Raw genomic sequence first — 56532 nt, forward strand, 5'->3', positions numbered from 1 at the left:
TCGCCGTCCGACCTCGCCGTCCGACCTCGCCGTCCGACCTCGCCGTCCGACCTCGCCGTCCGACCTCGCCGTCCGACCTCGCCGTCCGACCTCGCCGTCCGACCTCGCCGTTGGCCCGAGACCCCCGAGCCCATCGACGAAGTCCCAGCCCCAGCGCAACCCGCCGGCGAGGCTATTCCCCACCCCAGCCCGGCACGGGTTGCAGATGGCCGAAGGCTATCTGCCCTGGGGGTGTGGGGGTGGGCCGAAGGACCACCCCCACTGGACACAGCCCAAGCCCGACAGCGCCGAAGGCGCCGTCGGGCGAGGACCATGCTGTTAGCTGCAGCCCGAGGTAGAGCCGCAGCCCTCGCAGACGTAGCAGCTGCCCGCGGGCCGCATCTTGGTGCCGCAGGTCATGCAGAGCGGGGCGTCGGCGACGAAGCGGGCGTGGCTTTCGAGCGTCAGCTCCTTGGCCGCGGGAGCCGGGGAGGCCGCAGTGGCTCCCGTCGCGGTGCCGGTGGCTGCCTCGGTGGCTGACTCGGTGGCTGACTCGGTGGCGGATCCGAGGGCCTTCGGCTTGACCTCTATGGGGGCCGACTGGGCCAGGGCCTGGGTGTCGACCGCCGGGGCCGGGTCTTCGCCGCGCTGCTGGGCGGCGCGCTCGGCGGCGGAGAAGATGCCGAGTGCGGCGCGCTCGTCGAAGGGCAGGTGGTCGAGCGCCAGGCGACGGAAGATGTAGTCCATCACCGAGGCGGCCATGCGGACATCGGGGTCGTCGGTCATGCCGGCGGGCTCGAAGCGCATGTTGACGTACTTGCTCACGTAGGTCTCGAGCGGCACGCCGTACTGCAGGCCGATCGAGATGGCCACCGAGAAGGCGTCCATGATGCCCGCCAGGGTGGAGCCCTGCTTGGACATCTTGAGGAAGACCTCGCCCAGGCCGTCGTCGGGGTAGGACGAGGCGGTCATGTAGCCCTTGGCGCCGCCCACGGTGAAGCGGGTGGTGGTGCTCGGGCGGGAGTTGGGCAGGCGGCGGCGGGTCGGGCGGTTGATCTCGACGACCTTGATCTCCGGCTCCGCGACCTTCTCGGTGGCGGCGGCGGTGGTGGCCGAAGCGGCCTCGGTCTTCTTGCCGCCGGCCGAGAGCGGCTGGCCGACCTTGCAGTTGTCGCGGTAGACGGCCAGGGCCTTCAGGCCGAGGCGCCAGCCCTCCATGTAGACCTGCTCGATGTCCTCGATGGTGGCGGACTCGGGCAGGTTGACGGTCTTGGAGATGGCGCCGGACAGGAACGGCTGGGCGGCGGCCATCATGCGGACGTGTCCCATGGGGGCGATGGAGCGCTCGCCCATCGCGCAGTCGAACACCTCGTAGTGCTCCAGGCGCAGGCCGGGGGCGTCGACGACGTGGCCGTGCTCGGCGATGTACTCGACGATCGCCTCGATCTGCTCCTGCTGGTAGCCGAGCTGCTTGAGGGCGCGCGGGATGGTCTGGTTGACGATCTGCATCGAGCCGCCGCCGACGAGCTTCTTGAACTTGACCAGGGCCAGGTCGGGCTCGATGCCGGTGGTGTCGCAGTCCATCATCAGCCCGATGGTGCCGGTGGGGGCGAGCAGCGAGGCCTGGGCGTTGCGGTAGCCGTTCTTCTCGCCGACCTTGAGGCACTCGGACCACTGCTTGGACGCCTCGGCGTGGATCTTGCCGTCCATGGTGCCGATGGTGCGGAGGTTTTCGTTGGCGGCGGCGTGCTTGCGCATGACGCGCTTGTGGGCGTCGGCGTTGCGGGCGTAGCCGTCGTAGGCGCCCACGACGGCGGCCATCTCGGCGCTGCGGCGGTAGGAGACGCCGGTCATGAGCGAGGTGATCGCCCCGGCGACGGCGCGGCCGCCGTCGGAGTCGTAGGCGTGGCCGGTCGCCATGAGCAGCGCGCCGAGGTTGGCGTAGCCGATGCCGAGCTGGCGGTAGGCGCGGGTGGTCTCGCCGATCTTCTCGGTCGGGAAGTCGGCGAAGGTGATCGAGATGTCCATCGAGGTGATGATCAGCTCGGTCAGCTTGACGAAGTTGGCGACGTCGAAGCTGTTGTCGTCCTTGAGGAACTTCAGCAGGTTGATCGAGGCCAGGTTGCAGGAGGAGTTGTCGAGGTGGACGTACTCGCTGCAGGGGTTGGAGGCGGTGATGCGGCCGGTCTCGGGGGTGGTGTGCCAGTCGTTGATCGTGTCGTCGTACTGGACGCCCGGGTCGGCGCACTCCCAGGCCGCCTTGGCCATCTTGGTGAACAGGTCCTTGGCGTCGATGGTCTCGATGACCTCGCCGGTCAGGCGGGCGCGCAGGCCGAACTTCTCGCCCTTCTCGACCGAGCGCATGAACTCGTCGGAGACGCGGACGGAGTTGTTGGCGTTCTGGTACTGGACGGAGACGATGTCCTTGCCGCCCAGGTCCATGTCGAAGCCGGCGTCGCGCAGCGCGCGGACCTTGTCCTCCTCGCGCGCCTTGGTCTCGATGAACTCCTCGATGTCGGGGTGGTCGACGTCGAGCACGACCATCTTGGCGGCGCGGCGGGTGGCGCCTCCGGACTTGATGGTGCCCGCGGACGCGTCGGCGCCGCGCATGAAGGAGACCGGGCCGCTGGCGGTGCCGCCGCTGGACAGCAGTTCCTTGGAGGAGCGGATGCGCGACAGGTTGACGCCGGAGCCGGAGCCTCCCTTGAAGATCACACCCTCTTCCTTGTACCAGTCGAGGATCGACTCCATGGTGTCGTCGACGGCAAGGATGAAACAGGCGCTGACCTGCTGCGGCGACTTCGTGCCGACGTTGAACCACACGGGGGAGTTGAACGCGAACACCTGGTGGACCAGGGCGTGCTTCAGTTCGTGGTCGAAGATCTCGGCGTCTTCGTCGGTGGCGAAGTAGCCGTTCTCGACGCCGGTCTTGGTGTACATGCCCACGACGCGGTCGACCAGCTGCTTGAGCGACCACTCACGCTGCGGGGTGCCCACGGCGCCGCGGAAGTACTTGGTCGTCACGATGTTCGCGGCGTTGACGGACCAGAAGTCGGGGAACTCCACACCCCGCTGCTCGAAGTTGATCGAGCCGTCGCGCCAGTTCGTCATGACGACGTCGCGGCGCTCCCAGGTGATCTCGTCGTACGGGTGCACGCCGGGCTTGGTGAAGATGCGCTTCATCTTCAGGCCCTTGCCGGCCTTCTTGCGTGCAGACACCGTCTCCGTCATTGCAAGTCCCCCTTCACGACCCCTAGGGCCGAATCCTTCTCCGCCTTCAACTGTTCGATCTCGGCCTCGAAGTCCGCCAGGCTCTCGAAACCGCGGTAAACCGATGCGAACCGTAGGTACGCCACCTCGTCCAGCTCCCGCAACGGGCCGAGGATCGCCAGCCCCACCTCGTTGGAGGGGATCTCGGCGACGCCCTTGGCCCGGATGGCCTCCTCGACCTGCTGGCCGAGCTGGGCCAGCGAATCCTCGCCGACCGGCCTTCCCTGGCAGGCCCGCCGTACGCCCGCGACGACCTTGTCTCGCGAGAACGGCTCCGTCACGCCACTTCGTTTGCTCACCATCAGCAGGACCGTCTCCTGTGTAGTGAAACGTCGCCCGCACTCAGGACATGTCCTGCGCCGTCTGATCGCTCCGCCGTCGTCGGTGGAGCGGCTGTCGATGACCCTGGTGTCAGGATGGCGACAGAACGGACAGTGCACGCCTCGCCTCCTAGGCACGGGTCGAGAATCCTTTGCGCACAGCCATGCTGTGGTCACGGAAACACAAGTTGTGGTGAACTACATCGGTGTAACTACTAGATGTTGTGGTCCAACCGTAGAACTGCGGGACGGTGATCGCAACTTGCCGGGCCCCTTCGGCCCGAAGTCGCTGATCAGCACGGCGTGTCGGCTCCGGACGCGCGCGTCGCCCTCCATGAGGACGGAAAACGGCCCACGCGGCGGTCACGGCCGCGGGGCCGTCGAAACGTGATCAGGTACGGCAGAAGCCGGACGTCACCGTACGTGAGGCAGATAAAGCCGCGTTCCCGGCCGGATCAGCGAACTGTCGAGGCCGTTGAGCGACATGATCTGCCTGGCCACCGCATCCGGGTCGGACCCATGACCCGCCACGGTGCCGGCGATGGTCCACAGCGTATCGCCCCCCTTGACCTCGACCCAGGCCAGCCCGTTGGTATGGGGCACGACCGAGGCCTCGGCGGCGAAACCGGCGGCCCTGGTGCCGAGCCAGAACCCGGCGAGGGTGAAGAAGGCGATCACCAGGACGACCACGACCCGGCCGCGCCTGGTCAGGCGGATCTGGGTCGTCGACCGCGTGTTCGTCGCTTTAGGCACGGACGACAGCCGCCCGGGCCGCGCCCCCTTGCCGCTCCTGGGCGCCACCGCCCGCTTGACGGATACCCCGGCCGCCGGGCTCCTGCCCTTGGCCCCTCCATGGCGCACACCCGGCGTCCCCCCGCCGGAGAGCGCCCGCTCCCCCACCTTCACCACGAGCCCACCATCCCCCGAACCCCGGCGGCGCCCCCCGCCTGCCGTACTGCCTGCCGTACCGTTTGCCGCACCGCCGGATCCCCTCACGACCGACCCGATGCGCACCCCCGCGGCGCCGCCCCCGCTCCCCTCGCGGGGCGGCGGCACCAGCCGGAGCGCCGGGCCCCCTGGACGGCGCCTGGCCGTGCGCGGGACCCGCGTGTTCGAATGCCGCTCCTCCCGGGTGGCATCCGCGATCAGAGTGAGGCCGGACGCCTCATCGCCGGTGATGTCCGTCATTGTGGTCGTCCGCATGTCTGGCCTCCCGCCCCTTCACGGCCTAAAAGGCCGAACAAAGATCGGCGAATCGAACACGATGTCGATCGAACTCCCGTACGATGGTCTACCACAGGCTGCCGACATTTTCGAGGAACACTCGAACAATTGTTTGAGGTTGATCTTCAACGGCGATATCGTCGCTGTGTGCGACACGAAAACCACGGACCGGAAGGTCTGCCGGTGAGGAGGAAGAGGGCATGAGTGAGCACGATGATGCCGGCGGGGCCAGTGACCTCGCCCTGCGCAGGCGTGACTCCCTGGGCCTGACGCCCAGGCAACGCAAGATCCTTGAAGTGATCCGCGACTCGGTCCAGCAGCGCGGCTACCCGCCCTCCATGCGCGAGATCGGCGAGGCCGTCCAGCTGACCAGCACCTCCAGCGTGTCGCACCAGCTCACCGCGTTGCAGCGCAAGGGCTACCTGCGGCGCGACCCGCACAGGCCGCGTGCGCTAGAGGTGCGCCTGCCGGGCGAGCCGGTCTTGTGGGTCGACCCCGACGCCGAGCACGACGAGCCCGCGGTGAGCCGCCCGACGGCTGCCTACGTGCCGCTCGTGGGGCGCATCGCCGCCGGAGGCCCGATCCTGGCCGAGGAGAGCGTCGAAGACGTCTTCGCGCTGCCCAAGCAGCTCGTCGGCGAGGGCACGCTCTTCCTGCTCCAGGTCGCGGGTGACTCGATGATCGACGCGGCGATCGCCGACGGCGACTGGGTCGTGGTGCGCCAGCAGCCCGTGGCCGAGAGCGGCGACATCGTGGCGGCGATGATCGACGGCGAAGCCACGGTCAAGACCTTCAAGCGCAAGGACGGGCACGTGTGGCTCGTCCCGCACAACCCCAACTACGACCCGATCCCCGGCGACGAGGCCAGCGTCCTGGGCAAGGTCGTGGCGGTGCTCAGGCGCCTCTAGTCGCACCCGAGGCCGGTCGTCCGCCGCACGCGGGCGACCGGCTTCGGCATCCCCTCGTACGGCACGCACTACGTCAGTCGCCGCAGCATCTCCTCCAGCACCGGCAGCGACGTGGCGAAGTTCAGCCTGGCGTGGTTCTCGCCGCCGGGGCCGAAGTTCTCCCCGCCGCTCAGCAGCACTCCCGCCTCCCGTTCGAGCCGCTCGGCGTTGCCGGGGCGGCCGAAGTCCAGCCATGCCAGATATGTCGCCTCCGGCACCCGGTAGCCGATCGTGCCGGGCAGCCGCTCGGCGACCACGTGCCTGTTGCGGTCCAGGAGCCGCATCACCTCCTCCAGCCACGGGTCGCCGTGCCTCCACGCGGCCAGGGTCGCCTCCACCCCGAAGACGTTGGCGTCGCCGTACAGGAATCCGGGCATGCCCCACACCGCCTTCCGGGTCGCCTCGTGCCCGAAATGAGCGACGGCGCAGCGCACGCCGCCCAGGTTGAAGGCCTTGGAGGCCGAGGTGAGGGTGATCGTGCGTTCCGGCAGGAGCGTGGCGAAGGGGATGTGCCGGTGCGGCGCGTAGGTCAGGTCGGCGTGGATCTCGTCGGAGATCACAATCAGGTCGTGCCGCTCGGCCGCCTCGGCCAGCTCGGTGAGCTCGTCGTGCGTGAAGACCCGTCCGGTCGGATTGTGCGGGTTGAGCAGCAGCACCACCTTGCAGGTGGAAAGGTCCGGCAGCTCGAACCTCCAGCCCGAGCCGTACGGCACGGCGGGCACGGGCACGATCTCCCGCTGCATGCCCGTCACGGTCGCGACGAAGGCGTTGTAGGCGGGGGTGTGCAGCGCCACCCGGTCGCCGGGCTCGGTGACGTGGTGGAGGACCACTTGCAGCGCCTGGTTGAGGTCGGTGAAGGCGCGCGCGTGCCCGGGCGAGGGCTGCCAGCCGTACCTGCTCTCCATGCGCTCGGCGAAGGCTTCCAGCAGCACCTCGGGGGCGACGTGCGACTCCCAGTTCGGGTAGCCGAGGTCGGTGGCGGCGCGGCGTTCCAGCGCCTCGCGGATGGGCTGCGCGACGGGGAAGTCCATGTCGGCGACCCATGCGGGGATGACGCCTGGCCCGGCTTTGGACCATTTCACACCATCTCGAACTGCTTTTAGCTCTTCTGCCCGAAAGGTGTCATTCACCAGTTCAGTCTAGAACTGCCCCGCCTTCAGGCCGTCGAGGATGAGATCCACCGCCCTGGGCGAATGCTTGGCGGCGTGCCCCGCCGCGATCATCAGGGCGGCCAGCTCCTGAACGCCCACATCGGGCCGGACCGTCCCCGCGGCCTGGGCGCGAGCCAGCAGGGTGGCCAGGAGCTCGGGCAGTTCGGCACGGCCTTCCGCGACCGCCTCGTCAACGGAGATGCCCGCCGCCGCCAGGGCGCCCGCGTGGGCATGCTTGGCGGAGGAGAGCTTCGCGGATCGCCGCAGCAGCGTGAAGAGCGCCTCACGCGGATCCGGCAGGTCGAGCAGCGCGCGACCCTCCTCGACGAACGTCGCCATGCTCGCCTTGAACACCTCGCTGACCAGGGCTTCCTTGGTGGGGAAGTGCCGGAAGACGGTGCCGATGCCGACGCCCGCGGCCTTGGCGATCTCCTCGGTGGACACGCCGACTCCGGACTCCGCGATCAGCCGCTGGGCTGCCGCGAGCACTTTGGCCCGGTTCTGGGCGGCGTCGCTGCGCATGCTTCTCCTCTTGACAAGCGGAGCCGTCACTCCGGATTATCGGAGTGTCCACTCCGCTTCTTGTTCGAGGAGTCTACCCGTGAATGCTCGCTCCGTCCTGATCACCTACCTCGTCGCCGGCGCCGCCTTCGACCGCGACGCCCAGATCGCCCTCCTGCACGACGACGCCGTCCTGCGCCTGCCGTACGCGCCGGAAGGCGTTCCCGCCGCCTTCGCGGGGAAGGCGTCGGTCGCCGACTTCCTGTACCGGCTCCAGGTCCTGGTCACCGCCTCCGGCTACACCTTCGACCGCGACCAGGCGCACCTCGTCATCCACGAGACCGCCGACCCGGAAGTGGTGATCGCCGAGATCGCCGCGCCAGGGCTGGAGAATCTGCAGATCTTCCGGGTGCGCGACGGGCTGATCGTCGAGATCAAGGAGTACTTCCAACCCACATCGGGCGCCTTCGTCGCCAGGGCGCTCGCCGCGTAGTTGTCGGTGGCGTTGGCTACCTTCGGTGGCATGTACTCCACACGGGTCTCGCACCTGGTGCACGCCCCACGGGCAGCCGTCTTCCACGCCCTGCTCGACGCCGACGCCATCGCCGCGTGGCGGGTGCCTGACGGGATGCGGGGGGAAGTGCACCGGTTCGAGCCCTGGGAGGGGGGCGCGTTCCGGGTGTCGCTCACGTACGAGGCGGAGGGCCCGGCCGGGAAGTCAGGGGCGCACACCGACACCTACCACGGGCACTTCGCCGAGATCGTTCCCGGTGAGCGGGTGGTGGAGGTGCTCGCGTTCGAGACCGACGACCCGGGGATGCGGGGGGAGATGACGATGACGACGACCCTGCGCGACTCGGGGGGCGGGACGGAGGTCGTCATCGTGCACGAGGGGATCCCGGAGGCGGTGCCGGCGGCGGACAACGAGCTGGGGACCCGGATGGCCCTGGCCAACCTGGCGGCGCTGGTCGAGGGGCGGGGAAACGGCTGAGGTCAAGTCAACCTTCGGGGGGTGACTCTTTGCTCTTTGGGGCGGGATCCTCCACCGAAATGGAGCGGGCGGCAACTGATCAACGCCATCCAACGGCGGATCCGGACCGGCGCGCCGTGGGTGAGGGATCGAAGGGCCGACGGCCACCGAGCTTCGACCCCGACTTCTACCGACTGCGCCATCCTATGGAATGAGCCCTCAACCACCTCAAGCACCACCGCGACAGGGCAGCCCGCCAAGACAGACTCGCCGTCCGCTTCGAGGCCACGGTCACCATCGTCGCGATCAACCATGGCCCCGGCGACCTATGCGACACGGCCCAGCGTCAAACGCTCCTACGCCACCCTCACCCCGCACGGGTTGCAGATGGCCGAAGGCTATCTGCCCCGGGGGTGTGGGGGTGGGCCGAAGGACCACCCCCACTGAACACAGCCCGAGCACGACAGCGCCGAAGGCGCCCCCCGCGAGGCCCAAGCCGTGCGGGAGGCGCCGGGCCTACGGGGTGGGTGGAAGGTCAGGCGCCGACACTGCAGGCTTCTCCTGCAGGGCCGCCAGCGCCAGTTCCACCGCCTTCTCCAACTGCGGGTCCCGGCCCGCGGCCCGGTCCTGCGGCGTCATGATCACCTCGATGTCGGGGTCGACGCCGTAGTTCTCCACCCCCCAGTCGTGCCCCTCCAGCCAGAACGAGTACCTGGGCTGCGTGACGACGGTCCCGTCGACGAGTGCGTACCGCGAGTCGATCCCGATCACCCCGCCCCAGGTGCGCGTCCCGATGAGCGGCCCGAGCTTGCGCGCCTTGATGCCGGCGCTGACGATGTCGCCGTCGGAGCCGGCGAACTCGTCGGCGATGGCGACGATGGGCCCGCGCGGCGAGTCGTCGGGGTAGGCCCTGGGCGCGTAGCCGCGGGCGTGGACCCAGCCGGTGACGCGGCGCGACAGCTTCTCCAGGACCAGCTCGGAGGTGTGCCCGCCGCCGTTCTCGCGCAGGTCGACGATGAGCCCTTCCTGGGCCATCTCGGTGTGCAGGTCGCGGTGGAACTGCGCCCAGCCGGGCGAGGCCATGTCGGGCACGTGGAGGTAGCCGAGGCGTCCGCCTGACAGCTCGTGGACGGCGGCGCGGCGGCCGTCGACCCAGGCGTGGTAGCGCAGCGGCGTCTCGTCCTCGATGGGGGTGACGACGACGCGGCGTACGTCGCCGCCGGAGGCGGGGCGCACGGACAGCTCGACGGGCCGCCCGGCCGTACCTGGCAGGGAGGCCAGGGGTCCGCGCACGACGTCGACGGGGCGGCCGTTGACGGCGACGATCTCGTCGCCCTCGCGGACGGCGACGCCGGGTTCGAGGAGCGGGGAGCGGGCGTCGTGGTCGGACGATTCGCCGGGCAGGATGCGGGCGATGCGCCAGGCGTCGCCGTCGCGGACCAGGTCGGCGCCGAGCAGGCCCTGGCGGCGCTTGGGGTCGGCCCCGGCGCCGTTGGGCCGGGCGTAGGCGTGGGAGGTGCCCAGTTCGCCCTGGACCTCCCACAGCAGGTCGATCAGCTCGCTGTAGGTGCCGATGCGCTCGACGAGGGGTGCGTAGCGGTCGAGCTTGCCCTGCCAGTCGACGCCGTTCATGTCGGCGCGCCAGAAGTGGTCGCGCATGAGGCGTCCGGCCTCGTGGTAGGACTGCCGCCATTCGGCGACGGGGTCGATGGTCACCCCGGCGCGGTCGAGGTCGATGGTGACGACTTCGTCGCCGTCGCCGGCCGGGCGGGTCTGCAGGCCGCCGTTCTTGCCGCGGTAGACGACGCGGCTGCCGTCGCCGCTGACCTCGAAGGCGGACACGTCCTTGGCCGGCTCGCTCTTGGTGCGCTTGACCAGGTCGTAGCGCTCCAGGACCGGTTCGGGGCGGTCGGTGCCGTCGCCGAGCATGCCGGGCAGGGGGTGGCGCAGCCAGAGGAGGGCGTCCTTGGCGGCGCGCAGGTTGCTGTAGGTGCCGGCGGGCACGGGGACGGGGACGATGCGGGCGTCGATGCCGTCGGCGTCGACCTCGGTGGCGGGCGGAGCATCGGACTTGTCACCCTTGCCCGCCTTGTCGCCGGAGTCGTCGCCGTTGAACCCGCGCCCGGCCAGCGAGGGCGAGAACGGCGAGGGCGTGGTGGCCTTCAGCGGCACCAGGAAGGGCTTGGTGCTCTGGGGGAACGACAGGTCGAAGACGTGGGAGTCGTAGACGGGGTCGAAGACCCGCTCCGAAAGGAAGACCAGGTGCTTGCCGTCCAGCGTGAACGACGGGCTGGTGTCGGCGAAGCGGCGCGGGGTGACCTCGATGACCGAGCTGCCGTCGACGCGGCCGAGCTTGATCTGACGCAGGAAGTAGCCGAAGTGCGGGTAGGTCCAGGTCAGCCAGGCGGAGTCGGGCGAGAAGGCGGGCTCGCGGATGTCGCCGTCGGTGGACCTGTCGATCTCGCGGACGTCGCCGGTCTCCAGGTCGGCCACGAGCAGGCGGCCGTCGTGCGTGGTGAGCGCGACGTGCCTGCCATCGGGCGCGACCTGCAGGTCGAGCACGCGGCCGAGTTCGCCGGCGGCCAGAGTGCGGATCTCGCCGCCGGGGGTGCCGATCTCCAGGGCGTCCTCGCCGGTGGCGTCGGAGATCCACACGGCCTTGCCCTCGGCGTCGAGCGGGCGCGGGAGCCGTACGCGGACCCCGTGCTCGGCCCGCAGCACGCCGGCGGGGCCGTCGCGGTGGGTGACCCAGTGGGCGGTGCCGCGGATCTCCACGACGCTCGCGCGGCCGCTCTTGTCGGGAGCGAAGTCGGCGACGCGGGAGGGGGCCGGGCGCTGGGCGCGGGCCGGGCGCGGGCCGCTGAGCCTGATGTCGAGCTTGGTGGGCTCGGCGTCGAGGTCGGTGGCCAGCCACAGGTCCCCGCCGTGGCTGTAGATCACCCGCTGCCCGTCGGTCGCGGCGTGGCGCGCGTAGAAGTCGTCGTGCGTGGTGTGCTGCCGCAGGTCGGAGCCGTCGGGCAGGGAGGAGTAGAGGTTGCCGGTGCCGTCGGTGTCGGCCAGGAAGGCCAGGCGCCCGCCGACCCACATGACGGCCCAGTGCTGGGCGAGGTTGTCGGCGAACAGCCGGGTGAACTCGCCGTCGCCGGCGGCGTCGACCCAGATCTTGGTCGCGGTGCCGCCGCGGTACCTCTTCCACATGGAGGGTTCGCGCCACACGGCCGAGACGGTGGCGACCTTCACGCCCTCACCCGAGCGGTCGACCTCCGCCTCGCTGACCCAGCCGTACGGCAGGCGGGTGGAGGGTCCCGCGTCGAGCGGCACGGCGTGGGCCCAGAGCCTGCTGCGGTTGGCCTCGCCGCCCGAGGTCACCGCGATGACGCGGCCGTCGGGGTGCCAGCCGCGTACGGCGGTCAGCCCGTTGCCCCAGAACGACAGGCGCTCTCCCGTGCCGCCGTCGAGTTCTGCGGCGAAGACCTCGGGGGCGCCTTCGCGCGTGCTGGTCCAAGCGATCTTGGTGCCGTCCGGGGAGAAACGGGGATTGGACACCGCGACTCTGTCCGCGGTGAATCGCCAGGCCCGGCCGCCGTCGAGCGGGGCCACCCAGACATCGTCGTCGGCCACGAACGTGACCAGATCTCCGTGCAGATGCGGATATCTCAGGTAAGCGCCATTTGTCACACTCGCACCCTAGTGCGACAAAGGCCGCCCTGGGCTGGGGATTTTCGGCCACCGGACGCCGATCGGCCGGTGACGACGCACGTCGGGACCGGGCTGCGCTGCGAGCGAACAGCGGCCCCGGCCGTCCGAAGACGGACGGGGCCGCGTGACGCTCCTACGAGCGAGGCGCGGGCAGCTCCGGCGGGACGGCCGCGGGCCGCTCGGCCAGGGCGGCGAGGGCGAGCTCCACGGCCTTCTCCAGCTGCGGGTCACGCCCGGCCACCCGGTCCTGCGGCGTGATCACCACCTCCACGTCCGGCTCGACGCCGTGGTTCTCCACCTCCCACCCGTGGTCCTTCAACCACAGGCCGTAGCGCGGCTGGGTGACCATGAGGCCGTCGACCAGCGCGTACCTCATGTCGATGCCGACGACCCCGCCCCACGTCCTGGTGCCGACGAGCGGCCCGATGGCGCGGTTCTTGAACCCGGCGCTGACGATGTCGCCGTCGGAGGCGGCGAACTCGTCGGTCACCGCCACGACGGGCCCGCGCGGCGAGTTCTCCGGCTCGCGAATCGCCGAATACCCGCGCGAGTGCGCCCATCCGGTGACGGGTCGCGAGACCTTCTCCAGCACGAGGTTCGACAGGTGCCCGCCGCGGTTCTCCCGCACGTCGACGATCAGGCCCTCCAGCCCCGTCTCCACGTGGATGTCGCGGTGGAAGTTCGCCCACCCGTTGGCCATCATGTCGGGGATGTGCAGGTAGCCGAGCCGCCCGCCGGACAGCTCCCTGACCAGGGCGCGCCGGTTCCTGACCCAGTCGTGGTAGCGCAGCGGCCGGTCGTCGCCGAGCGGCGTCACCACCACCCGCCGGATCTCGCCCCCGGCCGCCGGGCGCACGGTGAGCTCCACCGCCCGCCCCGCCGTACCGGACAGCGACGCGGCGGGCCCGCGCACGGGGTCGACCGCGCGGCCGTTGACCGCGACGATCTCGTCTCCTTCGCGTACGGCGACGCCGGGCGCGAGCAGCGGCGAGCGGGCCGAATGGTCGGAGGACTCGCCCGGCAGGATGCGCCCGACCCGCCAGGCGTCGCCGTCGCGGACCAGGTCGGCGCCGAGCTTGCCCTGACGTCCGGTGGGGAGCGGCTCGATCACGTAGGCGTGCGAGGTGGCCAGCTCTCCCTGCACCTCCCACAGCAGGTCCATCAGCTCGGAGCGGCACCCGATCCGCTCCACGAGCGGCGCGTAGCGGTCCACGGCGGCCTGCCAGTCGACGCCGTCCATGTCGTCGCGCCAGAAGTGGTCGCGCATCAGCCGGGCGGCCTCTTGGTACATCTGCCGCCACTCGGCGACGGGGTCGACGACGATCGTGATCCGGTCGAGCTCGACCGTGACCACGTCGTCGCCCTCGCTCGCCGGCCGGACCCGCAGTCCGTTCTTGCCGTGCATGACGACGCGGTCGCCGCCGACCTCGAACAGGGTGACGTCCTTGGCCAGCTCGCTCTTGCAGCGTTTGGCCAGGTCGTAGCGCTCCAGCACCGGCCGCTCCTGGTCGACGCCGTTGCCGAGCACGCCGTTGAGCGGCAGCCGCAACCACAGCAGGGCGTCCTTGGCGGCCCGCAGGTTGCCGTAGCGCCCCGCGGGCACGGGCAGCGCGACCACCCGCTGGTCCAGCCCCTCGGCGTCGACCTCGACCCGCACGGGTTCCTCGCCGTTCTCCTCGGGTTCCCAGCCGCGCCCGAGCAGCGACGGGTCGAGGGGCGAGGGCGTGGTGGCCTTCAGCGGCACCAGGTACGGCTTGCAGCTGTTGGCGAAGCTCACGTCGAAGACCTGCGAGTCGTAGACCGGGTCGAACGTGCGCTCCGACAGGAAGGCCAGGTACCTGCCGTCCAGGGTGAAGGCGGGGCTGTGGTCGTTGAAGCGCACCGGCGTGACGTCGATCGGGCCGCCGCCCTCGACGCGGGCCATCCTGATCTGCTTGAGCCAGTCGTCGTGCGGGTGCACCCAGGCCAGCCAGGCCGAATCGGGCGAGAAGGTCAGGCCGGAGACGTCGCCGTACGCGGTGCGGTCGAGCTCGCGCACCTGCCCGGTGTCGACGGTGACGAGCAGCAGCCGGCCGTCGTGGGCGGCCAGCGCGACGTGCTTGCCGTCCGGCGCGGCCTTGAGCGCCAGGACCCGGCCGAGGTCGCCGCCGATCGTGCGCCGCGGGCCCCCGGGGGCGCCGATCTCCAGCGTGTCCTCACCGTCCGCGTCGGAGACCCAGACCGCCTTGCCCTCGCCGTCGAGCGGCTGCGGAAGCCGTACGCGCACACCCGGCTCGGCGCGCAGCGCCCCGGCGGGGCCGTCGCGGTGGGTGAGCCAATGGGCGGTGCCGCGGATCTCCACGGTGCTCGCGCGGCCCGCGGAGTCGGGCGCGAACGACTCGATCGTGTTCGGCACTGGCGCGGGCGCCCGCCCGGGACGCGGCCCGCCGAGCGTGATGTCCAGCTTGCGAGGTTCGCCGTCGAGCTCGGTGAGCCAGAGGTCACCCGCGTGGCTGTAGACGATCCGCCGGCCGTCGGTGGTGGCGTGGCGGGCGTAGAACTGCTCATGGGAGGTGTGCTTGCGCAGGTCGGAGCCGTCGGGCAGGACCGAGTAGAGGTTGCCGACGCCCTCGTGGTCGGCCAGGAACGCCAGCCGCTCCCCCACCCAGCGGGCGGACCAGTACTGCGCCGCGCTGTCGGCGAACAGCCGCGTGAACACGCCGTCGCCGCTCGTGTCGACCCACAGTTTGTGCGCCCGGCCGCCGCGATAACGCTTCCAGCGCGACGCCTCGGTGTTGTTCGCCGAGACGACCGCGACCCTGGCATCGCTGACCGACACGTCACCGACCCAGCCGTACGGCAGGCGTTCGGCCGCTCCGCCGTCGAGAGGTACGGCATGGGCCCAGGTGCGGTTGCGCGCCCCCTGCCCGACGGAGCTGATGGCGATGACCCTGCCGTCCTCGCTCCAGCCGCGCACGCCGGTCAACTCGTCGCCCCAGTGGGTCAGCCGCTCCCCCTCGCCCCCGTCGAGGTCGGCGACGAAGACCTCGGGAGCGCCCTCACGGGTGCTGGTCCAGGCGATCCTGCCGCCGTCGGGCGAGAAGAACGGGTGCGAGACGGGCACCCGGTCGGCGGTGAAGCGCCACGCCCTGCCGCCTTCCAGCGGCGCCACCCAGACGTCGTCGTCGGCCACGAAGGTGACCAGCTCGCCGTGCAGATGCGGATATCTCAGGTATGCACCATTCGTCACAAACGCACCCTAATGCGGAACGGCGGCCCGGTGACCCGGACCGCCGTGCCGTACCCCTGAGAACCTCAGGGAACGATGTTGACCAGCTTCGGCGCGCGCACGATGACCTTGCGCGGCTCGCCGTTCAGGAACGGCTTGACCCGCTCGGAGTCCATCGCCAGCGCCAGCAGGTCGCCCTCGGAGATCTCGGGCGAGACCTCCAGGCGGTCGCGGACCTTGCCCGCGACCTGGACCACGCACGTCACCGAATCCTGCACCAGCAGCGCGGGGTCGGCGGCGGGCCAGTTGCCGATGGCGACGGAGCCGGTGCGGCCCAGCCGCTCCCAGCCCTCCTCGGCGGTGTACGGCGCAGCCAGCGACAGCATGATCGCCAGCGTCTCGGCGGCCTCGCGCACGGCCGGGTCGGCGCTCTTGCCCGCGTCGATGGCCTTGCGGGCGGCGCTGGTCAGCTCCATCATGCGGGCCACGGCGACGTTGAACTTGTGCGCCTCGACCAGCTTGGTGACCTCGTCGATCGTGCGGTGCGTGACGCGCCGCAGCTCCAGGTCACCCTCGGCGAAGGAGACACCGGGCTCGCTGGTGACGTCGGTGAAGACGCGGAAGGCACGGGCCAGGTACTTCTGCGAGGCGTGCGGCGAGACGTCGGCCCAGTCGATGTCGTCCTCGGGCGGGCCGGCGAACACCATGGTCAGGCGGACGGCGTCGACGCCGAACGCGTCGATCTGCTGGCCCAGGTCGACGCCGTTGCCCAGCGACTTCGACATGGCCTTGCCCTGGTTGATGACCTGGCCCTGGTTCATCAGCCGCTCGAACGGCTCGACGAAGTCGACCATGCCCATGTCGTGCAGGACCTTGGTGAAGAAGCGGGAGTACATCAGGTGCAGCACGGCGTGCTCGACGCCGCCGACGTACTGGTCGATCGGGCCCCACTTGCGGACCTGCTCGACGTCGAACGGGCCGTCGTTGTAGCCGGGCGAGCAGTAGCGCAGGAAGTACCACGAGGAGTCGACGAAGGTGTCCATCGTGTCGGTGTCGCGCTGGGCGGCGCCGCCGCACTTCGGGCACTCGACGTTGACCCAGTCGGTCGCGCTGGCCAGCGGGGAGACGCCCTTCGGCGCCAGCGCCTCGCCGCGCAGGTCGGGCAGGGTGACGGGCAGCTGGTCGTCGGGGACCGGGACCTCGCCGCAGTCGGCGCAGTGGATGATCGGGATCGGGGTGCCCCAGAACCGCTGGCGCGACAGCAGCCAGTCGCGCAGGCGGAAGTTGACGGTGCCGGTGCCGCGGCCGTCGGTCTCCAGGATCTCGATGATCCTGCTGATGGCCTCGATCTTGGTCAGGCCGTCCAGGGGGCCGGAGTTGACCAGCTGGCCCTCGCCGGGGGTGGCGACTCCGGTCTCGCCCGGGTCGGCCAGGCCGGTGTGCACGACGGTCTTCACCGGCAGGCCGAACTTCAGTGCGAAGTCCAGGTCACGCTGGTCGTGGGCGGGCACCGCCATGATCGCGCCGTGGCCGTAGTCGGCCAGCACGTAGTCGGCGGCCCAGACCGGGATGCGCTCGCCGTTGACCGGGTTGATCGCGTAGCGGCCCAGGAAGACGCCGGTCTTCTCCTTGTCGGTCGCCAGGCGCTCGATGTCGCTCAGCTTGGCGGCCTCGCGCCGGTAGGTCTCGAAGGCCTCGCGCTGGGAGGGGTCGCAGATCTCGTCGGCCAGGGCGGCGTCGACGGCGACGACGAAGAAGGTCGCGCCGAACAGGGTGTCGGGGCGGGTGGTGAAGACCGTCACCGGCTCGTCGCGGCCGTCGATGACGAACTGCACGTCGGCGCCCTCGGAGCGGCCGATCCAGTTGCGCTGCATCGTCAGCACGCGCTCGGGCCAGCCGCCCTCCAGCTGCGCCATGTCGTCCAGCAGGCGCTGGGCGTAGTCAGTGATCTTGAAGTACCACTGGGTCAGCTCGCGGCGCACGACGTCGGCGCCGCACCGCTCGCACCTGCCCGCGACGACCTGCTCGTTGGCCAGCACCGTCTGGTCGTTGGGGCACCAGTTGACCAGGCCGCCCTTGCGGTAGGCCAGGCCGCGCTCGAAGAAGCGGACGAACAGCCACTGGTTCCACTTGAAGTAGTCGGCGTCGCTGGTGTGCAGGCGGCGCGACCAGTCGAAGGCGACGGCGTAGCGCTTGAAGGAGTGGGCCTGCGTCTCGATGTTGGCGTAGGTCCACTCGCCCGGGTGGGCGTTGCGCTTGATCGCGGCGTTCTCGGCGGGCAGGCCGAAGGAGTCCCACCCGATCGGGTGCAGGACGTTGTAGCCCTTCTGGAACCAGTAGCGGGCGACCACGTCTCCCAGCGCGAAGACCTCGCCGTGACCCATGTGGAGGTCGCCCGACGGGTAGGGGAACATGTCCAGCATGTAGCGGCGCTCGCGCGGGTCGGACTCGCCCTCCTCGGCGCGGAAGGGGTCCGTCTGCTCCCAGATGGGCAGCCACTTTTCCTGCAGTGCCTGCGGGTCGTACTCACTCACGGCGGTCTATTCCTTCGGTTGACTGGTGCCCTGGGTGTCCCCACAAGAAAACCCCCCGTTGGAGCAACGAGGGGCAGCCGCGACGGCGGAGGACTTCCTAAGGCCGTCGCGGCCCACTAAGAAGCAGGGTCGCGGTGCGCATACATCAAGCCTAGCGCACCTCTTCCAGTGAATACCGGAACTCGATCGAGAGCGACCGGCACAATGGGGTCATCGGGTTCCGTGAGACCTGATGGTGATGTATCCGTTGTGACCTCTTCTGTCCCTTTAGATTACTCTCGTCGCCGTGACCCAGCCGTATGACCCCGGAGCGTCGGAGGCCGACCTGCCCCTGCAGGATCCGCCAACCGACCCCTCTGGCCTGCGGGTTCACGATATTTTCCCCCGTTTTGCCGCGGATGCCGGGGTTTCGCATGAGATCATGACCAACGCGGCATTGCCGGACGAATACTCGGGAGGTACGGCAGCGATGGCGGTGGACAAATCCGACGGGGGCCACCTCCCACCGGCCTGGCCGGAACTCCCCCCTCAGGATGTGCCCCTTTCGTGGCCCGAGGTGCCCTCACGCACCTCCGGCCCGCGAGGCGGCAGACAGGAGCCCGACCCGGCCGGCGGCCAGGAGTCGTGGGCGGAGATGACCATGCAGCAGGACGCGGTGCCGCTGTCCTGGCCCGAGGTCTCGCGCCAGGACCCGACCGTGTGGTCGTCGACGCCGGGCGCGGGCGAGCAGCCGGGAGGGTCGTGGACGACGACCCCGGCGGTCGACCAGCCCGCCCCGTGGACCCCCGCTCCGGCTGCCGACGCCTCGTGGACCCCCGCTCCGGCTGCCGACGCTCCGTGGAACTCGGCGCCGGACGCCGCCGCCCCCTGGGCCTCGGCTCCGGGAGGCTCGGCCCTGGACGGCCCGGCCTTCGGTGGCTCGCCGCCCGCGGGGGCCGACCAGCAGGCGCCGTGGGCCTCGGCTCCGGCCGACCAGGGCGCGCCGTGGGCGGCCGCTCCGGGTGACCAGGCTGCTCCGTGGGCCACCGGTGCGGCCTCGCCGTCGCCCACGCCCTCTCCCGATCAGGGCGCTCCGTGGGCGTCCGCTCCCTCGGCGCCCGGCTCGTGGCCGCCCGCCGACCCGCCCAAGCAGGACCCGGTGCCCGCCTGGGCGGAGCCGCCCCGGCCCGCCGACAACGCCGAGGCCGCGTGGGCGAACCTGTCCACGCCCGCGCCGTGGCCCCGCAAGGACGCCCCGTCCACACCGTGGCCGCCGCAGGGCGACGCCCAGACCCCTTGGCCGCCGCAGGGAGACGCCCAGTCCGCCCCGTGGCCGCCCCAAGGCGACGCCCAGGCCCCATGGCCGCCTCAGAGCAACACCCGCGACGCCCAGACCCCTTGGCCGCCTCAGGGCGACACCCAGGCCCCCTGGCCGCCCCAGGGTGGTGACGTGCAGTCCCCGCCCTGGCAGGGCGACGCGCCCCAGGCGGCCCGCCTCCCCCAGCACGACGCCCAGTGGCCGCCCCAGGCCCCGAACCCGTCGACCCCCTGGACGCCCCAGCACGACGCCGCCCCGCTCCACCAGGACCCCGAGCGCACGGTCGCCGCCTCCTCGCTCGACCAGCACGGCGTCGCGGCTCCGCCGTACCACCAGAGCCCCCCGCAAGGCGACCCGCTGGAGCGCACGATCACCCAGAGCGGCCCCCTGGGCCAGCTCCAGGCCCCGGCCGGCGGCCCCATGGAGCAGACCGTCACCCACGGCCACCTCCCGACGCCGGTCCCCGACCACGCGCGGCCGGGCTCGGACCTGGGCAGGGACCCGTCCGACCCCGACAAGCCGTTCGTCACCGCGGGCCAGATCAGCGGCTCCCGCACCCCTCCGCCCGAGCGGCAGCAGGAGTTGTGGGACGCCGTCTTCGCCGGCGGCGAGGACTACCACGAGTCGCTCGACGACGAGCCCGGCAAGCCGATCTGGATCTACGCCCTGTCGGGTTCGGTCGCCGTCGGCCTGGTCGCCGCCCTGCTGTGGGCCTTCCTCGCAGGCCCGCTGGCGAGCGAGACGCCGTCGGCGGCGGTGGCGGCCAACACGCCCAAGCCGTCGAAGAGCGCCCCCGCGGCGGGCAAGGGCAACACCACGACGCCGCGCCTGCCGACGTATCCGGGCGCGAAGTCCCCGGTGCTCGGCGTGGTGACCGACGCCGCCGCCGGCCTGACCGTGCCGCAGCTGGGCGGCAAGTGGCTGCTCGACCAGCGCGCCGTGGTGCCCTCGACGTACGGCTACACGACGAGGCAGTACGTCCAGACGGGCAACGACGCGACCGGCAAACCGGTCTTCGCGCAGATCCTGACCGGTCTCCTGCCCGCCAAGCTGTCGGCCGCCTACACCGCTCCCGACGACCTGGAGCCGGTGATCAAGCGGGTCGTCCTCGACGCCCGCAAGCGCTTCTTCCCGCAGCCGAACACGGTGCGCACCATCGCCAGGCAGAAGCTGAGGGTGGGCGGCCAGCTGATCGGCTACGAGCTCACCGCGGGCGAGTTCAAGGCGACGATCGTCGCCGCGGCCATTCCGGCCGGCGGCGACCTGCCCTCGATCGTCTACATGGCCGTGCCGGGCGACGCTGAGACGCTGATGCCCGACATCAACCGTATCTACAACAACATCAAGCTCACGGCGGCCGGCTGACCGCACCCGGTCAGAACGTGCACTCCATGTGCTTGATGCCGTTGATGAAGCTGGAATGCAGCCGGTCCGGCTTGCCGCCCTCGATCTGCGGCAGCCGGGTCAGCAGCTCGCGGAACATGACGGTGATCTCCCTGCGGGCCAGGTGGGCCCCCAGGCAGAAGTGCGGCCCCGGGCCCCCGAACCCGACGTGGGGGTTGGGGTCGCGGGTGATGTCGAACGCCAGGGAGTCGGCGAAGACGCTCTCGTCGCGGTTGGCCGACCAGTAGAAGAGCACCACCTTCTCCCCCGCCCGGTACAGGTTGCCGTTCATCTCGCAGTCGCGGGTGACCTTGCGGCGCATGTAGTTGACCGGGGCGGCCAGGCGGACGATCTCCTCGACGGCGCCCGGCAGGTAGCGGTCGAGGTCCGTCAGGAGCAGCGCGCGCTGTTCGGGGTATCGCGTGAGCAGGCGCAGGCCGTACGAGATGGCGTTGCGGGTGGTCTCGTTGCCGGCGACGACGAGCAGGATGAAGAACGACCCGAGCTCCTGCGGGGTGAGCTGCTCGCCGTCGATGTTGGCGCTGGTGAGCGAGGCGATGAGGCCGGGCGGCGGGTCGGCGGCGAGTTCCTGGACGAGTTGCTGCAGCTCCAGGCCGGCGTTGAGCAGGTTGGCCGCGACGTTGTCGAGGTCGGTGTACTCCGGGTCGAAGCCGCCGAGGATGATGTTGGAGCGCTCGAAGATGAAGCCGTAGTGCTGCTCGGGGATGCCCATCATGTCGCAGATGATCTTCAGGGGCAGCCGGGCGGCGACCTGGGTGACGAAGTCGACCCCGGGTCCCGCGGCGATCAGGTCGTCGACGATGCGGGTGGCGGCCAGGGCCACGTCGTCCTCGAACTGCTTGATCATGCGCGGGGTGAAGGCCCGGGAGACGATGCGGCGCAGCCGGGCGTGGCGGGGGTCGTCCATGTTGATCATGGAGCCGAAGTACTCGGTGAACTCCGCCGGCATGTCGGGGATGTTGGTCGCGCCGCCGTCGCCCGAGCAGAACAGCTCGGGATGGCGGCTGGCTTCCAGGATGTCCGCGTGCCGTACCAGGGCGTGGTAGCCGGGCCCGCGCGGGGCGAAGGAGATCTCCATCTCCTCGAAGAATGCGGGTTTGTCCAGCTCGCGCAGGCGGCGGAAGGCTTCTTCCCTGTCGTCCATGGGCAGCGCCCAGAACTCCGCGGCGGAGAGATCGAAGTCGATCACGCTCATACGAACAGGATTCTAGAACGGCCCCCGTAAGTCCAGACTTACGAAAAGGGCGAGCGAAAACCGGTGGACGGCGTCGTTACCGTGGACCCCATGACGTTCTTCTTCCGACGCTAGGCGACCGCCGGCGAGCCGAGGCCGAGCCCGTTGCCGGCGATGCGGGAGGGCTATCTGCCCTCCCGGGTCGCAGCGTGGGAGAAAACACGTGTTCCTACTGGCCCGGACCATCCGGGGGCTGGAAGATCTGGCGTGCGCGGAGATCGGCTCCCCGATCGCCAGGGTGCGTCACAGGGAGATCTGGTTCGAGGCGGCCCGGCCGCCCGAGCTGCGCATCGCCGACGACCTGTTCGAGATCGCGGCGGTCGTGCGCGGCGTCGGACCGCACAAGACGGCGCTGACCCGCCTCGGCGAGGCCGCCGCGCCGTTCAGGAGCGGCGGCGCCGTCGACGTCACCGCCTCGTTCCTGGGCAGGCGCACCTACAACCGTTACGACATCGAGGACGCCGTGGGCACGCGGCTCTCGCCCGCCTACCACTCCAGGCGGTCAGGACACCGGCCGCCGCCGGGCACCACGTCCTGGCGGGTGACGATCGAGGGCGACGAGGCGGTCATCGCGCGCCGCCTCGGCGAGCGCCCGCTGCACCGCCGGCCGTACAAGACCGGGTCCGTGCCCGGCTCGCTGCACCCGCCGGTCGCGGCGGCGATGGCGCTGGTGGCCGGGCCGCGCGGCGTCGTGCTCGACCCGTGCTGCGGGGCCGGCACGCTGCTCATCGAGGCGCACGCGCTCCGGCCCCGGGCCCGCTACCTCGGCCTGGACCTGCGCAAGGAGTCGATCGCGGCGGCCAGGTCCAACGCGCCGTCGCTCACCTGGCTGGCCGCCGACGCCGGACGGCTGCCGGTCGCCACCGGCGGCGTCGACCGGGTGCTGGTCAACCCGCCGTGGGACCGGCAGGTGACCGGCGAGGGCATGATCGCCGGGCTGTGGCGCGAGCTGGCCAGGGTGCTCGCGCCAGGCGGCAGGATCGTGGCGCTGCTGCACGAGCCGTTCCGCGAGAGGTACGGCCTGCGCGTCGTCAGGGCGCTGCCGCTCAGCCTGGCCGGCAGTCACCCGGCGATCTACGAGATCCAGCCGAGCACGAGCTCGTTGACCTCGCGGGGCCGTTCGAGGTGAAGGAAGTGACCCGCGTCGGGCACCAGCTCGACGCGGGAACCCTCCGGCAGGCTCATGTCCTTGGTCAGCTCGGCGCCCATGCAGCCGTCACGCTCGCCGTGCAGGTAGAGCAGCGGCGCCGTGGGACCCGCGTCCGCGGCCGTCTGCTCGGCCGTGAAACGGCCCGTGGGCGGCTCGGTGCCGAGCTTGGCGCGGTAGTACTCCAGCGCGGCCTTGAGGTTGGCGGGCTCACCCAGGCTCCGCCTGACGAACTCCAGGTCGCCCGTGGCGTCGTAGCCGGGCGACCAGTCGGCCCAGATGCCCGGCAGGAAGTCGGGCTGACTCGCGGCGATCTCGGCGAGCCCGGTCTGGAAGAGGAAGACGTAGAAGGAGCGCTTCAGCTGGGCGTAGCTGAAGAATCCGGGCACCAGGGCGGCGGGCGGCGGAGCGGCCATGGCCACCGAGCGCCTGAAGCGGTCCGCCGCGCCGTACACGGCCAGCGCGCCCCAGTCGTGCCCGATCAGGACCGCGTCGGAGCCGCCCCCGAGCTCCTCGTGCAGCGCGTGCACGTCGGCCACCAGCGCGCCCACCTCGAAACCGACGGGCACCTCGGTCGGCGCGTAGCCCCGCATGAACGGCGCCACCGCCCGATATCCCCGCGCGGCCAGCTCTGGCATGAGATGCCGCCAGGTGTGCGCGGTGTCCGGAAAGCCGTGCAAGCAGAGCGCGAGCGGTCCGTCGCCTAACGAGAGGTAGGCGAACTCCACTCCGTTCGCGTGCACTGTCCTGATCTCCATAGCGCCGAAACCTAGCATCAGGCGTGTCCTACGCCTACAAATGAGGCTTATGCGACGGGGATGGGTTCTCGCTTTATCCTGCTTGACCATCGTCCTGGTGGTCGTGGACCTCACGGCAGTGACCATCGCACTGCCCGACATCCGGCGTGATCTCGACGCCAGCCTGGAACAGATCCAATGGGTCGTCGACGCCTACGCCCTCACACTCGCGGTCGCGCTGCTGCCCGCGGGCATCCTGGCCGACAGGTACGGCAGGCGCAGACTGCTGGCGGCCGGGGTGACGGTGTTCACCCTCGCCTCGCTCGGCTGCGCGCTGTCGACCTCCGCGCTCATGCTCGACCTCTTCCGCGGCCTGCAGGGACTGGGGGCCTCCGCACTGTACGGCACCACGACGCCGCTCATCGGCGCCGTCTACCCCGACGGCCCGGAACGTGGCAGGGCACTGGGGATCTTCAGCGCCGTCTCCGGCCTGGCCATGACACTCGGGCCGGTCGTGGGCGGGGTGCTGACCACGCTGTTCGACTGGCGCGCCATCTTCCTGATCAACCTGCCGATCGGCGTCTTCGTGCTCATCACGCTGCGCGCCAGGGTGCCGGAGTCGCTCGGCTCCGGCCGGATCAACCCGCTCGGCACGCTCCTGCTCGCCGCCGGGCTCTTCGCGATCGTGCCCGCGCTCATCCACGGCCTGTGGTGGCTGCTGGCCATCGGGCTGGCGGCGCTGGCCGGATTCGCCTGGCTCGACCGCGACACCGTGCGCCTGTTCGCCTCCCGCACCTTCGCCGTCGGCACGGCCAGCACCTTTCTCATCATGGCCGCCCTCCTCGGCGCGGCCACCTACCTCGCCCTCTACGTCCAGGGACCGCTGCACGCCAGCGCCATGGAGGCGGGGCTGCGGTTCCTGACCTTCAGCGCCGCCGCCGTCATCGGGCCCATCGCGATCGGCCGGGTGCTGCACCGGTGGCCGATGTGGCTGCTGATCGCCACCGGACCGGCGCTGATCGCGGTCGCGCTGCTGGTGATGGCGATACCGGCGGGCTGGACGTCGATCATGCCGGGACTGGTCCTGTCGGGGCTCGGGCTGGGCGCGGGCAACGTCGTGGCCAACCAGGTCGGCCTCCTCGCCCCACCCGACCGGCTGGGGCTGGCCACGGGGGTGGTCAACACGGCCAAACAGGTGGGCACGGCGTTCGGGGTGGCGCTGCTGGCGCTGCCGTACGGCACGTCGATCACGCTCGCCCTGATGGTGGCAGCAGGACTGTCACTCGCCGGCGCCCTGCTGCCGGTGGCCTTGCGGGCCGGGATCACCACTCGTAGCGCAGGTGCTTCACCCCGTTGATGAAGTTCGACAGCAGGAAATCCGGTTCCCCCACCGACCGGATGTCCGGCATGCGGGTGAGCAGTTCCCTGAACATCACCGTCATCTCCCGGCGGGCCAAATGCGCGCCCAGGCAGTAGTGCGGGCCTGGGCCGCCGAATCCCACGTGCGGGTTGGGGTCGCGGGTGATGTCGAAGACGTCGGGGTCCTTGAAGACGCTCTCGTCCCGGTTGGCCGAGTTGTAGAACAGCAGGACCTTGTCGCCCTTCTTGTAGATGCCGTGGTCCTGGGTGAGCGTGCGCCGGAACTGGATCACCGGGGTGGCGTAGCGCACGATCTCCTCGCACGCTCGCCCGATGTGCTTGTCGAAGTCGTCGGCGAGCAGTTGCCGCTGCTCCGGGTGGTCGGTGAGGAGCTTGAGCCCGTAGGCGATGGCGTTGCGGGTGGTCTCGCTCCCGGCCACGACGAGCAGGATGAAGAACGAGCCGAGCTCCTGCGGCGTGAGGGATTCCTCGCCGTTGACGAGGAGCGAGACCAGGTCGCCGGTGGGCTCCTTGCGGCGCTGGGCGCCGAGCCTGGCGGCCATGCGGTTGAGGGAGTGGCCCGCGTGCAGGAGCTTCACCAGGCCCCGGCCGACGTTGAGGCGGCTGAAGTCGGGGTCGATCCCGGTGTACTCCTTGTCGGCGTTGCCGAGGATGACGTTCGTGCGGCGCAGCACGGTTTCGTGGTAGCGGGCGGGGATGCCCATCATGTCGCAGATCACCCGCACCGGCAGCCGGGCGGCGACCTGCTGGACGAAGTCGCCGGGTCCGGCGCGCAGCGCCTCGTCGACGATCTCGGAGGCGGCCAGTGCCAGGTCCTCCTCCATCTTCGACAGGACGCGGGGCGTGAAGGCGCGCGAGACGATGCGGCGGAGCCTGGCGTGCCGCGGATCGTCCATGTTGATCATCGAGCCGAAGTAGACGGCCAGCCACCTGGGCATGTCGGGGATGCTGTTGGAGCACGGCTCGCTGCTGAAGATGCCGGCGTTGCGGCTGGCCTCGGTGACGTCCGCGTGCCGTACGAGCGCGTAGTAGCCCGGCCCGCCCCCGATGAAGGGCACGTGGTTCTCCCGCACGAACACGGGCCGGTCGAGCCGGCGCATCTCGCGGAAGGCCGCCATGCGCTCGTGCTGCGGCAGCCCCCAGAACGGGATCTCGGAGATGTCGGGCATCAGGATCCCTTCACCAGGTCCGCGCCCTTCTCACCGATCATGATGGCGGGCGCGTGGGTGTGCCCGCGGTTGAGGGTCGGCATGATCGAGGCGTCGATGACCCGCAGCCCTTCCAGCCCGCGCACCTTCAGCTCGGGGTCGACGACGGCGTCGGGGTCGGTGCCCATGCGGCAGGTGCCGACGGGGTGGTAGAGCGTCTCGCCCTTCTCCCGCACCCACTGCGCGAGTTCGGCGTCGCTCTCGGGACCCCAGTAGGGCTCGTACGGCTCGCCGGCGTAGGGCTGCATGGCCGTGGTGGCCATCACCTGCTTGGCGACCTTGAGCCCGGCGACGAGCCGCTGCACGTCGGCGGGGCTGCTGAGGTAGGCAGGGTCGATCGCCGCCTCGCGCCCGGCCAGCGAGACGCGTCCGCGGCTCTCGGGCTGGAGCAGGACGACGCCGACGGTCATGCCGTGGGAGTGCGGCTTGTCGAGGCCGTGGTTGACGAACGGGCCAGGCGCGAAGATCAGCTCGATGTCGGGCGCGGGCTCGGCGGGCGTCGTGCGGATGAACGCGACGGCCTCGCCCACGTTGGTCGTGAAGGGCCCGGTGCGCATCACGATGTAGCGCAGCAGGTTGACGAGGGAGTCGGCGAAGGCGATCGAGACCGGCGCGCGGCTGGTGAGTGTGACGCCGCTGGCCAGGTGGTCCTGCAGGTTGCGCCCGACCTCCGGACGGTCGAGGAGCACCTCGACGCCTTCCTCGCGCAGTTCGTCGGCGGAGCCGACGCCGCTGCGCAGCAGGAGGTGGGGCGAGCCGATGGCTCCGGCCGCCAGCAGCACCTCGCGCCTGGCCCTGATCTGGGCGCCTCCGCCGTGTTCGATGCCGACGGCCCTGGTGCCCTCGAAGACGACGCGCTCGACGGTGGTGTCGGTGACGATCGTCAGGTTGGGCCGCTTGAGCGCGGGACGCAGGTAGGCGTCGGCGGCGCTCCAGCGCCTGCCGCGGTTCTGGGTGACGGGCGTCTGGCAGTAGCCCTCGTTCGAGGGTTCGTTCAGCTCGGCCAGGCGCGTGAAGCCCATCTCCTCGCAGGCGCGCAGGAACGCCCCGGTCATGACGTTGGGGCTGCGCTGCTCGGAGATGTAGAGCGGGCCTGCTTCGCCGTAGACCCCGCCCTGGTTGCTGCCGACGCGGCGCTCGGCCTTCTGGAAGTACGGCAGGACCTCGTCGTAGCCCCAGCCGGGGATGTCCCACTGGTCGTAGTCGAGGCGGTGGCCGCGTACCCACATCTGGGCGTTCAGCGAGGAGGAGCCGCCCAGGGTGCGCCCGCGCGGCCAGTACAGCTCGCGGCCCTCCATCTCGGCCTGCTTGGCGGTGGTGAAGTTCCAGTCGTAGGGCGTCTTGAAGAGCTTGGGGAAGCCCGCCGGGATGCGTATCTCCAGCTTGTCGTCCTGGCCGCCGGCCTCGACCAGCGCCACCGAGACATCCGGATCGGCGGATAGCCTGTTGGCCAGGACGCACCCCGCCGAGCCCGCTCCGACGATCACGTAGTCGTAGTCCATGACTTCCTCCCGGAGGCGGTAACTAGCTACTTGCATACGCCCGTACAGGCAAGACGTCCATACGCTTTCGTGACCTTTGTTACCTACCGGTCAGTATGGCTGGCTGCGAAAATGTGCTCCGAAGCACTACCAGCGGAAAGGCTCCCTCCATGCTCAACCTGTCGATCGTCCTGGAAGACAGCGCACGCAACGCCCCTGACCGCGCCGCGCTGGTCTTCGGCGACATGCGCCTGCCGTACTCGATGGTCAACACCGTGGCCAACCAGGTCGCCAACCTGCTGGTCTCGCGCGGTGTGGGCAAGGGCGACAAGGTCGCGGTGATGAGCCCGAACGTGCCCTACTTCCCCTTCGTCTACTTCGGCGCGCTGAAGGTGGGCGCGACCGTGGTGCCGCTGAACGTGCTGCTGCAGCCGCGTGAGATCGCCTACCACCTCTCCGACAGCGACGCCAAGGTGCTGTTCGCCTTCGAGGGCACCCCCGAGCTGCCGCTGGGCGAGCGCGGCAAGGCCGGTTTCGAGGAGGTGCCGGGCTGCGAGCACTTCATCGTGCTGCCCGCCACCCCGCTGGCCACCGAGTCGGCGCTGGGCGAGACGTTCTGGGCGGCCCTGGGCGGCATGTCGGGCGAGTTCGAGACCGTGCAGACCTCCGCCGACGACACCGCGGTGATCATCTACACCTCGGGCACCACCGGCCAGCCCAAGGGCGCCGAGCTGACCCACCAGAACCTCCTGATCAACGCCATGGTCAGCGACGAGATGTTCCCGCGCACCGAGGGCGGCGACGTCTACCTGACCGTGCTGCCGCTCTTCCACATCTTCGGCCTGACCGTCATGCTCAACGCCGGCTTCCGCCGCCGCGCCTCGCTGGTGCTGATGCCGCGCTTCGAGCCGGGCGAGGCTCTCGGCCTCATGCACAAGGAGGGCGTCACGCTCTTCGCGGGCGTGCCGACGATGTACTGGGGCCTGCTCACCAAGATCCACGCCGATGGCGTCGAGGCTCCCAAGGAGCTGCGCGTGGCCGTCGCGGGCGGCGCCGCCTCCCCCGTCGAGGTGCTCAAGGACTGGGAGAAGACCTTCGGCTTCGGCATCCTGGAGGGCTACGGCCTGTCGGAGACCTCGCCGGTGGCCAGCTTCAACCAGCTCGAGCGGCCCACCAAGCCCGGCTCGATCGGCTTCCCGATCTGGGGCGTGGAGATGAAGCTCGTCGACGCCGACTGGCAGACGATCGAGGGCGAGGGGCCCGGCGAGATCGCCATCCGCGGCCACAACATCATGAAGGGCTACTACAAGCGGCCCGAGGCCACCGCCGACGTGATGAACGACGGCTGGTTCCGCACCGGCGACATCGCCACCCGCGACGACGAGGGCTACTACTCCATCATCGACCGCGCCAAGGACATGATCATCCGGGGCGGCTTCAACGTCTACCCGCGCGAGCTCGAAGAGGTGCTCATGACGCACCCGGCGGTCTCGCTGGCCGCCGTCGTGGGCGTGCCGCACGACTCGCACGGTGAGGAGATCAAGGCCTACGTCATCCCGGCCGCCGGCGCCTCGGTCACCGAGGAGGAGCTCATCGCCTGGGCCAAGGAGAACATGGCGGCCTACAAGTACCCGCGCCAGGTGGAGTTCCGCGAGGCGTTCCCGATGACCGCCAGCGGCAAGATCCTCAAGCGCGAACTGCGCTGACCCGTTCCGCAAAGGGAAGGGGCCGCCTCGGCGGTCCCTTCCCTTTTTGCTTTTCACGCTCTTGGTTGCGAGCGCTCCCATCTCAGGGTTGAATAAGTTTTGAAGAGGTTATCTCATGAGGGGGCGATCCCGATGGAACAGCTCGCCGAGTGCTACCGCACCCACGCCGCGCTGGTCCGGTCGTATCTGCGCCGGCTGGTGCCGCCGCAGGACATCGACGACGTGACCCAGGTGGTCTTCACCGAGGCGTGGCGCTCACGCGAGCGGTACGACGCCGCGCGCAGCCTGGAGGCCTGGCTGCTGGGCATCGCGCACAAGCGCGCCGTCGACTTCCTGCGCGCGCGGCGCCCGGCCACCGTCTCCCTGGAGGCTGTGCCCGATCCCGCCGTCAGCGACGGCGACGGCCTGGCCGACCGCGACGAGCTCAACCGCGCGCTGGCCGAGCTGCCCGACGCGCAGCGCCAGGCCATCGAGCTGGCCTACTACGGCGACCTGAGCCAGCGCGAGATCGCCGAGCACCTGCAGGTGCCCCTGGGGACCGTCAAGGCCCGCACGGCACGCGGCCTGCACCGGCTGCACACCCTCCTGGCGGCGGCATGACCAGGCCCAGGATCGCCGTCTCCAGCTGCCTGCTGGGCGAGCCGGTCAGGTTCAACGGCGGCCACAGCCGCGACCGGTTCCTGTCGGGCGCGCTCGGCGACCACGTCGACTGGGTGCCGATCTGCCCCGAGATGGAGGCCGGGCTCGGCACGCCGCGCGAGACGCTGCGCCTGGAGACCACCGGCGACGACACCCGCCTGATGACACGCAAGACCCGCACCGACCTGACCCGGCCGATGATCGAGCTCGCCGAGCGCCGGGCCGCCGGCCTCGACGTCGACGGCTACGTGTTCAAGGCCAAGAGCCCCAGCTGCGGCGTGCACGGCATCCCGCGCTACCGGCCGGAGGGCCCCGCGATCGACCGGCGCAACACCGGCGTGTTCTCAGGGGTGATCATGCGCTCGCATCCGCTGCTGCCGGTCGAGGACGAAGGGCGGCTCAACGACGCGGTCCTGCGCGAGTCGTTCGTCGAGCGGGTCTTCGCCCATGCCCGGCTGCGTGACCTGCTGGCCGGGCCGTGGCGTCCCCGCGACCTGGTCGCCTTCCACGCCCGGCACAAGATGCAGATCCTCTCCCACGATCCGGCGCTCTACCGGGAGGCGGGCCGCGTCGTGGCCGAGGCGGGCAGCCGCCCGCGCGAGGAGCTCGCCACGGAGTACGCGGACCTGTTCCGCCGCGCCCTGGCGCGCCGCGCCACCGCCGGCCGCAACGTCAACGTGCTCCAGCACTGCCTGGGCATGCTCGACCTCGATCCGGTACGGCGGGCGGACCTGCTCGCGGTCATCGGCTCCTACCGGACGGGCCAGGTGCCGCTCAGTGTGCCGGTGACGCTGCTGCGCCACCACGCGCACGGCGACGCGGCCGTCTACGTCGAGGAGCAGACCTACTTCGACCCCTACCCCGGTGAGCTGCGCCTGCGCAACCACGTGCCCGCCTGACGCAGCCCCCTCCCCCCTGGGTCAGCGGATGCGCATCCGCAGCTCGCCCTCCCGGAGCTGGGTGCGAACGATCTTCACGAGGCTGACGGACATCCCGGTGACGATCAGGGTTCCGATGGCCAGCAGGACGATGAACCAGATTCCCATGATCTCTCCCCTTTTCTTCCTGCCAGTTCCTTCGGGCCTGCCAGGAAAAGGGGTCCCCTCGAATCGGACTAATCTCCTTTTCTCTCGTATCAGCCCTACGACCGTCATGCCTGCCGTACCGTCATGGTCACAAAATGCGATCAAACGGCTACGCAAAGCGAGGCATGATGCGCCGGTCGATTAGGGGCAACCGGATCCTGGCCCAGCCGTACCGCGAGCTGGTCTGGCTCGGCTACCTGACCCTGCCGCCGGAGGCGGGCGAGGACCGCCGGCTGGTGTGGGCGCATCGGCTGGCCGCGGCCGTGCTGTCGCGGATGGGACCGCAGGACGAGCTCGAGCTGCGCCGCGTGTTCCTGCGCCGGGCCCTGCGCGTCAGGCTCATGCCGTGGACGGGACGGCTCAGCCCGGTCGAGGCGATGCCCGCCGTGATCAGCGCCGCGGACCTGGAGTTCACCAGGGAGCTGAACACCCTGTCGGCCCCGGGACGCGCCGCCTACACCTTGACGATGCTCGAGAATCGCCCCTCGGGGCAGGCGGTCGAGATCCTGGCGGGCGCGGGCGTCACCGACCCCGTCGCCGCCGTCCGCGAGGTGCGCGAGCTGGAGAGGCGGCTCACCCTGGAAGGCCGCGCCATGCGGCGGCCCGCGGTCGATCCCACGCTCGCGCGCATCTACGGCCGCCCGCTGCACCGCCTGCGCCTGCTGGGCGTGGCCGCGCTGACCGCGTGCACGGCGGTCGTGGTGGTGCAGCAGCTCGACGTCGACCGCCCGGTGATCGCCAACGTGCCCGCGCAGGACACCGTGGTGCGGGCACGCGCCGAATCCTGGCGGGCGGGGACCGAGCTGGACCTGACGACGTGGGCGCCGCGCGGATCGCTGGTCGGCGACGAGGACCTCATCCGCCGGGCGCAGCGGGCCTGGGGTCCCGGCCGGGTCCAGCTGGTCTTCGCCGGCCAGATCGACGAGGCCCGGGTGGTGCTGCTGGCCCGCCCCGGCCAGGTGGCACGCTTCACCTCGGCCGAGGGGAGCGGCAAGCTGGAGGTCTTCGCCGCCCCGCGCACCAAGCCCGACGGCACCAGCCCGCTGAAGCTCAGCGACGACCGCTACCTGCTGCCGCCGTGGGTGCGCGAGGCCTCCGTCGCCTCCCTGTCGGGCTCGGCGCCGCGATGGCGGGCGCTGAGGGTGAGGGACGGGGTGACCGAGCGGGTGGCCCCGGCGGGGAGCGGGAGGTGCTGGCAGGGGCCGGTCCTGCGGCTGCGGGCACCGGAGATCGCGCACGGCATGCCGTACACGATGATCGACTTCGGCCGCATGACGCTCGCCAACGCCTACTACCAGCCGCCTCCCCCCGCCGAGATCAACAGGTACGGCCCGCACGAGCTCGACTCCCTGCCCCAGGGCTTCAGCGCCTGGAAGGCGCTGGGCTGCGCCGTCAAGCGGCCCGCGGGAGAGATCGAGTCGGCCATGGCGTGGGAGTTCTGGGCCGGAGAGCTGCCCGAGGGCGTCGCCGGGCGCTGGATCTGCCTGCGGCTGGCCGACACCGGCGGCGGCAGCTCCGTGCAGGGAGTCCTGCTCGGCACCCGCAAGGGCCGGGTCACCTCCACCGTCACCGCCTCGCGGCCCGGCGGATGGGACTGCAGCAGGTTGCGGCGCGACGTGGTCGCCGGGGTGAGCTGGAAGGCTCCCTCGGGCAAGAAGTACTTCGTGGCCGGGGGCAGCAGGCGCGTGGTGGAGATCTCGCTCGACGGCCGGGAGTCGGGCGGCCGGCTGGCCACCAGGGCCACCGGGAAGACGCCCAGGCTCTCGGGGGTCAACGAGCTGGGTGAGAAGGTGCCCGTGTTGCGCTGAGCGCCCCGACGACGGCCGCGACCGCCTCGCCGAGCGAGACGACCCGGCGCTGCTCCGGCCACCAGCCGGGTCCGCCCGCGATGATCGTGCACGGCGGCCGGAGCGACGGCAGCGCCGCCAGCGGGGCGGGGTCGCCCGTCGCCTCCAGCTGCGACCAGACGAAGAGCACCGGCGGCCGGACCGCGCGCATCGCGTCGGCCAGGGCGGAGTACGGGGTGCGGGCGCCGAGCACGCGGGTGTCGACGCCCGACTCGCTGGCGAGCACGGCCGCCAGCGCGTAGAGCGGCAGGCTGTGCTGCTCGTCCTCGGCGCAGGCCAGCAGGACCGGACGGGAGTCGCCGCGCTTCTCGATCAAGGGGTGGAGGGCGGCCATCACCCGGTCGGAGAACAGGTGCTCGATCTCGACGCCCGTACCGGTCTGGACCTGCCTGGAAACGATCGCGGCGAAGACGGGACGGACCAGGTGTTCCCAGGTCCACGCCACGCCGTGCCTGGTCAGCGCCGCATCGAGGGCGGGGTCGAGGGCCCGGCTGTCGAGGCGCGTCGCGGCCCTGGCGAGCATCGCGACGGTAGGCACGGGCGAAGAGAGAACGTCGCCGGCGATCGGAGCCGGCTCCGGTGACGGCTTGGGCGGTGGCGGGACCGTGCGCAGCTCCAGGGCGGCCCTAGCCGCCTCCGCCGCCGGGAGCCCGGCGTTGATCAGCCGGTTCATCTCGGTCAGGCGCCGCAGGTCGTTCTGGTCGTATCGACGATGCCCGCCCTCGCTGCGCCGGCTCGGGCCGATGCCGTAGCGCAGGTTCCAGGTGCGCAGGGTCGCCGCCGGCACGCCGAGCAGCCGGGAAACGGCGCCGATGCCGTATCCGGGTTCGTCCACCGCATTCCCCTCCACTAGTTCATTCTTTCGGATGTGGAGGCCCGGAGGTTGCATCTGCGCCGTCAGTACGCCACATCGACGATGCGCTGGTGGGTGGCCGGATCCGGCAGCACGCGCAGCACGGCGTCGGCCAGGTCTTCGCGGCCGATGCTGAACCCGTTGCGCACCCCCTCGCCCATCGCCGTGCGGTAGCCGCGCGCGGGCTGGTCGAGCAGCCGCGGCGGGCGCACCAGCGTCCAGTCGCCTGACGACCGTGACAGCAGCGCGGTCAGCCGGGTGCTCTCCTGGAACGGCTGGCGCAGGAGCGTGCGCTGGAGCAGGAACTTGACGGCGTGCTGCAGGGGGCTGTCGTTCTTGCAGTACTCCGTGGCGGTGCTCACCGCCACGAGGCGGCCGACGCCCGCGTCGGCCATGGCCTGGAGCACGTTCGGCACGCCGCGCGAGTAGACCAGGTGCGGCCCGGTGCCCGTCGGCCCGGCCAGGAAGACCACGGCGTCGGTGTCGCGCTCGATCTTCAGCGGCTCGAAGACGTCTCCCTTGACCACCGTCAGTCCCGGGTGGTCCTCGGTGACGGCCTGCGGCCGGCGGACCACGGCGGTGACCACGTGGCCCTCGGCCAGAGCACGGCGGACGAACAGCTTTCCAGTCTGGCCGGTCGCCCCGAAGACGGTGAGTCTCATCGGTGCCTCCTATGGTTAGTAAGTGCTCACTCACCTCTATAGTGAGTGAGTGACCACCACGCGTCAAGCCAGCACCCGCGCCCGCATCCTCACCGCGGCCGTCGAGGTGATCGCCGGGCACGGCGTCTCCGGCGCCACCACCAAGCGCATCGCCGCCTCGGCGGGCTGCTCGGAGGCGCTGATCTACAAGCACTTCACCGGCAAGGAGGAACTCTTCCTCGCGGTGATCCTCGACGTCATGCCCGGCCTGGCCCACGCGCTCGACCGGCTGCGCACCGACCTCGACGAGCGCCCGCTGGCCGACGCCCTCACCGCGTTCGCCGAATCGGCCGTGGAGTTCTACCGGCAGGCGGCCCCGATCGCCTCCGGGCTGCTGACCGATCCCGCGCTGCTCGCGGCCTTCCGCTCCATGCTGGCCGTACGGCAGGCGGGCCCGCACATCCCGATCGCGGTGCTGGCCGGGATCCTGCGCGCCCAGCAGGCGGCGGGACGCATCCGCGCCGGCGCCGACTGCGACGGAGCCGCGGCGCTGCTGATGGGCGCGTGCTACCAGCGGGCCGACCACGGCCTGCTCGTGGAGCTGCCGACGGAGCCCGCCGGCTTCGCCAGGTCGGCGGTGTCGGCGCTGCTCACCGGCCTGAGCCCCTGAGCTCAGCGGGTCACGGCGGTCTCCCGGCCCACGTGCGACAACTTCTCGGGATTGCGCACGTGGTAGACCCCGGTGACCAGGCCGTTCTCCACTCGCGCCGCGACCACGCCGTCGATCTCCCCGTCGACCCGCACGAGCAGGCCGGGAGCGCCGTTGATCTGGACCGGCTCGACCGACCTGTCCGCGTCCCGCCGCCACCACCCGACGGCCAGCAGGCGCGCCACGTTCTCGACCCCCACGACGGGCCGCAGCAGGGCGTGCCTGACCCCGCCGCCGTCGCTCAGGGCGACCACGTCGGGTGCGAGGACGTCGAGCAGCCCCTGGACATCCCCGGTCTCGACCGCGCGCTGGAAGGCCAGGAGCGCGGCCCGGTGCTCGGCGGGCGAGCCCGCCCCGCGCGGGCGGCGCGCGGAGACGTGCGAGCGTGCCCGGTGGGCGATCTGGCGCACCGCCGCCGGGCTCTTGCCGACGGCCCCGGCGATCTCCTCGTAGTCCAGGGCGAACACCTCGCGCAGCACGAACACCGCGCGCTCGGTCGGCCCGAGCGTCTCCATGACCAGCAGCATCGCCATCGAGACGTTGTCGGCCAGCTCGACGTCGTCGGCCACGTCCGGCGCGGTCAGCAGCGGCTCGGGCAGCCACGGCCCGACGTACGACTCCTTGCGGCGGCCCAGCGTGCGCAGCCGCTTCAGCGCCTGCCTGGTGACGATCCTCATCAGGTAGGCCCGCTGGTCGAGCACCACGTCCAGGTCGACGCCCGCCCATCGCAGCCAGGTCTCCTGCAGCACGTCCTCGGCGTCGGCCGCGGAGCCGAGCATCTCGTAGGCGAGGGTGAACAGCAGGTTGCGGTGCGCGACGAACGCCTCGGTATGGCTCATGTCCATACGATCCCGGTACCCGCCGCTCTGTGACGCATCGGGCCGGTGGCCTATGTCACACCGCCCCCGCTGTCACAACGGGAGGGCCGCCGGGATCTCCTGGTCATGAAATCGCGCATGCCCAACCCCCTCCCCTTCCTGCCCGAGCTGGCCGAGATCGCCGGGCCGCTGCACCGGACCGTCACGGACGGCCCGATCCCGGCGGCGACCGTCCACCTGCTGCAGCTGCGCGCCGGGCAGCTGCTCGGCAGCACCTACTTCACCGTCCGCGAGACCGGCGCCCTGCGCGCCCTCGGGGAGCCGGAAGAACGTATCACCGCCGTGGCCACCTGGCACGACGCCGCCTGCTTCACCCCCGCGGAACGGATCGCCCTCGAACTCGTGGAGGCGGTCCTCACCCCGAACCCGTCCGGCGAGCGCGTCGGCGACGAGCTGCATGCCAGGGCGAGCGCGCACTACGACGACCGCGAGATGTGGGCCCTGGTCATGGCCATCGCCCACATCGGCTTCTTCACCCCCGCCGCGCTGATCGCCAAGCCGATCCCCGGCATGCCGCCCGGCCAGAACTACACCGACTAGAAGGGGCACCGACATGAGCAGGATCGCAGTGGCCGGAGCGACCGGCCGCCTGGGACGCCACGTCATCGACGTCCTGACCGAGCGGGGACACGAGGCCGTGCCGATGTCCCGCGCCACCGGCGTGGACATCATCACCGGTGAGGGCCTGGCCCACGCCCTCATCGGGGCCGAGATCGTCATCGACGTCGCCTCCTGGCACTCCTCCGACGAGGAGGCGGCCACGGAGTTCTTCCGCACCTCGGCCCGCACCCTCCACTCGGCGGGCCGGGACGCGGGGGTATCCCTGATCGCCATGGCGTCCATCATCGGCGCCGACCGGGCCACCGCCGGTTTCCTCGCCGCCAAGAAGGTGCACGAGGAGCTCCTCCTGGCCGGTCCGCTCCCCGTCAGGATCCTGCGGGCGGCGCAGTTCCACGAGTTCGTCGGCCAACTACTGGACTGGCAGCCGGGCGACGTGGCCTACCTGCCGGCGTTGCCCAGCCAGCTCGTGGCCTGCCGTACGGTGGCCGAGGCCCTGGTCGACCTGGCCCTCGACCCCGCCGGCCCGCGGCCCGGGGCGCCCGTTCCCGAGATCGCCGGACCCCGCAAGGAGCTCCTGTCGGAGGCGGGCAGGCTTCTCGGGGAGCGCCGGGGCGTCGAGGTCGTCGCCGTCGACGGCTCCGGCATGCCCGATGCCGATCTCGCCGCCGACGGCGCCTTCCTGCCCGGCCCGCACGCCGTGCTCGCGGGCCCGGGCTTCCGCGAATGGCTCGACGGCCAGGCCTCAGAGGCGCGCTAGCGCCTGCTTGAGGGTGCCGAGGCCGAGGGGCCCGAGGTCGAGCGCGGCGGTGTGCCACGCCTTGAGGTCGAAGCCCGGCTTGGCCTGCGCCTCGGCGCGGGCCTCCAGCCAGGCCCGCTCGCCCAGCTTGTAGGTGATGGCCTGGGCGGGCCAGCCGAAGTACCTCAGCACCTCGGCGTGCACGGTGTGCGCCTCGGCCCTGCCGCGGTCGCGCAGCACCGCGCAGGCCTTCTCGAAGGTCCACCTGGTGCCGTCGGGCAGCGGCAGGTCCAGGTGCACGCCGATGTCGATGACGACGCGGGCCGCGCGCAGCGCCTGGGCGGCCAGCATGCCGAGCCGGGTGCCGGGGGCGCTGAACCAGCCCAGCTCGTCGGCCAGCCGCTCGGCGTACAGCGCCCAGCCCTCGCCGTGGCCGCTGATCCAGGAGAAGCGCGAGAAGCGCGAGAGCTTCTCCCCCGCCACGGCGACCGCGCCGAGCTGCAGGTGGTGGCCCGGCACGCCCTCGTGGAAGACGGTCGTCAGGTCGCTCCAGGTGGCGAACTTCTCCCGCCCGCCCAGCGGCCACCAGGTGCGGCCGGGGCGCGACAGGTCCTCGCTGGGCGAGGTGTAGTACGGCGAGCCGGCGGTCGAGCCGGGGTTCAGCACGACGTCCACGGTCCGCAACTGCTCGGGGATGTCGAACAGCACCCCGTTGAGCTGCTCGATGGACCGGTCGTGCTGCTCGCGCAGCCAGGCAAGATAGGCCTCGGGACCGGCCACGAACTGGGTGGCGTCGAGGTGGGCGGAGACCTCGTCGAGGCTGGCGCCCGGCAGGATCGCCGCCGCCTCCACGGCCATCTCGCCCTCGATGCGCTCCAGCTCGGCCCAGCCCCAGGCGTAGGCGTCGCGGGGGTCGACGTCCTCGCCGAGCATGTCGCGCATGGCGACGGCGTAGCGCTCGGGCCCGACGCCGTCGGCCTCGGCGGCCCGCGGCGCGTACTGCTCGCGCAGGTAGCGGGCGGTCTCGGCGTAGGCCTGGTGGGCGGCGGCCGCGGCCTGCCCGAGCTCGCGCGCCACCGGGCCGTCGCCGTAGCCGGCGACGAGCTTGTCGTGGGTGCCCACGAACTTGTCGGCCTGGTCGGCGGTGCCGAGCGCCTGCCGGCGGGCCACGGGCAGGCCCTTGTCCAGTCCGGCGGAGAGCGTCGTGCGCCACCCGGCGAGCTGCTCGGGCATGGCGGCCAGGTGGGCGGCGACCTTGCGCCACGCGTCGTCGTCGCCCTGCGGGAGCAGGTCGATGCTGTCTCGCAGGCTCGAGATCAGGCCGAAGGGGGCGCTCAGCTCGCGGTACGGCTCGCCGATGGCGTAGTAGGCGGCCTGCGCCTCCAGCCGTTCGCGCAGGTGGTCGGCGGCGGCCCGATCGGCCTCCGAGGTGGATTCGAGCGTGGCGAGCTCGGCGAGCGTGGAGCGGGTGAGCTCCTCGCGGGCGGCGTGGCCGTCGGGACTGTAGTCCGTGGCCACGCCGAAGTCGCCGGCGAGGCCCTGGTACACGGCGCTGACCGGGTCGAGCGCGGCCGACCTGGTGATGTAGTCGTCGCACAGACGGAAGATAGGCGTCACGCAGGCACCTTAGCCGGGGCGGCTGGGGCACAAAACACGATATTGCGCCCCGCGCGGTCAAGCTCCCGGATTAACACGCCACCATCGGGCCACCGGCTCGTTCGCCGCCGCCGGGCTCGCGCTCGGCGTCTTCGGCGGGGTGACCGTCGCCGCGCCGTTCAAGTCGCGCCTCGTCGACCGGCTCGGGCGCCGCCGTACGCTGCCCGTCCTCGCGGTCGTCTACGCGCTCGCGCTGCTCACGGCGGGACTGTCCGACTCTCGTACGGCAGGCGTCTACGTGGGCGCCGCCGCTGTGGCGGGACTGACCGCACCACCGCTGGGCGCCACCATGCGGGCGATCTGGGCGGCACTCTTCCCCGACCCGGTGACCCGCCAGCGCGTCTACGGGCTGGATTCGGCCACCGAGGAGGTCCTGCACACGGTGGGGCCGCTCCTGGTGGGCGCGCTGTTGCTGTGGGCCCACGCCGGGGCGGCGCTGGTGCTCTCGGCGACGCTCGCCGTCGTCGGGACGGTGGGGCTCGCCAGCTCGGGCGCCTGCCGGTTCGCCGAACGGCAGGCCCGCCTCCAGGACGGCCCTCCCGCACCCACGGCGACGGGCACGGGAGCGTGGCGGCGGCGGCTGGCCGGGCCGCTGCACCGGCCCGGCTTCTCCGTGCTGGTGCTGCTCTGCTTCGGCCTGAGCCTGGGCGCCGGTCCGCTCGACGTCGCCATCGCCGCCAGAGCCGATCAGGCGGGCCAACCGGCCGCGGCCGGATACCTGCTGGCCGCGATGGCCGCGGGAAGCGCCGCGGGCTGCCTGCTCTGGGGCCGTGCTCGGCGCCGGGACCTCGCCGCTGTTCGTGGTGGCCTGGCTGGCGACGGACACGCTCGTCCCCGACGAGGAACGCACCGAGGCGAGCACCTGGCTCGACACCGCCAACAACCTCGGCCTGACCGCCGGCGCGGCGGTGGCCGGGATCCTGGCCGAACGCTCCGATCCAGGACTGGCCCTGGTGGCCGGGGCAGGTGTCCTGGCGGTGACCGCGCTCATCGCCAGATTGTCGGGCCGCGCCGTGGACCGGATCTGAGCCGGGCGGCGGCGCTCAGGGTTTGGTCGCCTCGATCAGGAACCGCGTGGTGGTAGCCACGAAGGGCCCCTCGGCACGGATCCGGGCATCGAGCTCCCGCAGCCGGTCGAGGTGCCGCTCCACGGTGAAGCCGGGGACCATCCAGATGACCTTGCGCAGGAAGTAGATCACCGCGCCGATGTCGAAGAACTCCGTGCGCAGCTCCTCGTAACGCAGGTCGACCACGCTCAGCCCGGCCAGCTCCGCGTCGCGCACCGCGTCGTCGGGATGACGGTTGCGGCGCGACTCCTCGGGCCGCGGACCGAGGAAGAACTCCACGAGTTCGAAGACGCTGGCCGGGCCGACCTGCTGCGACAGGTACGTGCCGCCCGGACGCAGCACGCGGGCGATCTCCGACCACCACGCGGTCACCGGGTGACGGCTGACGACCAGGTCGAAGGCGGCGTCGCCGAACGGCAGCGGCGGCTCGTCCTCGTCGACCACGACGACGGCGCCCAGCGGGTGCAGCAACCGCGTGGCCTTGGCGACGTTGGGCGGCCACGACTCGGTGGCCACCATGAGCGGCGGCAGCTTCTGCGCGCCCGCCAGCACCTCGCCGCCGCCGGTCTGGATGTCGAGCGCCGCCGAGGCACGGGCCAGCCGCTCGCTCATCTGACGCTGGTATCCCCACGAGGGGCGCTGCTCGGTGGCGCGCCCGTCGAGCCAGGAGAAGTCCCATCCGGCCACCGAGACGCTGTCCGCCTCGGCGACCAGCTCGTCAAAAGATCTCATGCGTCGATGTTGTCCAAGGTCAAGGCGCGCAGCAACTTCATTCCGGCCGGATCTGCGCTGCGCGTGGAGTTGGTCAGCACGATCACCCCCACGCGCCGCTCCGGCACGACCGCCATGAACGATCGGAACCCGCCGGTGCCCCCGTTGTGCCACAGCACCGTCTGCCTGCCGCCGGGCGCGCTCATCCGCAACCAGGCCAGGCCCATGGAGAGCCTCGGATTGACCGTGACGTGCTCGCGGTGGGTCAGCTCCACGGCCGCGTCGCCGTCGAGCTGGTGGCGAACGAACCTGGCCAGGTCGGCCGCCGTCGAGCGCAGCCCGCCCGCGCCCGCGAGGGCCGCCAGGTCCCAGTACGGCCTGCGCCTGCCCCACCGGGTGTGACCCGAGACCGTACGGCCGGCCTGCTCGGGGGTCGGGGTGATGACGGTGTCGCCCATGCCCAGCGGCCCCGTGACGCGCTTCCTGATAAGCCCCTCGTAGTCCGTTCCCGCGTGCTCGGCCAGGGCCAGCCCGAGCAGCCCGGCGCCCAGGTTGGAGTACTTGAAGCCCCGGCTCTCCTTGGGCTGCGGCAGGTCGGCCAGGAGCACGTCACGGGTGAACCGCGCGTAGGGGTCGTCCATCGGCAGGAACGCGCGCGGCAGGAGCCCCTTGGGCAGGCGGGGCAGGCCCGAGGTGTGGGTGGCCAACTGCCCGAGCGTGACGCCGTCGAGCCGCGCCTCGGGGAGCAGGTCGTTCAGGGGGGTGTCGAGGGTGAGCTCGCCCCTGGTGACGGCCGTGGCGAGGGCCAGCGAGGTGAAGACCTTGGTGACGGAGCCGATCTCGAACAGCGCCGTCTCGTCGGCGGCCTGGCCGGTGGCACGGTGGTCGGCGCCCGAGTCGGTCACCACGGTGACGACGGCGCCCGGGTAGCGCTTGGCCAGGGAGGCAGCGGCCTGGTCGATGGGGGTCACGGGTCCAGCCTAGGCAGGCGCGAGGGAGGTGACCTCCCACTGGAGGAGGAGGGCGGACTCGGGCCCAGGTCGGAGGCGTTCAGCGAACTCGCGCGGCGAGCAGGATGCCGCGCGGTCGCGCCGATCACCGGCGCCGTCCTCATGACGTCACCACCGGGGTGGTCTGGGCCAGCGCGATCAACCAGCGCCCGTCCTCCTTGACCAGCACGAACGTCAGCGCTCCCGTTCGGCCGTCGTTGACGTGCTTGACGAGCGTCGCCAGCGCCACGTCCGGTCGCAGGAACGTGATGTCGAGCAGCTCGTTCGTGGTCAGCACGTCCTTCAGCGGGGTGCGCAGGGCCTTGGCCATGACCTCTTTGACCGTGGCCCGGCCGCGCAACCGGATACCGGTGAAGTTCACCAGCGACACCTCCTCGGTCAGCAGCCCCGTGAACCCGTCCACGTCGCTCTGCAGCGTTTCCGCATCGCGCACGACCTGCTCGATCGCTTCGACATCGGCCTTCATGGCATCTCCTCAGCTCAGCTTGCGGAGCGATTCGCTCCGCAAGCAGACTATGCCGGAGCGATTCGCTCCGCAAGTGGTAGAGTCCGTCGCGATGACCACACGCAAGGACACCGCGGAGCGCAACGACCGGGCCCTGCTCCAGGCCGCCCGCGACGTGCTCGCCGAAGACGGCGCCCACGCCTCCGTCGCCGCCATCGCCACCCGCGCGGGCGTCGGCATCGGCAGCCTCTACCGGCGCTACAAGACCAAGGAGGAGCTGTTCCAGCGACTCAGCCTGATGTCGCTCGAACACTGGAACCAGGCCGCAGAACAGGGCCTGGCCGACCCCGACCCGTGGGCGGGCCTGGCGGGCTTCGTGCGCGCGTGCATCGAGTTCGGGCAGGGCTCGCTGGCGCCCGTGGCGGGGACCATCGAGGTGACCCGGGAGATGCGCGACAAGTCCCGCCGCGGGGACGACCTCCTCGAAGAGCTCGTACGGCGAGCACAGGAGGCGGGGGCGCTGCGCCCGGACGTGACGACGGTGGACATCGCGCTGCTCATCGAACAGCTCGGGCGGTCACCGGTGGTCGACCAGCTTCGCAAGCAGGGACGTGAGGAGCTGCTGCCGGCCGCCACCGGGGCTCGACGGCGGTTGATCGCGATCGCCCTCGACGGGCTCCGCCCAGGGCACGAGCCACTGCCGGAGGAGACGCCGGGAGAGGAACTGTTCTCCGGGAGATGGTCACGGGAGGCGTAGCATCTCCGTAGTACATGCGTAGCCCTTGGCGTATTCTCGAATCGTGACCGCTTCCGGAGAGTTCCCCGAGATACCCCAGCGGGAACTGCGCAACCACGCCAGCCGGGTTCTCCGCGACGTGCGCCAGGGGTCGTCGTTCGTGATCACGGTCGATGGTGTGGCCGTCGCCGACCTGGTCCCCCACCGCCACAGAAGTCGCCGCGTCGCCGTTCCCAAGGAAGAGGTCATGGAGGCCTTCCGCGGGCTCACGCCCATCGCGGCAGAAGACGAGCAGGCGGTCGACGACTCCCTCTACGACCCCTACGACCGCGCATGGCGGCGCGGCGAATTCACGGGTGAAGGGTGACGCCGATCGAGGTCGCCCCGGCTCGCGGGGTGGTCGACACGAACGTGATCATCCTGATGGAGCACCTCGACGCGACGGAGTTGCCCGAGGAGATCGTCCTGACGACGGTCACCATGGCCGAGCTGTCGGCCGGACCGCACTACACCGCCGATCCAGTGGAGCGCGCGGCGAGGATCGAGCGCATCCATGTCGCGGAAGCGCTGTTCGAGACGCTGCCCTTCGACAGCAGGGCCGCCCGCCGCTACGGGCAGATCACCGCAGCGGTCCTGGCCGCCGGGCGCAATCCCCGGCCCCGGCGGGTCGACCTGCTCATCGCGGCCATCGCCTCGGCCCATCGGCTCCCGCTCTACACGGTCAACCCGAAGGACTTCGCGGGTCTGGAGGCGCTGCTGAGCGTCTTCCCCGTCACCCATCCCGGGTGACGGGGAAGACGCGCGTGACGTCAGGGCCAGGAGGTGGCGGGCCGGAGCGGGACGCCGGAGCGGCCGCCGGCGTCGAGCTTGACCGCCAGCACCTGGTGGAGCTGGATCTTGTTGCGTTCGAACCCCACGATGCACCCCGCCATGTACAGCCGCCACACCCGGGCGATGCCGTGGCCGACCTCCTGGAGGGCGTCCTCCCAGTTGGCGTCGAGGTTGTCGCACCAGGCCTTCAGCGTCTTGGCGTAGTGCTCGCGCAGGTTCTCCTCGTGGCGGATCTCGAAGCCGAGGTCCTCCATCTGCCGGATGAGCCAGCCCACGGATTCCAGTTCGCCGTCGGGGAAGACGTAGCGGTTGATGAAGCCGCCCTTGTTGAAGGTCTTCTCCGAGCCGGTGGGCCTGGTGATGCAGTGGTTGAGCAGCCGCCCGCCGGGCTTGAGCTTGCCGTACAGGAACTCGAAGTAGGACGGCACGTTGGCCTTGCCGATGTGCTCGGTGAGGCCGATGGAGCTGACGGCGTCGAAGTCGGTCTCGGCGACGTCGCGGTAGTCCATGTGCCGCACTTCGGCCAGGTGCTCCAGTCCGGCTTCCTTGATGGCGGCCTGGGCCCATTCGGCCTGCTGCTTGGACAGGGTCACGCCGAGCGCCTTGACGCCGTATTCGCGGGCGGCGTGGATGACCATGCCGCCCCAGCCGCAGCCGACGTCGAGCAGGCGCATGCCGGGCTGGAGGCCGAGCTTGCGCGCGACGAGGTCGAACTTGGCGTACTGGGCCGTTTCGAGGGTGGCGTCCTCGTCGGGGTAGCAGGCGCAGGTGTAGGCCATGGAGGGGCCGAGCACCCACCGGTAGAACGTGTTGGACACGTCGTAGTGGTGGTGGATCGCCTCGGCGTCACGCTGCTTGGCGTGGCGGGAGCCGAGCCTGGCCAGCGTGCTCTGCCGTACCTCTTGCGGGGGCGGCGGGACGCGCATCATCAGCGGTTTGACGCCGAGGGCGCGCACCGCTTCGAGCTTCTCGCTGACGGTGAGGTCGTTGGTGGTGATGTTCCACATTTTGTCGAGCAGCGCGTACATGTCGCCGTGCACGTCGAGGTGCCCGGAGACGTAGGCCCGCGCCAGGCCCAGTTCGCCCGGAGCCTGCGCGAGGTAGGCGACCGCGATCGGGGACTTCACCTCGATGCGGACGTCCGCGCTGTCCGGTCCGGCCTTGCTGCCGTCGTAGGCCATGAAAGCCACGCCGGAGTCTCGGCCGACGATTTTCTCGAAGATGGACGCCAATGCCATCTGTTCACCTTCCCCCAACACACTTCTCATAGAGATCCAGCAGGCGACCGCCAGGGTCGTAGGCCTGCTTGACCGGCCAGTAGGCGTCCCCGTTGTAGAGCTGCCAGAACTGGTCCCGGCGATAGAAAGAGGTCGAGTAGAGCGATTTATGCCCGTCCAGTTCGTGGACGGCGTTCTCGATGAGCCGGTTGTAGTAGCCGTCGAACTGCCCTCTCGGCAGCGGGACCATGCCCCAGAAGCCGAAGTTGACGTAGAGCTTGCCCGTCTCCAGGGGGTACAGCGGCCAGGTCGAGCCCGACTTCAGCGGGCACATCCAGACCGGCGTCATGCCGACCTTGTCCTGGAAGAAGGACAGGAATTCCGCGCCGTGCTCGATGGGCACCTCGACGTCCTGGATGACCGATTCGCTCACCGGCTGGTTGCGCCAGCGGTCGACGCGCGCGGTCACGCCGTGCTTGCGGTCGAGGGCGACGAGCTTGCGGTAGACGTCGGAGCGCAGCCAGCGCCGCGGCACGAGCGAGCGCACGACAGGCTGCTGCACGCCGAAGGCGCGCGAGCACCAGAACCAGTCGGTGTCCCACCGCCACAGGTAGTCACGGACGGTGAGCCAGTCGCGCTTGCGTTTCTGGATGGACTGGTAGTAGATGCGCATCCCGGTGTAGTCCGAGACGTACGGCGCGCGGTCGGAGAAACGGCCGAGGGTGATGTAGAGCTCGTCGGGCGAGAAGTAGACGCCGTCGATGAAGTCGACGTCCTCGCCGTCGTGGTGCATGCTCTCGCAGATCTCCTGCATGGCCAGCATGCATTTGCCCGCGTCGGTGAACTTCAGATGGGTGAGGTGCACGTACGGCTGGACCGGCTTGAGCTTGATGCGCAGGCGCAGCGCGTATCCGAGCGTGCCGTAGGAGTTGGGGAAGGCACGGAACAGCTCGCGGTGCTCGTTGTCGTCGCGCGCGATGACGATGCGCCCGTCGCCGGTGAGGATCTCCATCTCCTCGACCGACTCGTGCGGCAGCCCGTCGCGGAAGCTGGTGGACTCGATGCCGAGCCCGGTCACGGCGCCGCCGAGCGTGATGGTCTTCAACTGCGGGACCACGTACGGCATGAGCCCGTGCGGCAGGGTCGCGTCCACCAGATGCTCGTACGTCGTCATCCCCTGGACTTCGGCGGTCATGGTGACCGGGTCGACGGAGATGACTTCGTCGAGATCGCGGGCCGAGAGCTGTGCCGATCTTTGGGCGGCCTTGCCCCCGTCCCTGAACCTGAAGAGGTTCGAGGTCGCCTTGGCCAGCCTCGGCTTCGCACCTTCCGGAAGGTCGGTGTAGGTCTGCCTGATCTGCTCAACGGCCCTGTGGTGTGTCGACATTTTGGTCATGAAGCCTCCACCCCCAAGAGATCGTCCGTCTGACCGTATCTCTCCGGACCACCATGGAACAGAGCGGGGTCGTTAAACCGGCGAAAACATCATGTCAGCGCCGTTCGACCTGCGAGGACGCACCATTGACCACATGGGACACCGGGCGTCCCTCCAGTGCCGCGGCCAGGTTGTCGAGGACGGTGGCGAACAGCCGCATGGTGGCCTGCGGGGTGACGCCCGCGACGTGCGGGGAGAGCAGGGTGTTGGGCATCAGGGTGAGGGGGTGACCGGCGGGCAGCGGCTCGGTCTCGAAGACGTCCAGGGCGGCTCCGCCGAGGTGCTCCATGCCGCTCTCCTTGACGACGCCGCCGCGGGCGACGTTGACGAGGATCGAGCCGGGCTTCATCGCCGCGGGGTCGACGAGTCCGCGCGTCTGGTCGGACAGGGCGATGGCGGCGATGACGACGTCGCTGGTGGCGACCAGTTCGTCGAGCGGGCGGAAGTGGTCGCGGGGGGTGCGGCTCCAGTAGGACACGGTGCAGCCGAAGGCCTCGAACAGCCGGCCGGCCTCGCGGGCGATCGGTCCGTAGCCGACGATGCCCACGGTGGAGCCGGACAGCTCGCGTGGCTGGAGGGTGAGCTGGGGCCAGTCTCCGTTCCTGACGGCGGCGTCGGCCTGGACGAGCTTTCGGGTGAGCGCCAGGGTGGCGGCCAGGGCCCATTCTGCGACCGAAATGGCGCTCACGCCGGCGGTGTTGGCGAGGGGCACGCCCGCCTCGCGCAGCGCGTCGAGGTCGTGGCCGTCGACGCCGACGCTGGGCTGCTGCACGAAGGCGAGCTTCGGCGCGGCCTTGACGGCTTCGGCGTCGAGGACGAGCTCGCCGGAGTAGTCGCCGAGGACGATTTCGGCGTCGGCGAGCGCCTGCAGCAGTCCTGCCCTGTCGCGGGAGGGCGGGGCGGTGATCGTGATCCGGTCGGCCAGCGGGGCCGTCACGTTCCGCAGCATCTCCAGCGGCAAGGCGGGCAGGGCGAGCACATTCCACGGCTTCATCCCGCAATAGTGCCAGTGCCGCGGATCAGGCGAAATGCCGGTTATTTGGAGACGGTCAGCAGCACGGCCGAGTCTTCCAGCGCCTCCAGGCCGTGCAGCCCGTCCGGCACCACGAGGAAGTCGCCGTCGCGGCCTTCCCAGGCGTCGCCGCCCGCGGTGAGCCGGACCCGGCCGCGCAGGACGAACACGGTCGCCTCGCCGGGGTTGGCGTGTTCGGACAGGGCCTGGCCCGCCACGAGGGCGATGACGGTCTGCCTCAGCCGGTGCTCGTGCCCGCCGTACACCGTGGTGCTCGCCCGGCCGGCGGCGCTGGCGGCCGCGGCGGTCAGCTGCTCGCGCGCGGTTGCTTCAAGTGAGATCTTCTGCACACCTCGTAGTCTCTCAAGTGGCCGGGTGCGTCTTGACGGCGCCTTCCCGTCTACATTGGTGCGGTGCTGACCTTCGCTCCCGGAGTGCCGATCGTGCAGGCGCCCATGGCAGGCGGGGCGTCCACGCCCGAGCTGGCGGCGGCCGTGTGCGAGGCGGGCGCGCTGGGGTTCCTGGCCGCTGGATACAAGAGCACGGCCCAGATGCGCGAGGAGATCGAGCGCACGCGCGCGCTGACCGCGCGGCCGTTCGGGATGAACCTGTTCGTGCCCACGGCCGACACGCCGGATCAGTCCGGGCTCGACGCCTACGCGGCGGCGATCGGCGCCGAGGCGCGGCGGCTGGGCGCCACGCTGGGCAGGCCCGAGGGCGGCGACGACGACTTCGACGCCAAGGTCGCCGACCTCCTGGCGGATCCGCCCGCGGTGGTGAGCTTCACGTTCGGCCTGCCCGGCGCCGAGCTGATCCGCGCCTTCCGCGACCGGGGCGTCACGGTGGTGGCGACGGTGACGTCGGAGGAGGAGGCGCGGCGGGCGTCGGCGGCCGACGTGCTGTGCGTGCAGGGGCAGGAGGCGGGCGGCCACCGCGGCTCCTTCGCCAATGCCGACGCCGACGACGTGTCGCTCGACGAGCTGGTGTCCCGGGTGCGGGCGGTGTCGCGGCTGCCGGTGATCGCCGCGGGCGGCCTGGCCACGGCGGCGGACGTGGCCAGGGTCCTGGCGGCCGGGGCCGTCGCGGCGGTGGCGGGAACGGCGTTCCTGCTGGCGCGCGAGGCGGGCACGGCCGCGACGCACCGGGCCGCGCTGGCCGATCCCCGGTTCACCGAGACGGCCGTGACCAGGGCGTTCACCGGACGACCCGCGCGCGGCCTGGTCAACAGGTTCATGACGGACTATTCGGCGCTGGCGCCCGCGGCCTACCCGCACGTGCACCACCTGACCGCCCCGCTGCGGCGGGCCGCCGCAGCGAGCGGCGACGCCGAGACGCTGCACCTGTGGGCCGGCACCTCGTGGCGCAGGGCGCGCGAGGCCCCGGCCGCCGAGATCGTCGCGGAGCTGGCGCGGGGAGCGTAGAGCCCCTTCTCAGCCGCCGGGCGGCGTAGAGCCCTTTCTCAGCCGCCGGGCGGCGTGAAGCTCGACAGCACCTTGCGGCCGAGCGACAGGTGCTTCGACCAGACGTCTTCCGGCGCCGTCCACGACAGGACGTACAGGGTGTCGCCGCTGACCACAGCCCGGCTGAGCTGACGGTAGGTCTGACCCGAGCGTGCCCAGGCGGCGGTCTCCAGCGGCGCCTTCCAGCGCGACTCCCACTCGACGCCGCCGCCGGGGAGCCTGCGGCTGCGCAGGATCCCGTCGGGCATGACGGTCTCGGCGTCCTGGAGCACCTGATTGACGTTGAGCGTGGAGTACTGCTCCTGGACGCTGAAGTGTCCGGTCCTGTCCTGCTTCAGCCACTCGGTATAGGCCATCTTGCGGGTGCCCTCCCAGCCTACGGGCCGCTCGACGGACCAGCCGTCGGGCGAGGTCCAGGCACGCAGCGGCGAGCGGGTGCGCGTGGGCGTGGGGGTCGGGCTGGGCGTGGCCGACGGGGTGGGCGCCGGGGTCTCGGCCAGCACGGGCAGCGGGGAGACCGAGGCCCGCTGGGCGACCGGGGTGCCGGTGCCCGGCGCGGGCTGGAGCAGCACGAAGGCGAGGGTGGCGACCGCGGCCGCCATGAGGGCTCCGGCGATCACGAGGGTGGTACGGCCCAGCCCCCGGCTCGACGGTCTGGGCGGCGCGGAGGTGCCGATGGCGGCCAGCAGGCGGTCGGCCTCCGCGCCGGTCAGCCGCGTCTGGGGGTCCTTGACCAGCAGTCCCTGGAGGACGGGGTGCATCGCCGGCGGGATGCGCCGGTAGTCGGGCTCCTCCGACAGCAGGGCGGTGATGGTCGCCATGGGCTCGCCCCGCTCGAACGGCGAGCGCCCCAGCAGCGAGGCGTAGAGGGTGGCGCCGAGCGACCACAGGTCGGAGGCGGGCCCCGCCTCGGCGGCGCGCACCCGCTCGGGCGCCAGGAAGGCGGGCGAACCGGTGACCATGCCGGTAGAAGTGAGGGAGGCGTCGCCTTCGGCGGTGGCGATGCCGAAGTCGGTCAGGACCGCCCTGCCCTCGGAGGTGAGCAGGATGTTGCTGGGCTTGACGTCGCGATGCAGGATGCCGAGCGCGTGGGCAGCGCGCAGGGCGGCGAGCACCTGGCGGCCCACGTCGGCCGCCTGCCGTACGGGAAGGGCGCCGGTGGTGGCGACGACCTCCTCGATGGAGCGGCCCTGGACGCGCTCCATGATGATCCACGGGCGGCCGTCCTCCTCGACGACGTCGAAGATCGCCACGACGGCGGAGTGGTTGAGCTTGGCGGCGTTGCGCGCCTCGCGGGCCGTGCGCAGCAGCTGGCGCTCGCGGTCGAGGTCGGACGACCCCGCGGGCAGGAGCACCTCCTTGACGGCGATGGAACGGTTGAGGAGCGTGTCGTGGCCTTCCCACACCACGCCCATACCGCCTCGACCGAGCTCGTCACCCAGTTGGTAACGCCCGGCGACAAGCCGTCCACCCATCTCGAACCTCCGCGACAACAGGGAAAAGTTTCCCACACGCTCAGCGGGGGCGGACTCGATTCCGGCTTGAGTGGTGCTTTCCTCCCCTCATCGACACGAATATTGTTCTGGTAAGGATCCACTTGCTTTTCACCAAGCGCTTGCTTGTGATACCCGTAGGGAGATGCCGATGACACGTCAGGGGCCGCTGGCCGGGGTGAGGGTGCTGGAGTTGGCCGGGCTGGCGCCGGGGCCGTTCGCCGGCATGATGCTGGCCGACCACGGCGCCGAGGTGCTGCGGATCGACCGCGTACGCGCCGTGGGCGACAAGCCGCGCCGCGACGTGATGGACAGGGGCAAACACTCCATCGGCCTGGACCTGAAGTCACCCGAGGGCGTGGCGGCCTTCAAGAAGCTGGCCGCCACGGCCGACGTGGTGATCGAGGTCTTCCGCCCCGGGGTCGCAGAACGCCTCGGCATCGGGCCCGACGACCTGCACGCGGTCAACCCGGGACTGATCTACGGGCGCATGACCGGCTGGGGCCAGGAAGGACCCCTCGCGCCCGCCGCCGGGCACGACATCGACTACATCGCGATCTCCGGCGTGCTGTCGATGCTCGGCCGCGAGGGCGACAAGCCCACCCCGCCGATCAACATCCTGGGCGACTTCGCCGGAGGCGGCCTCATGCTCGCCTACGGCGTGCTGCTCGCGCTCATCGAACGGCAGCGCACCGGGCGCGGCCGGGTGATCGACGCGGCGATGGTCGACGGCGCCGCGATCCTGTTCGCGATGTTCTACCACGGGGTGCAGAGCGGCTTCTGGGGCGAGCGCGGCACGAACCTGCTCGACACCGGCGCCCCCCAGTACGACACCTACGAGACCGCCGACGGCGGCCACGTGGCGGTCGGCTCGCTGGAGCCGCAGTTCTGGGACGAGATGGTCCGCCTCATGGAGCTCCACGACCTGCCCGACCGCAACGACAAGGCCCAGTGGCCCGCGCTGCGAGAGCGGCTGACGGCGGAGTTCAGGAAGCGCACACGCGACGAGTGGGAGGAGCTGTTCGCCGGGAGCGACGCCTGCGTCTCGCCGGTCCTGTCGATGGGCGAGGCCGTCGGCCACCCGCACAACCTCGCGCGCCAGTCGTTCGTCGAGGTCGACGGCATCCACCACCCCAGGCCCGCGCCGCGCCTGGTCGGCGAGCCGATCCAGGACCTGTCCCCGGCCACCCGGCTGGCCGACCTGAGCGAGTGGGGCCTGAGCGCGGAAGAGGCCGACAAGCTGCGCGCCCAGGGGGTGCTCGCCTGACATGGACGTCTTCGAGGCCCTCTACACCACACGAGCGATGCGCAGGGTCAAGCCCGACCCCATCCCCGAGGAGGTCCAGCGCAGCCTGCTCGACGCCGCCGTCAGGGCCCCCAGCGGGGGCAACGCGCAGAACTGGCGTTTCCTGCTGGTCGACTCCCCCGAGATCAAGGCCAAGCTCGGCCCGCTCTACCGCGACGGCCTCCAGCAGCTGTGGGACGGCCACTACAAGGACCTGCGCGACTCGTCCGACCCGCAGGCGCGCAAGGTGCAGGCCTCCGCCCAGCACCTGGCCGACCACTTCGAGTCGTACCCGCTGATGTTGTTCGCGTTCGCCAAGGACGACCCGACGGGCGGCTCGATCTTCCCCTCGGTCTGGAGCGCGCAGCTCGCCGCCCGCGCCCACGGCGTCGGCAGCGCGCTGACCAGCATCCTGTCGATCTTCTACCCGAAGCAGACCCTCGGGGTGCTCGGCGTGCCGTCCGGCCAGGGCTGGCGCCTGGCCTGCACGGTCACCTTCGGCTACCCGCTCGGCAGGTGGGACGTCGCGCCCCGGCGGCCCGCGCACGAGGTCAGCTACCGCAACCGGTGGGACGAGCCCGTCGGCTTCGAGATCGACCGACCCCTGTGGAGGCCATCGCCATGAGCGTGCTGGTGACCGGCGGCGGAAGCGGCATCGGACTGGCCATCGCCCAGCGGCTCACGGCCGCCGGCACGCCGGTCACCATCTGCGGCAGGAGCGAGGAACGCCTGGCCAAGACCGGGCTCCCCTACGTCGTGGCGGACGTGGGCGACGAGCAGGCCGTAGCTCGTGCGGTACGGCAGGCGGCCGGCAACGGCGGCGGCCGCCTCGACGGGGTGGTCGCCTCCGCGGGCGGCTCCGGCTGGCTGGGCCCGATCACCCAGCTCCCCGCCGAGCAGTGGGAGCAGGTGATCCACACCAACCTCACCGGCACGATGCTCACCCTGAAGCACGCGGCGGCGCTGATGGCGCGGCAGGGCGGCGGCTCATTCGTGGCCATCTCGTCGATCGCCTCGTCGAACACCCACCGCTGGTTCGGCCCGTACGGCGTGGCCAAGGCGGGCGTCGACCACCTGTGCAGGCTGGCCGCCGACGAGCTGGGGGCCAGCGGGATCAGGGTCAACGCCATCAGGCCCGGCCTGGTCAGGACCGAGATGGTGTCGATCATCACCGACTCCGGCAACCCGGTGCTCGACGACTACCTGCGCTGCACGCCCCTGGCACGGGTCGGCACCGTGGACGACGTGGCGGCGCTGGCGGCCTTCCTGCTCGGCCCCGACTCCTCCTGGATCACCGGTCAGGTGATCAACGTGGACGGCGGGCACTCGCTGAGGCGAGGCCCCGACTTCTCCCCCTGGCTGGAGGGCGCCTACGGCGCCGACGGGCTGCGGGGGGTGATCGGCACCTCCTGACCCCTTCCAGATCGTCCGGCGCGAACGATCTTCCGGCTTCGTCGTGAGGAGTTCCGCCATGCACGATCATCTCGACCTGCTCGACGGCGAGCTGTACGCCGGTGACCCAGGACCGGTCTACGCCTGGTTGCGCGAGCACTCCCCGGTGCACTTCGACACCGCCAACGGCCTGTGGGGCATCGCCCGCCACGCCGACATCTCGGCCATCGAACGCGATCCCAGGCTCTGGACCAACACCGGCGGCTACCGCCCCCAGCTGCCCAGCGACCCGTCCATGATCGGCATGGACGATCCCGAGCACGCCGAGCGCCGCCGCCTGGTCTACCGCCGCTTCACCCCCCGCTACGTGCACGACCGCTACGCCGAGCGCATCCGCGAGGTCGTGGTCGAGCAGATCACCGAGGCGCTGGAGCGGGGCACCGTGGACGCCGTGCCCGCGCTGGCCGCCCCCCTGCCCGCGCGGATGATCGGCTGGCTGCTCGGCTTCCCCGACTCGGAGTGGCCGCGGCTGATGCACTGGTCGGAGACGACCATCCCGGCCGGAGGCGGGCTGCGCTACGTCACCCACGAGGCGGCGGTCGCGGCCGGGGAATACGGCGTTGCCGTCCTGGAACTGGCCGCGGAGCGGCGCAAATGCCCGCACGACGACCTGCTCTCGCTCTGGGCCGGCCGGGCCGACTACGACGACGAGCACCTGGCCAACGAGGCGCTCCTGCTGCTCGACGGCGGCGCGGAGACCACCCGCACGGTGATCGCGACCGCCATCGACGCCCTCATCGGGCATCCGGACCAGTGGCGGCTGCTGCGCGAGGACCCCTCGCTGATCGAGAACGCCGTCGAGGAGTTCATCCGCTGGACCACGCCGATCCTCAACATGTGCCGCGCCGCCACCCGCGACACCGTGCTGCACGGCCAGGAGATCAGCAAGGGCCAGCAGGTGCTGCTCATGTACGGCTCGGCCAACCGCGACCCGTCGGTCTTCACCGATCCCGACGTCTTCGACGTGACCCGAAAGCCCGGCGGCCACATCGCCTTCGGCCTGGGCACCCACTTCTGCCTGGGCGCCGCGCTGGCCCGGCTGGAGTTGCGGATCTTCTTCGAGGAGTGGGTCGCCCGCGTCGCCTCCGCCTCGTGGGCCGACTCCGGGGGGCCGCGCATCCTGCCCAACGCCTTCGTGCGGGGCGTCACGTCGTTCCCCATCACCCTGGAGGCGGCCCGATGATCAACCTGGCGGACCTGTTCGAGCACGTCGCCGACGCCGTGCCCGACCGGCTCGCGCTGGTGGCGGGCGAGGTCAGGCTCACCTACCGGGCGCTCGACGAGCGGGCCAACCGGGTCGCCCACTGGCTGCTGTCCCAGGGCGTACGGCGGGGCGCGAACGTGGGCGTCCTGTCGTGGAACCGGGCCGAGTGGCTGGAGTGCATGATCGGCTGCTTCAAGATCGGCGCGGCTCCGGTGAACCTGAACTACCGCTACACCGCGCGGGAGCTGGCGCACCTGCTGTCCGACTCCGGCTGCGCGCTGGTGCTGGGCGAGGCAGACCTGCTGGGCGCCGTCGAGGGGCCGCGGACGCTGGCCTTCGGCGAGCCGTACGAAAAGGCCCTGGCCCTCGTCTCGCCCGAGCGTGACTTCGGGCCGCGCTCGGGCGACGACCCCTACCTGCTCTACACCGGCGGCACCACCGGCCTGCCGAAGGGCGTCATGTGGCGGCAGGAGGACATCTTCCTGGCGGCGATGTCGGTCTATTCGGGGCCGATCGGCTCCGTCGCGGACCTGGCCGTCGGCGCCGAGGCGCTGAGGTTCCAGGTGCACGCGCCGCTGATGCACGGCAACGGGCAGTGGAGCACGTGGATCTGCTTCTCGGCGGGCGGCACCGTGATCCTGTGGACCGAGCGGCACTTCGACGCCGTGCGCGTGCTGGAGCTGGCGGTGCGCGAACGTTCCCAGGTGCTCTCCTTCGCCGGCGACGGCATGGCCCACCCGGTCGCCGACGAGCTGGTGCGCCGGCCCTATCCGCTGGAGGTCTTCTCCATCGGCTCCGGCGGCTCGCCGCTGTCGGCGTCGGTCCAGGACAAGATCCGTACGGCGCTGCCGGGGGTGATGATCGTCGACACCTTCGGAGGGTCGGAGACCGGGGCGCTCGGAGCGGCGGTGGAGGGTCGGCGCTTCCGGCTGGCTCCGGGGTTCGCCGTTCTCGGGCCGTCGTACCTGCCGGTCGGGCCGGGCGAGAGCGGGGTGCTGGCCAGGTCGGGGCACATCCCGGTCGGGTATCTCAACGATCCCGAGAAGACCGCGACCACCTTCGTCACCGGGCCCGACGGGGTGCGCTGGGCCCTGCAGGGCGACCATGCCGTGGTGGGCGACGACGGGACCGCCGAGGTGCTGGGGCGCGGGTCGATGGTGATCAACACGGGGGCGGAGAAGGTCTTCCCCGAGGAGGTCGAGACGATCATCAGGGCGCATCCCGACGTCTATGACGCGCTGGTGGTCGGCGCTCCTGATCCGCGCTTCGGGCAGCGGGTCACGGCCGTCGTCGCGGCGACACGGAGCTTGACGCTGGAGGAGCTGGGAGCGCACTGCCGGGCCTCGCTGGCCGGGTTCAAGGTGCCGCGCGAGCTGATCCTGGTGCCGGAGATCAGGCGCACGCCCGTGGGCAAGCTCGACTACGCCTGGGCGCGGACCCTACTGGAGCAGGGCTAGGCCGGGGCGCGGTCGTTGCCCGCGTAGTCCTTGACCGGCATCGCGTCGTGCACGCGCAGGTTCCTGGTGGCCAGGGCCCTGCTCAGCGCCGGGGGAAGCACGCTCACCAGGCGCGCACCGCCCACCAGGGCCGCGACGCCGAAGCGGGAGCCGGGAACCAGCGCCTTGGCCGCGCCCATGGCGAAGGCGCGGCTCCGCCGTACCAGCTCCCGGATCTCGCCGGCGTAGGCGGCGAAGGCCCGCTCGTGGTCGCCGGGAGTGCGGGCCAGCTCCCCCGCCAGCACGTACGCGCTGTAGACGGCCAGGCTGGTGCTGCCGCCGATCGCCGGCCCCGGGCAGTAGCCCGCGTCGCCGACCAGCGCCACCCTGCCCTTCGACCAGGTGTCCAGCCTGAGCTGCGTGATGGCGTCGAAGTAGAAGCCCGGCGTGGCTTCGAGCTCGTCAAGCCAGCCGTCCACCTGCGGGTGGAGTCCAGCGAACCGCTCGCGCAGCAGCCGCTTCTGGCTCTCGGTGTCGCGGTGGTGGATCTCGAGAGGCGCGGAGTGGAAGAAGAAGCCGGCCCTGGCCTCTCGGCCGCTGCGGTAGGCGATGGCGACCCTGCCGGGGTCGAGGTGGGCGTAGGAGGTCGTGGGCTCCATGGCGTCGGGCGAGACCGTGAACACGGCCAGGTAGGCGCCGGTGAAGTGCTCCTCGACCTCGCCGAAGAGCAGGCGCC

The 56532-nt window shown here is 71.1% G+C and carries 49 protein-coding genes and 1 pseudogene (1 of these 50 cut by a window edge); 24 read left to right on the forward strand and 26 right to left on the reverse strand.

Going from position 1 to position 56532, the window contains the following annotated elements; all coding sequences use genetic code 11:
* Positions 1–318: 318 nt before the first annotated feature.
* The 3 genes from ACIBH1_RS33370 to ACIBH1_RS33380 form a co-directional block, all read right to left on the reverse strand.
* Positions 319–3210 (reverse strand): vitamin B12-dependent ribonucleotide reductase, encoded by a 2892-nt coding sequence (locus tag ACIBH1_RS33370; protein ID WP_397317971.1) that lies wholly within the window; start codon positions 3208–3210, stop codon positions 319–321.
* Positions 3207–3689: a transcriptional regulator NrdR gene (gene nrdR / locus ACIBH1_RS33375; RefSeq protein WP_397317972.1), complete on the reverse strand. Its 483-nt coding sequence runs from the start codon at positions 3687–3689 to the stop codon at positions 3207–3209. Before nrdR ends, ACIBH1_RS33370 begins: the two co-directional genes overlap by 4 nt.
* Positions 3690–3983: 294 nt before the next feature.
* Positions 3984–4478 (reverse strand): LysM peptidoglycan-binding domain-containing protein, encoded by a 495-nt coding sequence (locus ACIBH1_RS33380; protein WP_397317973.1) that lies wholly within the window; start codon positions 4476–4478, stop codon positions 3984–3986.
* Positions 4479–4993: 515 nt separating this feature from the next.
* Between ACIBH1_RS33380 and lexA the strand changes: the two genes are divergently transcribed.
* Positions 4994–5701: a transcriptional repressor LexA gene (gene lexA, locus ACIBH1_RS33385; RefSeq protein ID WP_220134560.1), complete on the forward strand. Its 708-nt coding sequence runs from the start codon at positions 4994–4996 to the stop codon at positions 5699–5701.
* A gap of 68 nt (positions 5702–5769) precedes the next feature.
* Here lexA and ACIBH1_RS33390 read toward each other — a convergent pair whose 3' ends face one another.
* Entirely contained in the window at positions 5770–6822 is a 1053-nt protein-coding gene (locus ACIBH1_RS33390) for a MalY/PatB family protein (RefSeq protein ID WP_397317974.1), read from the reverse strand.
* 57 nt (positions 6823–6879) lie between these two features.
* On the reverse strand, positions 6880–7413 hold the full coding sequence (locus ACIBH1_RS33395; protein ID WP_397317975.1) for a TetR/AcrR family transcriptional regulator: 534 nt from the start codon (positions 7411–7413) through the stop codon (positions 6880–6882).
* A 79-nt stretch (positions 7414–7492) separates the two neighbouring features.
* Here ACIBH1_RS33395 and ACIBH1_RS33400 point away from each other — a divergent pair, with 79 nt between their 5' ends.
* Together ACIBH1_RS33400 and ACIBH1_RS33405 are read left to right on the forward strand one after the other, a co-directional pair.
* Positions 7493–7885 carry a nuclear transport factor 2 family protein gene (locus ACIBH1_RS33400; protein ID WP_397317976.1) on the forward strand — a complete coding sequence of 131 codons (393 nt, stop codon included), beginning with the start codon at positions 7493–7495 and terminating at the stop codon, positions 7883–7885.
* Between the two features lie 30 nt (positions 7886–7915).
* Positions 7916–8383: an SRPBCC domain-containing protein gene (locus tag ACIBH1_RS33405; protein WP_397317977.1), complete on the forward strand. Its 468-nt coding sequence runs from the start codon at positions 7916–7918 to the stop codon at positions 8381–8383.
* Positions 8384–8878: 495 nt separating this feature from the next.
* Here ACIBH1_RS33405 and ACIBH1_RS33410 read toward each other — a convergent pair whose 3' ends face one another.
* The 3 genes from ACIBH1_RS33410 to leuS all read right to left on the reverse strand — a co-directional run bounded on the left by ACIBH1_RS33410 (position 8879) and on the right by leuS (position 17803).
* Positions 8879–12040, reverse strand: coding sequence for a PDZ domain-containing protein (locus ACIBH1_RS33410; protein ID WP_397317978.1), 3162 nt, complete (start codon positions 12038–12040; stop codon positions 8879–8881).
* 154 nt (positions 12041–12194) lie between these two features.
* Positions 12195–15290, reverse strand: coding sequence for a S41 family peptidase (locus tag ACIBH1_RS33415; RefSeq protein ID WP_397317979.1), 3096 nt, complete (start codon positions 15288–15290; stop codon positions 12195–12197).
* A 65-nt stretch (positions 15291–15355) separates the two neighbouring features.
* Entirely contained in the window at positions 15356–17803 is a 2448-nt protein-coding gene (leuS, locus tag ACIBH1_RS33420; protein WP_397317980.1) for a leucine--tRNA ligase, read from the reverse strand.
* A gap of 556 nt (positions 17804–18359) precedes the next feature.
* Here leuS and ACIBH1_RS33425 point away from each other — a divergent pair.
* Positions 18360–20465, forward strand: a complete 2106-nt coding sequence (locus tag ACIBH1_RS33425) for a hypothetical protein (protein ID WP_397317981.1) — start codon at positions 18360–18362, stop codon at positions 20463–20465.
* 10 nt (positions 20466–20475) lie between these two features.
* Here the strand turns inward: ACIBH1_RS33425 and ACIBH1_RS33430 are convergent, their stop codons facing one another.
* Complete coding sequence (locus ACIBH1_RS33430) at positions 20476–21699, reverse strand: cytochrome P450 (protein WP_397317982.1); 1224 nt, start codon at positions 21697–21699, stop codon at positions 20476–20478.
* Positions 21700–21901: 202 nt separating this feature from the next.
* Between ACIBH1_RS33430 and ACIBH1_RS33435 the strand changes: the two genes are divergently transcribed.
* Entirely contained in the window at positions 21902–22867 is a 966-nt protein-coding gene (locus tag ACIBH1_RS33435; RefSeq protein ID WP_397317983.1) for a TRM11 family SAM-dependent methyltransferase, read from the forward strand.
* On the opposite strand, the gene ACIBH1_RS33440 is transcribed toward ACIBH1_RS33435, so the two are convergent.
* Positions 22813–23643 carry an alpha/beta fold hydrolase gene (locus tag ACIBH1_RS33440; protein WP_397317984.1) on the reverse strand — a complete coding sequence of 277 codons (831 nt, stop codon included), beginning with the start codon at positions 23641–23643 and terminating at the stop codon, positions 22813–22815. The genes ACIBH1_RS33435 and ACIBH1_RS33440 overlap by 55 nt on opposite strands.
* A gap of 82 nt (positions 23644–23725) precedes the next feature.
* Here ACIBH1_RS33440 and ACIBH1_RS33445 point away from each other — a divergent pair, with 82 nt between their 5' ends.
* Positions 23726–24979, forward strand: a complete 1254-nt coding sequence (locus ACIBH1_RS33445) for an MFS transporter (protein WP_397317985.1) — start codon at positions 23726–23728, stop codon at positions 24977–24979.
* Here ACIBH1_RS33445 and ACIBH1_RS33450 read toward each other — a convergent pair.
* On the reverse strand, positions 24945–26171 hold the full coding sequence (locus tag ACIBH1_RS33450; protein ID WP_397317986.1) for a cytochrome P450: 1227 nt from the start codon (positions 26169–26171) through the stop codon (positions 24945–24947). The genes ACIBH1_RS33445 and ACIBH1_RS33450 overlap by 35 nt on opposite strands.
* Positions 26171–27712 carry a GMC family oxidoreductase gene (locus ACIBH1_RS33455; RefSeq protein ID WP_397317987.1) on the reverse strand — a complete coding sequence of 514 codons (1542 nt, stop codon included), beginning with the start codon at positions 27710–27712 and terminating at the stop codon, positions 26171–26173. Before ACIBH1_RS33455 ends, ACIBH1_RS33450 begins: the two co-directional genes overlap by 1 nt.
* A gap of 149 nt (positions 27713–27861) precedes the next feature.
* Here ACIBH1_RS33455 and ACIBH1_RS33460 point away from each other — a divergent pair, with 149 nt between their 5' ends.
* The 3 genes from ACIBH1_RS33460 (at position 27862) to ACIBH1_RS33470 (ending at position 30935) form a co-directional block, all read left to right on the forward strand.
* On the forward strand, positions 27862–29397 hold the full coding sequence (locus tag ACIBH1_RS33460; RefSeq protein WP_397317988.1) for a long-chain fatty acid--CoA ligase: 1536 nt from the start codon (positions 27862–27864) through the stop codon (positions 29395–29397).
* 132 nt (positions 29398–29529) lie between these two features.
* The gene (locus ACIBH1_RS33465) at positions 29530–29997 is read left to right on the forward strand and encodes an RNA polymerase sigma factor (RefSeq protein WP_397317989.1); all 468 of its coding nucleotides are present in this window, start codon (positions 29530–29532) and stop codon (positions 29995–29997) included.
* Positions 29994–30935, forward strand: a complete 942-nt coding sequence (locus ACIBH1_RS33470; RefSeq protein ID WP_397317990.1) for a YbgA family protein — start codon at positions 29994–29996, stop codon at positions 30933–30935. Before ACIBH1_RS33465 ends, ACIBH1_RS33470 begins: the two co-directional genes overlap by 4 nt.
* A gap of 21 nt (positions 30936–30956) precedes the next feature.
* Here the strand turns inward: ACIBH1_RS33470 and ACIBH1_RS33475 are convergent, their stop codons facing one another.
* Entirely contained in the window at positions 30957–31082 is a 126-nt protein-coding gene (locus tag ACIBH1_RS33475; RefSeq protein ID WP_397317991.1) for a hypothetical protein, read from the reverse strand.
* Between the two features lie 167 nt (positions 31083–31249).
* Between ACIBH1_RS33475 and ACIBH1_RS33480 the strand changes: the two genes are divergently transcribed.
* Positions 31250–32929, forward strand: coding sequence for a hypothetical protein (locus ACIBH1_RS33480; RefSeq protein WP_397317992.1), 1680 nt, complete (start codon positions 31250–31252; stop codon positions 32927–32929).
* Here the strand turns inward: ACIBH1_RS33480 and ACIBH1_RS33485 are convergent.
* Positions 32892–33803 (reverse strand): MerR family transcriptional regulator, encoded by a 912-nt coding sequence (locus ACIBH1_RS33485; RefSeq protein WP_397317993.1) that lies wholly within the window; start codon positions 33801–33803, stop codon positions 32892–32894. The genes ACIBH1_RS33480 and ACIBH1_RS33485 overlap by 38 nt on opposite strands.
* A 62-nt stretch (positions 33804–33865) precedes the next feature.
* On the reverse strand, positions 33866–34483 hold the full coding sequence (locus tag ACIBH1_RS33490) for an NAD(P)-dependent oxidoreductase (protein ID WP_397317994.1): 618 nt from the start codon (positions 34481–34483) through the stop codon (positions 33866–33868).
* 49 nt (positions 34484–34532) lie between these two features.
* On the opposite strand from ACIBH1_RS33490, the gene ACIBH1_RS33495 reads away from it, so the two are divergent.
* Positions 34533–35132: a TetR/AcrR family transcriptional regulator gene (locus ACIBH1_RS33495; protein ID WP_397317995.1), complete on the forward strand. Its 600-nt coding sequence runs from the start codon at positions 34533–34535 to the stop codon at positions 35130–35132.
* Positions 35133–35134: 2 nt separating this feature from the next.
* Here the strand turns inward: ACIBH1_RS33495 and ACIBH1_RS33500 are convergent, their stop codons facing one another.
* On the reverse strand, positions 35135–36010 hold the full coding sequence (locus ACIBH1_RS33500) for an RNA polymerase sigma-70 factor (RefSeq protein ID WP_397317996.1): 876 nt from the start codon (positions 36008–36010) through the stop codon (positions 35135–35137).
* A 117-nt stretch (positions 36011–36127) separates the two neighbouring features.
* On the opposite strand from ACIBH1_RS33500, the gene ACIBH1_RS33505 reads away from it, so the two are divergent.
* Both ACIBH1_RS33505 and ACIBH1_RS33510 read left to right on the forward strand, forming a co-directional pair.
* Positions 36128–36589 (forward strand): carboxymuconolactone decarboxylase family protein, encoded by a 462-nt coding sequence (locus tag ACIBH1_RS33505; protein ID WP_397317997.1) that lies wholly within the window; start codon positions 36128–36130, stop codon positions 36587–36589.
* Between the two features lie 13 nt (positions 36590–36602).
* Positions 36603–37367, forward strand: a complete 765-nt coding sequence (locus tag ACIBH1_RS33510; protein ID WP_397317998.1) for an SDR family oxidoreductase — start codon at positions 36603–36605, stop codon at positions 37365–37367.
* On the opposite strand, the gene ACIBH1_RS33515 is transcribed toward ACIBH1_RS33510, so the two are convergent.
* The gene (locus ACIBH1_RS33515) at positions 37353–38963 is read right to left on the reverse strand and encodes a DUF885 domain-containing protein (protein ID WP_397317999.1); all 1611 of its coding nucleotides are present in this window, start codon (positions 38961–38963) and stop codon (positions 37353–37355) included. The two genes, ACIBH1_RS33510 and ACIBH1_RS33515, sit on opposite strands and share 15 nt — an antisense overlap.
* 139 nt (positions 38964–39102) lie before the next feature.
* On the opposite strand from ACIBH1_RS33515, the pseudogene ACIBH1_RS33520 reads away from it, so the two are divergent.
* Both ACIBH1_RS33520 and ACIBH1_RS33525 read left to right on the forward strand, forming a co-directional pair.
* Positions 39103–39726 (forward strand): annotated as a pseudogene (locus tag ACIBH1_RS33520) (MFS transporter); the annotation flags it as partial.
* A gap of 46 nt (positions 39727–39772) precedes the next feature.
* Positions 39773–40030, forward strand: coding sequence for a hypothetical protein (locus ACIBH1_RS33525; protein WP_397318136.1), 258 nt, complete (start codon positions 39773–39775; stop codon positions 40028–40030).
* 15 nt (positions 40031–40045) lie between these two features.
* Here ACIBH1_RS33525 and ACIBH1_RS33530 read toward each other — a convergent pair whose 3' ends face one another.
* The 3 genes from ACIBH1_RS33530 to ACIBH1_RS33540 all read right to left on the reverse strand — a co-directional run bounded on the left by ACIBH1_RS33530 (position 40046) and on the right by ACIBH1_RS33540 (position 42256).
* Positions 40046–40801 (reverse strand): class I SAM-dependent methyltransferase, encoded by a 756-nt coding sequence (locus ACIBH1_RS33530; RefSeq protein WP_397318000.1) that lies wholly within the window; start codon positions 40799–40801, stop codon positions 40046–40048.
* Positions 40798–41751, reverse strand: a complete 954-nt coding sequence (locus ACIBH1_RS33535) for a serine hydrolase domain-containing protein (RefSeq protein WP_397318001.1) — start codon at positions 41749–41751, stop codon at positions 40798–40800. Before ACIBH1_RS33535 ends, ACIBH1_RS33530 begins: the two co-directional genes overlap by 4 nt.
* Before the next feature lie 139 nt (positions 41752–41890).
* Positions 41891–42256, reverse strand: coding sequence for an SgcJ/EcaC family oxidoreductase (locus ACIBH1_RS33540; protein WP_397318002.1), 366 nt, complete (start codon positions 42254–42256; stop codon positions 41891–41893).
* 91 nt (positions 42257–42347) lie between these two features.
* On the opposite strand from ACIBH1_RS33540, the gene ACIBH1_RS33545 reads away from it, so the two are divergent.
* From ACIBH1_RS33545 to ACIBH1_RS33555, 3 genes are read left to right on the forward strand one after another with little or no spacing between them, the layout of a single operon-like run.
* Entirely contained in the window at positions 42348–42992 is a 645-nt protein-coding gene (locus tag ACIBH1_RS33545; RefSeq protein ID WP_397318003.1) for a TetR/AcrR family transcriptional regulator, read from the forward strand.
* A 43-nt stretch (positions 42993–43035) separates the two neighbouring features.
* Positions 43036–43338, forward strand: coding sequence for a type II toxin-antitoxin system Phd/YefM family antitoxin (locus ACIBH1_RS33550; protein ID WP_397318004.1), 303 nt, complete (start codon positions 43036–43038; stop codon positions 43336–43338).
* Positions 43335–43760 (forward strand): type II toxin-antitoxin system VapC family toxin, encoded by a 426-nt coding sequence (locus ACIBH1_RS33555; protein ID WP_397318005.1) that lies wholly within the window; start codon positions 43335–43337, stop codon positions 43758–43760. Before ACIBH1_RS33550 ends, ACIBH1_RS33555 begins: the two co-directional genes overlap by 4 nt.
* A gap of 20 nt (positions 43761–43780) precedes the next feature.
* Here the strand turns inward: ACIBH1_RS33555 and ACIBH1_RS33560 are convergent, their stop codons facing one another.
* From ACIBH1_RS33560 to ACIBH1_RS33575, 4 genes are all read right to left on the reverse strand, one after another.
* On the reverse strand, positions 43781–45040 hold the full coding sequence (locus ACIBH1_RS33560; protein WP_397318006.1) for a class I SAM-dependent methyltransferase: 1260 nt from the start codon (positions 45038–45040) through the stop codon (positions 43781–43783).
* A 4-nt stretch (positions 45041–45044) separates the two neighbouring features.
* Entirely contained in the window at positions 45045–46415 is a 1371-nt protein-coding gene (locus tag ACIBH1_RS33565) for an FAD-binding oxidoreductase (RefSeq protein WP_397318007.1), read from the reverse strand.
* A gap of 94 nt (positions 46416–46509) precedes the next feature.
* The gene (locus ACIBH1_RS33570) at positions 46510–47448 is read right to left on the reverse strand and encodes an NAD(P)-dependent oxidoreductase (RefSeq protein WP_397318008.1); all 939 of its coding nucleotides are present in this window, start codon (positions 47446–47448) and stop codon (positions 46510–46512) included.
* 41 nt (positions 47449–47489) lie between these two features.
* On the reverse strand, positions 47490–47816 hold the full coding sequence (locus ACIBH1_RS33575; protein ID WP_397318009.1) for a cupin domain-containing protein: 327 nt from the start codon (positions 47814–47816) through the stop codon (positions 47490–47492).
* A gap of 63 nt (positions 47817–47879) precedes the next feature.
* Between ACIBH1_RS33575 and ACIBH1_RS33580 the strand changes: the two genes are divergently transcribed.
* Positions 47880–48887, forward strand: coding sequence for an NAD(P)H-dependent flavin oxidoreductase (locus ACIBH1_RS33580; RefSeq protein WP_397318010.1), 1008 nt, complete (start codon positions 47880–47882; stop codon positions 48885–48887).
* A gap of 38 nt (positions 48888–48925) precedes the next feature.
* Here ACIBH1_RS33580 and ACIBH1_RS33585 read toward each other — a convergent pair whose 3' ends face one another.
* Positions 48926–50401 (reverse strand): serine/threonine-protein kinase, encoded by a 1476-nt coding sequence (locus ACIBH1_RS33585; protein WP_397318011.1) that lies wholly within the window; start codon positions 50399–50401, stop codon positions 48926–48928.
* Positions 50402–50564: 163 nt separating this feature from the next.
* On the opposite strand from ACIBH1_RS33585, the gene ACIBH1_RS33590 reads away from it, so the two are divergent.
* Genes ACIBH1_RS33590 through ACIBH1_RS33610 form a run of 5 tightly spaced genes read left to right on the forward strand, consistent with a single transcriptional unit; the run spans position 50565 to position 55817 of the window.
* Positions 50565–51686, forward strand: coding sequence for a CaiB/BaiF CoA transferase family protein (locus ACIBH1_RS33590; RefSeq protein ID WP_397318012.1), 1122 nt, complete (start codon positions 50565–50567; stop codon positions 51684–51686).
* A 1-nt stretch (position 51687) separates the two neighbouring features.
* A complete protein-coding gene (locus tag ACIBH1_RS33595) occupies positions 51688–52329 on the forward strand; it encodes a nitroreductase family protein (RefSeq protein ID WP_397318013.1) in 642 nt (213 codons plus the stop codon).
* Positions 52326–53117 carry an SDR family oxidoreductase gene (locus ACIBH1_RS33600; protein WP_397318014.1) on the forward strand — a complete coding sequence of 264 codons (792 nt, stop codon included), beginning with the start codon at positions 52326–52328 and terminating at the stop codon, positions 53115–53117. Before ACIBH1_RS33595 ends, ACIBH1_RS33600 begins: the two co-directional genes overlap by 4 nt.
* 58 nt (positions 53118–53175) lie before the next feature.
* The gene (locus ACIBH1_RS33605; protein ID WP_397318015.1) at positions 53176–54339 is read left to right on the forward strand and encodes a cytochrome P450; all 1164 of its coding nucleotides are present in this window, start codon (positions 53176–53178) and stop codon (positions 54337–54339) included.
* Positions 54336–55817: an AMP-binding protein gene (locus tag ACIBH1_RS33610; protein ID WP_397318016.1), complete on the forward strand. Its 1482-nt coding sequence runs from the start codon at positions 54336–54338 to the stop codon at positions 55815–55817. Before ACIBH1_RS33605 ends, ACIBH1_RS33610 begins: the two co-directional genes overlap by 4 nt.
* Here ACIBH1_RS33610 and ACIBH1_RS33615 read toward each other — a convergent pair.
* On the reverse strand, positions 55814–56532 hold the 3' portion of the coding sequence (locus tag ACIBH1_RS33615) for an FAD-dependent monooxygenase (RefSeq protein ID WP_397318017.1). 469 nt of this gene lie beyond the right edge of the window; the window shows 719 of its 1188 coding nt (coding positions 470–1188); its start codon lies beyond the right edge, outside the window; its stop codon occupies positions 55814–55816. The genes ACIBH1_RS33610 and ACIBH1_RS33615 overlap by 4 nt on opposite strands.

It is taken from the genome of Nonomuraea sp. NPDC050663 (assembly GCF_044456985.1).
In the GTDB taxonomy this organism is placed as follows: domain Bacteria; phylum Actinomycetota; class Actinomycetes; order Streptosporangiales; family Streptosporangiaceae; genus Nonomuraea.

Coding starts and splice junctions, on each gene's coding strand:
- ACIBH1_RS33370 (WP_397317971.1), bottom strand. CDS start 3,210: ATGACGGAGACGGTGTCTGCACGCAAGAAGGCCGGCAAGGGCCTGAAG.
- lexA (WP_220134560.1), top strand. CDS start 4,994: ATGAGTGAGCACGATGATGCCGGCGGGGCCAGTGACCTCGCCCTGCGC.
- ACIBH1_RS33395 (WP_397317975.1), bottom strand. CDS start 7,413: ATGCGCAGCGACGCCGCCCAGAACCGGGCCAAAGTGCTCGCGGCAGCC.
- ACIBH1_RS33405 (WP_397317977.1), top strand. CDS start 7,916: ATGTACTCCACACGGGTCTCGCACCTGGTGCACGCCCCACGGGCAGCC.
- ACIBH1_RS33430 (WP_397317982.1), bottom strand. CDS start 21,699: ATGAGCGTGATCGACTTCGATCTCTCCGCCGCGGAGTTCTGGGCGCTG.
- ACIBH1_RS33440 (WP_397317984.1), bottom strand. CDS start 23,643: ATGGAGATCAGGACAGTGCACGCGAACGGAGTGGAGTTCGCCTACCTC.
- ACIBH1_RS33450 (WP_397317986.1), bottom strand. CDS start 26,171: ATGCCCGACATCTCCGAGATCCCGTTCTGGGGGCTGCCGCAGCACGAG.
- ACIBH1_RS33455 (WP_397317987.1), bottom strand. CDS start 27,712: ATGGACTACGACTACGTGATCGTCGGAGCGGGCTCGGCGGGGTGCGTC.
- ACIBH1_RS33460 (WP_397317988.1), top strand. CDS start 27,862: ATGCTCAACCTGTCGATCGTCCTGGAAGACAGCGCACGCAACGCCCCT.
- ACIBH1_RS33465 (WP_397317989.1), top strand. CDS start 29,530: ATGGAACAGCTCGCCGAGTGCTACCGCACCCACGCCGCGCTGGTCCGG.
- ACIBH1_RS33470 (WP_397317990.1), top strand. CDS start 29,994: ATGACCAGGCCCAGGATCGCCGTCTCCAGCTGCCTGCTGGGCGAGCCG.
- ACIBH1_RS33475 (WP_397317991.1), bottom strand. CDS start 31,082: ATGGGAATCTGGTTCATCGTCCTGCTGGCCATCGGAACCCTGATCGTC.
- ACIBH1_RS33480 (WP_397317992.1), top strand. CDS start 31,250: ATGCGCCGGTCGATTAGGGGCAACCGGATCCTGGCCCAGCCGTACCGC.
- ACIBH1_RS33490 (WP_397317994.1), bottom strand. CDS start 34,483: ATGAGACTCACCGTCTTCGGGGCGACCGGCCAGACTGGAAAGCTGTTC.
- ACIBH1_RS33500 (WP_397317996.1), bottom strand. CDS start 36,010: ATGAGCCATACCGAGGCGTTCGTCGCGCACCGCAACCTGCTGTTCACC.
- ACIBH1_RS33505 (WP_397317997.1), top strand. CDS start 36,128: ATGCCCAACCCCCTCCCCTTCCTGCCCGAGCTGGCCGAGATCGCCGGG.
- ACIBH1_RS33510 (WP_397317998.1), top strand. CDS start 36,603: ATGAGCAGGATCGCAGTGGCCGGAGCGACCGGCCGCCTGGGACGCCAC.
- ACIBH1_RS33530 (WP_397318000.1), bottom strand. CDS start 40,801: ATGAGATCTTTTGACGAGCTGGTCGCCGAGGCGGACAGCGTCTCGGTG.
- ACIBH1_RS33540 (WP_397318002.1), bottom strand. CDS start 42,256: ATGAAGGCCGATGTCGAAGCGATCGAGCAGGTCGTGCGCGATGCGGAA.
- ACIBH1_RS33545 (WP_397318003.1), top strand. CDS start 42,348: ATGACCACACGCAAGGACACCGCGGAGCGCAACGACCGGGCCCTGCTC.
- ACIBH1_RS33560 (WP_397318006.1), bottom strand. CDS start 45,040: ATGGCATTGGCGTCCATCTTCGAGAAAATCGTCGGCCGAGACTCCGGC.
- ACIBH1_RS33565 (WP_397318007.1), bottom strand. CDS start 46,415: ATGACCAAAATGTCGACACACCACAGGGCCGTTGAGCAGATCAGGCAG.
- ACIBH1_RS33570 (WP_397318008.1), bottom strand. CDS start 47,448: ATGAAGCCGTGGAATGTGCTCGCCCTGCCCGCCTTGCCGCTGGAGATG.
- ACIBH1_RS33585 (WP_397318011.1), bottom strand. CDS start 50,401: ATGGGTGGACGGCTTGTCGCCGGGCGTTACCAACTGGGTGACGAGCTC.
- ACIBH1_RS33590 (WP_397318012.1), top strand. CDS start 50,565: ATGCCGATGACACGTCAGGGGCCGCTGGCCGGGGTGAGGGTGCTGGAG.
- ACIBH1_RS33595 (WP_397318013.1), top strand. CDS start 51,688: ATGGACGTCTTCGAGGCCCTCTACACCACACGAGCGATGCGCAGGGTC.
- ACIBH1_RS33600 (WP_397318014.1), top strand. CDS start 52,326: ATGAGCGTGCTGGTGACCGGCGGCGGAAGCGGCATCGGACTGGCCATC.
- ACIBH1_RS33605 (WP_397318015.1), top strand. CDS start 53,176: ATGCACGATCATCTCGACCTGCTCGACGGCGAGCTGTACGCCGGTGAC.
- ACIBH1_RS33610 (WP_397318016.1), top strand. CDS start 54,336: ATGATCAACCTGGCGGACCTGTTCGAGCACGTCGCCGACGCCGTGCCC.